We start from the raw sequence: 57,671 nt of genomic DNA on the forward strand, positions 1-57,671 counted from the left end.
AAACTACTAATGGTGAAGGCTGGTTGGTCATTTTAGCAACAAGGCTTGCAACGCGCTGACGCATCTCACGACGGTCAACGATCATGTCGATAGCGCCGTGGTCGAGTAGGAACTCACTGCGTTGGAAACCTTCAGGAAGGTCTTCACGTACAGTTTGTTCGATTACACGACGTCCAGCAAAACCGATAAGCGCTTTGGGCTCACCGATGTTGATATCACCAAGCATTGCCAAACTCGCAGAAACACCACCCATTGTTGGATCAGTCATTACTGAAACAAACGGTAGGCCTTTCGCAGATAAACGCTCTAGAGCAGCACTGGTTTTTGCCATTTGCATTAGAGACATCAATGCCTCTTGCATACGAGCACCACCACTTGCAGAGAAACAAACTAAACCACAGTTGTTCTCAATAGCCGCATCTACCGCTTTCACAAAACGAGCACCAACAACAGAGCCCATTGAACCACCCATAAATGAGAATTCAAAAGCACACGCTACAATTGGTAAACCTAGTAGTTCACCTTTCATTGCGATCAGCGCGTCAGTTTCACCACTGTTCTTTTGAGCAGTAGAGATACGCTCTTTGTAACGCTTAGAGTCTTTAAACTTCAGTTTGTCTTGTGGCTCAAGATCAGCACCTAGTTCAACGCGCTCACCTTTGTCTAGGAATGTATCCAGACGGCGACGTGCCTTCATGCGCATGTGATGGTCACATTTTGGACACACTTCTAGGTTACGCTCTAGTTCAGCATGGTAAAGAACCTGCTCACAAGAAGTACATTTAGTCCAAACGCCCTCAGGGATAGACGCTTTACGAGATGTTACGATGTTGCTTTTTTCTAAAATCTTTTCAAGCCAACTCATGGAAGACCTTTTTGTTTCGATTCTTACGCTTGATTGCGAAAGAAATAAATTTGGGAATTATGCGTGGGAATTAAAGCACATAAAACAGCGACTGTAGATAAAAAACTGGTTGTACCTATTTTCTGGCACTATTTTACGCACGAAACCGTAATATTTTTTGAACCTAAGTCTCACATTTAGTTCAAATTATCCGGTAAAAACAGAGGCCCAATTGGCTCTCGTGGTAACTCAAAATGTTCAGGATAATCAACATCTACCAGATACAAGCCTTCCGCTTTGGCGGTTGCGCCAGCCACTTTTCGATCTTTAGCCTCTAAAAGCCACTGGATCCACTCTGGTTTTTGCTCACCTTTACCTACTGCAATTAGGCTACCCGTAATATTCCTCACCATGTGGTGAACAAACGCATTCGCTTTAATATCGATCACTATGTAGTGCCCATGACGAGTCACGTTTAAGTGAATCATGTTTCTCCATGGACTACGAGATTGACAATGTGTCGCTCTGAATGAAGTAAAGTCGTTCTCGCCTAACAAGTACTGACCCGCTTCATGCATCTTTTTTTCATCAAGGTGACCATGGTAATGGCTCACGCCTGAATTCAGAATGCCAGGACGTAGTGCATGATTAAAGATAATGTAGCGATAACGGCGTGCAGTTGCAGAAAAACGAGCGTGGAAATCCTCATTCACTTCTGTCGCCCAACGAACCGCAATATCTTTTGGCATGTTGGCATTCGCGCCCATTGTCCATGCCACCATTTTACGATCAACATTAGTTTCAAAGTGAACGACTTGTCCCGTACCGTGAACACCGGCATCTGTACGACCTGCGCACATAACCTCTACAGGATGATTCGCGACAACTGAAAGAGCCTTTTCCAATTCTTCTTGGACACTTTTCACGTCTCGTTGGCGCTGCCAACCAAAGTAGTGGGTACCGTTATATTCAATACCTAAAGCAATTTTCATGTTCTTGTTCTCTTTGAAAATGGGCAAGAAGTATATACGGAAATGAGTGCTAGCCCAAATAGGATGGGGCTAAAACTGCAATAAACAATCACTACCGCCCTAGGCGGTGGTTTTAAGAAGCCAAATAAAACAAAGGCGCTTGGGCTCATCTAAAAATAAAGGGTAGCCAATGCTACCCTTTATGATTTTTTTTAAATTTATCGACCGTTTAAGGTATCGATAAGATTCTTTGCCTCTCGACGAATATCATCGCTCCCGTCAACTATCGCCTCTTCTAGAAGCTTAATTGCACCTTGCGAATCACTCATCTCGATATAGATTTTAGCCAAATCGAGCTTGCCAGCAGCTTCTGCATTGTTGTCGACATCATAGTTGCCGATATCACCGATAACATCAGGGAATTCATTGAGACCAACATCCAGCTTCAACTCTTCATCATCTGGATTAATGGCTTCTTCGCCTTCTTGCTCTACTTGAGCCATCAGTTCGTCAATCGTCATGTATTGCTTATCACGACTGTTACCTGACTCTGTAAGATTATCTTGTTGACCCCAATTCTCTTCTTTAATTTTAGGTTCAGCTTGTTTTTCAGCCGATGCCCAAATCTCTTGTTGATCGTCAGGAACACCATTATGCATGCTTGATTGCTGCTCTGGAGCTAAGTTAAAGCCTTTCCAATCTTCACCGCCAACTTCGAGCATCGCATCGATATCGAGCCCCGCACTGTCAATCGAAGTTGCATCTAATGGCTTCTCAAACATATTGTCGACTGAGTCTTGTACATCTTCTGAAAGCAACTCAGCCAATGCTGTTTCATCAAAATCGTCAAAGCCTTCTAGTGGTTCGTCTTGAACCGCTGTAGGTGCTGAGTTTGATTCTAAAGGCGTTGAATTTAATCCTGAAGATGAACTCAGTGAATCATCTGGTTGTGCGAACGCTGCCAGTTCAGGTTCTTCTGCATCTGAGAACCCCGCTTCGCCCGAGAAACCCTCTGTATCGGAGAAGTCGTCAGCGTGACTAAAGCTTTGCGGGTTTGAGAACAAATCATGCAGCGCATCTTGCTCTTCACCTTGCGGACTAAAAGAAGTCAGTGGTGTCGGCTTCTCTGCAAACGCATCTGAGATGGCTTCGTCTTCACCGTATTCAGGCAAATCAAGCTCATCAAACTCGACGCCTTCTTCTTCCGCTACTGGCTCTGCGCTGCTTTGCTCAATATCATCTAAAACAGAGTCTGCTTTTGCGCTTTCTTCGTCATATTCAGGAAGGTCAAGATCATCGAACTCAAACTTGTCTGCCTCAGGAGCGAGATCTTGCTCTAACTGAGCTTCATCAGGCTCACTAACGACTTCCGCCAATGCATCTTCTTCACCAAACTCTGGCAGTTCGAAATCATCAAACGAGAACTCGTCTTCTTGTCCTAGAACTTCAGCTTGTTCCGTAGCTTCAGCTTGCGGTGCCGTTTCTGCTTGAGGCGCAACGTCTGCTTGTGGCTCAGATGTTAATTGTGGTTCTAATACTGATTGAGGTTCAGCGTCTAGTTGAGGTTCAACAGCAGGAGTAATTGGTTCCGGTATTACTTCAACATCAGCTTCAGCATCGGCTTCTGCCAATGCGTCTTCTTCATTAAACTCAGGAAGTTCGAAGTCATCAAACGAGAACTCTTCTTCGCTGTCTTGTCCTAGAACCTCAGCTTGCCCCGTAGCGTCAACTTGCGGTGCCGATTCTACTTTAGGCTCAGCATCCAGTTGAGAATCAACAGCAGGAGTAACTGGTTCTGGTATTACTTCAACATCAGCTTCAACATCGGCTCCTGCCAATGCGTCTTCTTCATTAAACTCTGGAAGTTCGAAGTCATCAAACGAGAACTCTTCTTCGCTGTCTTGTCCTAGAACTTCAGCTTGTTCCGTAGCTTCAATTTTCGGTGCCGTTTCTGCTTGAGGTTCAGCGTCTAGTTGAGGTTCAACAGCAGGAGTAACTGGGTCTGGTATTACTTCAACATCAGCTTCAGCTTCCGCCAACGCATCTTCTTTAGCTGTATCGTCTCCAATCAGCCAATCATTGTCTTCTGGTACACCGAACTCATTTGGAATGATTTCTGGCATATGTGCAGCACGGACTGGCTCTGGCTCTGGCTCTGGCTCTGGCAAGGATTCAACGATATTTTCAAGTTCATCGCTACCTTGAATTTTCGGTTCAAAGTCAAAATCAGAGTCTATATTCGCAGGAGATTCAACATCATCAATGGCTTCGGCTAACCAATCTTCTACCGTTTCTTCATCGTCTTCAGAGATATCATTTAAAGACGCTGGCGAAGCTTGATCTTCAGTACTCGCAGCGATGTCTTCACGCTGATGTTGTACTTCGGCTTCTTTCGGTTCTAATTCTTGTTGCTCAGTGTCTTCTTGAGTCGGCTCTTCAAAAACTGGTTTGTCAAAGTCAGAATTCTCAGAGAGCAACGAGTCAATATCCAGTTCATCATTTTTAACAGACGACACCGCTTCTTCTGGTGATAATTCATGACTATCAGAAAGGGACGTTTGTTCTGGCTCCAAAGCACTTTCGATTGATGCTTCAGCTGACTCTTCAGTAGCTTGCAACGAATCGCTGTCATCAGAAGTCATCAACTCATCAATCAATGCTTCATCTGTTGTTTCTAGTGCGTCATCAAGCAACGCATCCGTTGCAGGCGCAACACCAAACAAGTCATCGATAAAGTCATCACGATTAAAGGCTTCATCATTTTCTGGCTTAACATCAGCACCGTCTTGAATCAGTTCTGATTCTAATGAAGCATCACCAACAAGTTCAGGTTGTGGTGTTTCACTAATGTCCGTTATTTGCTCAGGCTCGGCTTCAGAAGGCTCTGACGTTAATTGAGTATGTTCAACATCTGAATCCTTGATAAGGTCGTCGCTGGCTTTGTCAGAACCAAAGGCAGCATCTAGCTCTTTATCAAACGTCTGTTCTTCTGATTCAAGCTCGTCTTCAATACCACTTGTCAGTAAATCATCAAAAGGGTCTAAAGATTCAGATTTTGGTGAATCGGCTTGGTCCGCTGAAAGCGCATCATCCGATAGTTCACTATCAAGGAAATCATCAAGTAAGTCGGTGCTCTCCGCATCGAGTTCGAAATCATCCTCAGAATCTCCGATTAATTCATCCAGAGTTTCCGTGCTGTCTTCTGCAATGTTTAGCTCATCATCAGTCGATAAACCAGAAAGCTCTTCAAGTTCAGATAAGGCATCAAAACCTAAAGGCTCACTTTCAGGCTCATCATCCGATTCATCGCCCAGCATGTCATCAAGGAGTTCGGTCGAGTTGCTTAGGTCAACGTCATCCCCTTCCAACTGCTCATCAAGTAGATCAACGCTGTCTTGAGTCTCTTCATCAACGATTGGCTTATCAAACTGAGACAGGATGTTTTCGATATCATCATCAGACGCCAAACCATAGTTTAGGTTCGTCGCTATTTCATCGTCGCTATCGAGGTTGAAAGGATCATTCGCTTGCTCGTTCTGAGCGGCAACCTGAGCAAAGATGTCATCAATATCATCCTCTACACTAGGAGCTGCAGATTGAGTGGTCTGTTGTTCAGAGATCAGAGCATCAATATCAAAGTCGTCATTGCTTATGTCCGAAGGCGTAGCATCGCTTTGTTGTTCTGAGATAAGCGCATCGATATCAAAATCATCGGTTATTGATGTGTCGGCACTAGAAGTAGAATCATTTTGCTCTTCCGAAATCAAGGCATCGATGTCGAAGCTATCATCATCTTCGTCATCAAGAGAAAACAGGTCATCTAATAGTGACTGGTCTAATTCGTTAGAGCCTAAATCTTCAGTCTCGGATTCTTTAGATAGCAGTGCTTCAATGTCATCAGCAGACATTGCGTTATCATCTGAGAGGTCAAAATCGACTTCATCTGTATCAAGTGCGCTTTCTGCGCTTTTATCGAGCGCGCGCTCCATCTCTTCAAGACCAAGCGCTTTCTCTTCACCATTAACACTAATGCCGTTGCTGCTGTCCAAGTCCAGATCATCAAAGTTAGTGTCTAAATCACCATTTTCGCCAATGCTCGCAAATGGGTCATCATCTTCACCGTCGAGATTGAAATCGAGATCAGATTCATCCAATCCTGCAAATACATCGTCTTCTTCAGCAAGAGCTTGGTCATCAAACAACTTATTGGCGTCATCTTCAGTGCCAAACAAGTCATCGTCTAAAGACAGCTCGTTAAGGTCGTCCATCTCGTCGCCCAGTGTAATAGGCGCGACGCTGCTTGGTTCAGGCTGCATCGGTTGTTCTTGAGTGGTTTGCTGTTGTTCTTCATTTTTAGAACGACGACCTATCAGCATCACGATGATCAAACCAAGTAGAAGACCCGGAATAATCGCAAGAGCCGCAACTAACCAACCATTAGATAACAGTTCATCCATGGCACTTGGTGCCATTTTTTCAATTTCGGCGTTCTTTCTACGCTCTTCATCAAGCAGCTTTTCCACTTCGCTACGAATGCGGTCTTCATCACTGAGCTCTGTTTTTAGCTCATCCACTTCCAATTGAACATTCGACAGCATCAAACGAAGTTGATGGTTTTTTTCTTCGAGTGACAGTAACTCAGTTTCTGAAAGCTCTAACTGCTTCTCAAGGTGGTTCATTTCCTTGGCACCGGTTAGCGGCTTGTTATTCACTATCTCTTGATTACCAATTATCGATTTATCGACAACTTTAGGTTCGCTAACCTTAGCTTTGGATTGTGCATTTTTAGGGGCTACATCTGGTCGACTTGACGCTTGCGCTACTTTAGGTTTTGAAGCGGTAGGCTTTGTCGCAGGAGCATCAAGCTTAGCAAGGTGCGAGTTCATGATGTTGATAGCTTGCTGCGTCGAACTTGCTCGCGCTTGCTCTAAAGAAGGCACACGTAAATTACTGGCAGGCAGCAGGCTATGGATATTCTGATTTTCAAACGCTTGTGGGTTTAAGCGATAAATCGCCAACAATGTTTGTTGGACTGAAACGGAGTTATCAGGGCGTAACCTTGAAGCAATAGACCATAGCGTTTCTGAGCCACGGGTTGGACCATAGAAACGTGAAGGCTCAGCGCTATTCAATTGCGCTCTTTGAAGAGGTTCTGAAAACGTAGGCGCTGATTGTATCTGGCCATTAGGCCCTACAACTCGAATGGAATCTGCACGAACAACGGAAATCTGAGTCGCAATGATAAAGGCAAAAGGCATTAACCACGGCTTGAAAAATTGAAACATAAAAGGCTCAGCTAGGTGCTTAAATTCGGAAAAGTGATGATCTATTAAATATATCGGATAAATGACGTAAAACTATAGAGATGAAAACAAAAAATGTGTTGCAGCAACAATATTCGCAGCAATTTCACACAATTTGACTAACAATATTTTCAATCGATTAAAAAAGCCCCACTAAAGAGTGAGGCTTGATAATCAAAGCAATGAAGCTTAGAAGTAGTCGCGAATCAGAAGTTCAGCGATTTGAACTGCGTTTGTTGCTGCGCCTTTACGAACGTTATCAGCGACTACCCACATGTTCACACCGCTGTGATGGCTGATGTCGCTACGAATACGACCAACCATTACGTGGTCCTTACCACCCGCATCACGAACTTGAGTTGGGAAGTCTAGAGCTTGGAATACTTCAACGCCTTCCGTGTTCTCTAGAAGCTGAATAACTTGCTCTGCACCGATTGGCGCGCGAGTTTCAATGTGTAGAGATTCAGCGTGACCGTAGAACACAGGAACACGAACACAAGTCGGGTTCACCGTGATTGACGAATCAGCAAAGATTTTCTGAGTTTCCCAAACCATCTTCATTTCTTCACGTGTGTAGCCGTTCTCTGTAAATTCATCAATCTGAGGAATACAGTTGAACGCGATCTGCTGTGAGAATGCTGACTTGTCAGCTGGCATGCCGTTAAGAAGCTTAGCCGTTTGACCCGCTAGCTCATCGATACCCGGCTTACCTGCACCAGACACAGATTGGTAAGTTGAAACGTTAATACGCTCAAGACCCACTTCATCGTGAATTGGTTTAAGTGCTACTACCATCTGAATAGTAGAGCAGTTAGGGTTCGCGATGATGTTGCGGTTACGGAACTCAGCAATCGCTTCAGGGTTAACTTCTGGCACAACCAGAGGAACATCATATTCATAACGGAAACGTGATGTGTTATCGATAACCACCACACCTTCGTCAGCCGCGATTGGAGCCCAACGTTCTGAAAGCTCGCTACCTGCAGAGAAAAACGCAATATGTACTTGAGACCAATCGAAGTCTTCTACGTTTTGTACTTGTATTGTTTTGCCGTTAAAACGGGAAGTTTTGCCTTCACTACGTTCACTTGCTAGTAAGTGCATTTCACCGACAGGGAATTTACGCTCTTTAAGTACTTCAAGAATGGTTTCACCAACCGCACCAGTCGCACCTAAAATAGCAATATTAAATTCTTGGCTCATTGTTTCTCTCTTTTATAAAGTTGGCTTTACCATAAAACCGAGTTTAGATAACGGCGTTAAATTACAAGATTCATCGCCCGTTAACTCGACTGCACTGTACTCTCTACGGTCCCAATATTCTTTACGCATCTTGTCAAAAGAACCCGGCGTAGAGATATTGCGACGGAATAAGGCGTCGTCTTTGCGCACATCATAGATCAACTGAGTCAAATTGTGCAGTGTTGCTTCATCCCAAGCTCTATCTAATTTCATTTGAGGCACTGGGGCTGTCGGCAGAAGATCGCTTGCATAAGCACGCTGTTCAGTACCTAAAAACTCACAATAACTATTGAAGATCATCGTGGTACCACGTGCTTTACCCTCTAAACCGTAGCCCGCTACGTGAGGAGTTGCAAAAGCAAGCAGTGGAAGCAGCTCAAAATCGACTTCAGGTTCAAACTCAAACACATCAAGAACGGCAGTAAAACCATCGGCTTTTTGCAAGCGAGCTTTTAACGCTTGGTTATCAACAACTGGGCCACGAGCTGCATTAATCAAAATTTGATCAGCACGTAAGTTGTTCAGCACTTGCTCATTGATCAAGTGATGCGTTGGGAACTCACCCGTTTTAGTAATTGGTGTATGTAGAGTGATCACATCCGATTGCTCAAGCAGTGTCTCTAATTCAGTAAACTCACGAGTATCACCCTCTTGTTGTTTTAGAGGATCGTTCAGCAGAACTTTGATACCAATACCTTCAAGGCACTTCGATAAGTAGCTACCTACCTGACCACAACCGATAATACCGACCGTTTTGTCGAATACAGAGAAGCCTTGTTGCTGCGCAAGTACCATCATTGCGCTAAAGGCATACTCAGCGACACCCACTTTGTTACAGCCAGGCGCCGCAGTAAAGAAAATGCCACGCTCTTTCATCAATGCTTGGTCGACATGGTCCATACCTGCCGTCGCAGTGCCGACAAACTTCAGCTTATTGGCTTTGCTAATCAATGATTCATTCACCTTGGTGACAGAGCGAATCATCAATGCGTCTACGTCAACTAGGTCGTCAGCAGTTAATGTGCGACCAGACTTCATTGTCACTTCCCCTAGCTGGCTAAATAACGCTTCAGCATAAGGCATATTTTCGTCGATTAAGATTTTCATTTGGCGAGTACTTTAGTTGGGGTCTATCGACCTAAATGTGAATTGAAATGATTGTGCAAAATTCCACACTCGGTGTCGAGTAGCAAATGGAATACATTATATATAAAGGGCTACGTTGGCATTTATCACACCATATCCCAAAACCGAATCAACACTGAAGATTGTGTAGCCCAGAAACGAAAAATGCCCGATTGAATAAACAATCGGGCAAACATCCAGAACAAAAGGATCCTATCTCGCTCTCCAGGAGACAGAGTCTTGCGTCTGTTCAACCAGTACTAACCAAAGTCACTACTGGTCAAGCTCTGGAAACCTTTTAATTTCTAAACCCAGATTTAAAAAGTCATGTTCAAAAAAACACGTATAAAACCTACATTTAAAAAGCTTTGTTCTGTTGGTCATGGTTAGTGGGCAACCTATGCGTGTTGAGTCTGCACTCACGTCACCCATTAACGATTAACCTTTATTAATTTAACCTTAGCTTCAATTAGCCTTGGTATTTTTTGATTACTAGCGTTGCGTTCGTACCGCCGAAACCAAAGCTGTTAGACATAACCGTTGTTAGCTCTTGTTCACGAGCTTCCGTTACGATGTCTAGGCCTGCGCCTGCTTCGTCTAGGTTTGCAACGTTAATGCTTGGTGCGATGAAGCCGTTATCAAGCATTAGCGTTGAGTAAATTGCTTCGTGTACACCAGCCGCACCTAGAGCGTGACCTGTCATCGCTTTAGTTGCTGAGATTGCTGGGCTGTTACCGCCAAAGACTTCTTGGATTGCGCCAAGTTCTTTAACGTCACCAACAGGAGTTGAAGTACCGTGAGTGTTCACGTAGTCAACGCCATCAACGTTTTGCATTGCCATCTTCATGCAACGAACCGCGCCTTCGCCAGAAGGAGCAACCATGTCGTAGCCATCTGAAGTTGCGCCGTAACCCACGATCTCACCGTAGATTTTTGCGCCACGAGCCACAGCGTGCTCAAGTTCTTCGATAACTAGCATGCCGCCGCCACCAGAGATAACGAAACCGTCACGGTCTGCATCGTAGGTACGAGAAGCAAGTTCTGGAGTGTCGTTGTACTTAGTAGAAAGTGCGCCCATTGCGTCGAACATCATAGTCAGAGACCAATCCAGTTCTTCACCGCCACCAGCGAATACAACGTCTTGTTTACCCAGTTGGATAAGCTCCATTGCGTGACCAATACAGTGTGCAGATGTTGCACATGCAGAACTCATAGAGTAGTTCACGCCACGGATTTTGAATGGTGTAGCAAGACAAGCAGAAACCGTAGAAGCCATTGTACGTGGAACCATGTATGGACCAACGCGCTTAACGCCTTTTTCACGGATGATGTCTACAGCGTTAACTTGGTTTAGAGATGAAGCACCACCTGAACCCGCAACGATACCTGTGCGGTCATTAGATACTTGATCTTCAGTTAAACCAGAGTCAGCAATTGCTTGCTCCATTGAAAGATATGCGAATGCCGCTGCATCACCCATAAAGCGCATTTTTTTGCGATCGATATGGTCAGCAGGGTTCATTTTTAGGTTACCCCAAACTTGAGAGCGCAAGCCATTTTCCTTGAACTGCTCTGAAGCGGTAATACCAGATTTACCCTCTTTCAGTGATGCTAAAACTTCTTCGACGTTGTTACCGATACTTGAAACAATACCCATACCGGTGATTACGACTCGTTTCATGTGACATTCCTATAATTCTAAATTCAGCTAGATGATAACTAAGAAGCCTAACAAAAGTGGTCAGCTTTCCTAGAAATTCGTACAATCCCTACCAACATATCGCTTCAAATCACAAAATGATAGATTTTATGACTTCAATTACTAATGCAGAACTGGAATGGAATGAGTCTGGCACGCCAGTTTCAGACCAATTTGACGACGTTTACTTCTCTAATGTTAACGGTTTAGAAGAAACTCGCTACGTCTTTTTAAAACAAAACCACCTTCCAGAGCGTTGGCTTGAACATCAACAACGCCGTTTTGTGATTGCTGAAACCGGTTTTGGTACCGGTTTAAACTTTCTCGCAGTCTGGCAATGGTTCGATGCTTTTATTAAAGATAACCCACAAGCGATGACCAAAGAGTTACATTTCATCAGTTTTGAAAAATATCCTCTCAATAAAGAGGATCTCATCAAAGCGCACCAATCTTGGCCAGAATTAGCCCAGTATGCGACACAACTCCAAGAACACTATCCGATTGCTCTGCCTGAATGTCACCGTATTGTTTTGGGCAATGGCGCGATCACACTCGATTTATGGTTTGGTGATATTAAAGATTGTATGCCAAACGTGCCGACCCCGCAGGAAGGTTTGGTTGACGCTTGGTTCTTAGATGGCTTTGCACCGAGTAAGAACCCAGAAATGTGGAATCAAAACCTATTCAACGGAATGGCCAAATTGGCAAAACAAGATTGCAGTTGTGCAACGTTTACCGCTGCCGGGTTTGTTCGCCGCGGTTTAATCGAAGCTGGCTTTGCGATGAAAAAAGTTAAAGGCTTTGGCACTAAGCGGGAAATGATTGCCGGCCGACTTGATGAGAAGCACGCTCACACCAACATTAAACCTTGGTATGGCCTAGCTCAACACAGTGATTCACAAGATATCGCCATTATCGGTGGTGGTGTTGCCAGCGCTGCGCTTGCAAAAACGTTAAGCCGACGTGGTAAAAACATCACCCTTTATTGTGAACACCAACAAGCCGCTGGAAATGCCTCTGGCAACAATCAAGGTGCGATTTATCCGCTACTCAGTGAAACGACATCCAATGTTTCAAGAATATTTGGCCCAGGCTTGTTGTTTGCCCGCCAATTTATCAATCAAGCAGCACAATCGGTGAACTTTGATCACAGCTGGTGTGGCGTGAATATTTTGATGTGGGATGAGGGCTCAACTAAAAAGCTCAACCGCATGTTGGAAGGCAATTTCCACACAGACTTAATTCAGCGCTTAACGCCCGAACAAGCGAACGAAAAGATTGGCTTACCGGTTGATAAAGAGAGTGTTTACTTCCCACTGGGTGGTTGGTTAAGCCCTCTTCAGCTTACTCAAGGTTTGATTGGTAAGTTAGAAGAGACCAACCAAGTAAGCGCGCACTATCAACACCAAGTGACACAACTTGAGTGGTTAGAAGCAGAGCAACAATGGCTACTAACGATTGATACACCTCAAAGTGAAATTCAAACTAAGCACGACCAAGTGGTTGTCGCGAATGGACACAAGTTCACCCAATTTGAGCAAACTCGCCCCGTACCTCTCACGCCAGTTAAAGGGCAAGTGAGTCATATCCCGACTACAGAGAACCTCAGCAAGCTAAAAACGGTGTTGTGTTTTGATGGTTACTTAACGCCACAGAATCCAAATAATGGTCACCATTGTATTGGCGCGAACTACGACAAAACCAATATCGACCAAGAATTTGATATTGAGGTTCAACAACATAATGGCGAGCGCTTACACGGGTCGCTACCAGAACAAGCGTGGACCAAAGATGTCGACACCAGCAGCAACTTAGCGCGCCAAGGTATCCGCAGCGTGAGTCGAGATCATCTACCATTTGTCGGTAATGTGGGCGATTTTGAATCCATCAAAGAGCAATATCAGAATCTGCACAACTTTAATCCGCAGCGTGATGCTATCGACGGTATCGAACCTGTTACCAGCTATCCGAACTTGTTCTGTTTTATTGGTTTAGGCTCACGTGGTTTGAGCTCGACCCCTCTTTTAGCAGAAGTCTTAGCCTCACAAATTTGTGGCGATCCTCTACCTCTTCCGGTTGATGTGCTCGAAGCCATTCATCCAAGTCGAATGTGGATTAGAAGATTACGCAAAGGCAAAGCGTTAACAGAAGGTTGGGTTTCAACGAAACAAGCCAGTGCGGACTAGTCGATTCTAGACTAGGTCTAAATATTCAAATAAGTGTTAGTACAACCCAAACAAAAAGCCCGAGCATATCTCAATGCTCGGGCTTTGTTTTTTCAATCTTGTTTACGTCGCTGCTTCTTATTCTAGAGCAGTACGTTACTTTGCAGCGGCTCGTAACTTTACATCAGCTGGCTACTTAGCAGCTATTCGCTTTACTTTCCGCTTTTACAGCTTAGCAATCGCGTCTTTAATTTGAGCGGCAATCTCTTCATTGCTGATTGAACCTGACTCAAAATCAAAGTTATCGTAGAAGCTAGGTACTGAAAGCGATGCTTTAACGTTACCGCCAAAGTATGGCGCTGAGCCTGTTGCTGCGCCAAGTACCGTCTGTGCGCCACCTGGACCCGGAGATGTCGCTAAGTAAACCGCAGGTTTCTCACCAAATACTGAACGCTCAATGCGTGTCGCCCAGTCAAATAGGTTTTTGTACGCTGCTGGATAATGACCGTTGTGCTCTGCGAAAGAGATAACAAATGCGTCCGCTTCTGCTAAGTCACGCAAGAATGCTTGAGCACCTTCCGCTTGGCCAATCTCTTTTTCAGTGTCTTCACTGAACATAGGCACGTTGTAGTCGTTGATGTTTAGGACTTTGACTTCAGCACCTTCAATCAAGTTTGCTGCGTAAGTTGCTAGTGCTTTATTGATAGAGGTAGAGCTGGTGCTTGCGCCGAATGCGATAACTTTCATGATGTGACCTTTTCTGTGATTCTGTTAAGTGGGATTAGAATAACGTAGTCAGAAAATGGAACCATCACAAGAAATGAACGGACTCATTCAAAAAATTCGAATGAGTCTCAAATTATTGGTTCGCTCAAAAATGAGGAGGGAGAGTAATGAGCGAATAATTATGGATAGCTAGCAATTAAGCTTGGTTTTGCAGCTCAACCCAAAGGTCATTAACGATCGTGCGATCGGCTGGCGTCAATTCAGAGCGCGCGTCTTCTAGGCTCTTCTCAATACGCAATTTAACTTCTGCTACGTCTTCAATGCCGTCTTCTTCACATGAAGCCACTGAAAGAGAAATATGACCACGTAAGTAACCACCAGCAAACAGTTCATCATCTGATGCGTTTTCAATGCGAGCATCAATTACTTCAAGTAGTTTTTCTTCAAATTCGATAATCATAATATTCTCTTATTTCACAATAAATTGGCTAGTACATAAAGGTGCAACATCATAGAAACTGCGTAATGCTTCAGAGAGCATTTTCACGCGAGGCGGAAGACCAGCTTCAAAGATACCCATGACTTCGCTGTGTACTTTATTCATAAAGGCCAAACGATCTGGCTCAAAATCGCCGTGTAGATTGTCACAGCTGACATTAAAAGGAAAGCCTGCACTGGTCGCAATGATCCATTCATACGCTTGTGGGCGAATTTCTACTTTTTCAAACTCAGCTTGAACCGACTCAGTTCGGCCATCAGGCTCATACCAGTAACCAAAATCTTCCAATAAACGACGCTCAGGACCAGCCACACACCAGTGTGCTATCTCGTGAAGTGCTGACGCGTAAAAGCCGCGAGCAAATACGATACGGTGATGAGAAACCTCCCCATCGGCTGGCAGGTAAATAGGCTCGTCCGCTCCCAGTTCTAGCTTGGTATTAAAGCTCTCGAAAAAGGTTTGATTGAAAATGTCGATGATATCTGGGTATTGGTGTGTCATAAGATCAAATTTAAATAAAAAGAACTGGGGCATTTTGCGTTTTTTTAAGCGCTCGGTAAAGCCCTATCACTGGCAATGACATTAGGTTCGTCATAATACTTTACGATGACAATCGATTGCTGATCCCAGATTACACCATTTTGAGGTGAATGATTAGTTTAGCTAATCTGAAATGCCTATTCACGGTACAAATATTCATTCGTCAATCAGCGTTTTTACTACTACACTCGCGCTTCATTTTTATATCCCTATGGCCTATAAGACTCCAATTTATAGACCTAAATTATAGAGCTACAGCAATGCTACTAAGTGTTTTGTATATCATTGGCATCACGGCAGAAGCCATGACCGGCGCTCTCAGCGCTGGCAAACAAAAAATGGATTGGTTTGGTGTAATGTTGGTTGCAAGTGCAACGGCAATTGGCGGCGGTACAGTACGAGACATCTTACTTGGCCACTACCCTTTAGGTTGGGTTGAAAACCCACAATATCTGGCGATCACCTGTATCGCGGGTGTTATCACAACAGGACTGGCTAAATGGGTAATCAAGCTAAAAGGCTTGTTCATTCGTTTAGATGCTTTAGGTCTCATCGTGTTCAGCATCATTGGCACTAAAGTCGCGATGACCATGGGTCTGCACCCAATGATTTGTATGGTGTCTGCCTTGGTAACTGGCGTGTTCGGTGGCCTGTTGCGCGATCTTATCTGCCGTCAAACACCATTGGTTCTGCATGAAGAGCTATATGCATCTGTCGCCCTTGTCGCTTCAGGTTTATACCTAGGTTTGCTTGAGCTTGGCATTAACGACGTAACCGCAACGATTGTTACGCTTGTGGTTGGCTACTTGCTGCGTATGGCTGCCGTAAGATTCAAATGGCGCTTGCCTTCGTTCCAGCTTGATCCGGAAAGCTCTGTGCATTAGATAATATATTCTCAATGACGCAGAATATAAAAAGGGTTGCTTCATTACGAAGCAACCCTTTTTTGTATCTCTCAAATCAGTTTCAATTCTGTTTTGAATAAAACGAAGAAGAACTAGATTTTTGGCGTTTCTGTTGTCACACCAAAGTTTTGACCACGGTGACGTAGCAAGTGATCAAGCAGCACGATAGCCAGCATCGCTTCTGCGATAGGCACTGCACGGATACCAACACATGGGTCGTGACGACCTTTAGTGATTAGCTGTGTTGCTTCACCGTCTTTAGTAATGGTGTCACCAGGTACAGTAATACTTGATGTTGGCTTAAGTGCAATACTTGCCACAATATCTTGGCCAGTAGAAATACCGCCTAAGATACCGCCAGCGTGGTTGCTGCTGAAGCCTTCTGGAGTTAATGGATCACGGTGTTCACTACCGCGCTGATTAACGACATCGAAGCCATCGCCAATCTCAACACCTTTCACCGCATTGATGCTCATTAGAGCATGCGCGATGTCTGCATCTAGACGATCAAATATTGGCTCACCAAGGCCTACAGGCACTTTAGTCGCAACCACTTGAATCTTCGCACCGATCGAGTTGCCTTCTTTTAGCAAGTCACGAATCAGTTGGTCAAACTCAGGCACTTTGTCGGCGTCTGGGCAGAAAAACGCGTTGTTTTCGATCTCATTCCAATCCACTTTATCAATTGAGATATCACCCATTTGAGAAAGGTAAGCTTGGATTTCAACACCAAATTCTTGTTTCAGGTATTTCTTCGCAATTGCACCTGCCGCTACACGCATTGCAGTTTCACGAGCAGAAGAGCGACCGCCGCCACGGTAATCACGTACACCGTACTTTTGATGGTAGGTATAGTCAGCATGACCAGGGCGGAATTTGTCTTTAATTTCGGAATAGTCTTTAGAGCGTTGGTCTGTATTTTCAATCAATAGACCAATAGAAGTGCCCGTAGTTTGGCCTTCAAATACACCTGATAAAATCTTTACTTCATCCGCTTCACGGCGAGCCGTTGTATAGCGAGAAGTACCAGGGCGACGACGATCCAAATCTCTTTGAAGGTCTGCTTCGGTAATTTCTAATCCTGGTGGGCATCCATCTACGATACATCCTAGTGCGATACCGTGACTTTCTCCGAACGTAGTCACGCGGAAATGTTGTCCGATACTGTTTCCTGCCATTACTTCCTCTAAATCAGCCATCACTCAGAAGGTTTGATTCCTAAACCAACCAGCTAATAGCTTTACTTGTCTATTCTTCGTGAATTCATAGTGGCTTTATTACTAAATGATGTAAACCCCAAAAAACGAACAATTTTAACTTTCTATTACATAAGCCGAATGAAATGAATAACGAGGGAAAATGAGTGGCGCTTTAAAGTGGTGATTTTGAATAGTTTCATGTCCAGTTAACAAAGGTTAATGAACTCGGTTTGAATACTCTCTATGTTGTAGCCCAAAATAATTAGGAGAAAAGTGATGATCGAGTGGAAAGTTAAAAAATTTGCGGACCTGTCTGTTCAAGAGCTCTATGATTTCTTGCAGCAAAGAGTCGATATTTTTATCGTGGATATGAACACACCCTATAGTGACCTAGACGGCAAAGATAACCATCCAGAGACTTATCACGTCATGGGCTATGAGAACGAATGTCTAGTAGCTTACAGCCGAATTATGGCTCAGAAGCTTGGATACCCCGTAGATGTTCTCCCTTTGCTCGATTCTGATGCAGATGATGTTTGTATCGGGCGAGTGATCGTAGCGAAAGAATACCGAGGTAAACAGATAGGTAACCAGCTCATGCAAGTGAGTTTTGATGCCACTCGGAAGATTTACCCTGATTGCTCAATTTTTATTTCGGCACAAGCTCATCTTAAAGACTATTATGGTAAGTTCGGTTTCGACGTAGTGACCGATCGTTACTTGGAAGATGGATGCAGTATGCTAGGCCTTAGATATACCCCACAGCTCGTTGCCGTTTAGCAAAAGCTGCAAGACAAAGACATCTAAAGACACAACATGGTATTGAAAGATTAAGTCGTTCTGAAATGCAAAAAACCCGACAACTCAGGGAGTTATCGGGTTTCTTTAAATAGTGGTACGCCCTGAAGGATTCGAACCTTCGACCACCTCCTTAGAAGGGAGGTGCTCTATCCAGCTGAGCTAAGGGCGCGCTACAGGAAAGGATTATACGAATTCGAATCAGTAAAGCAACGGCTTTATCTAACATTCTGATCCAAGTGAGTAAAAAAAGGGCAATAAGATTATAAGTGTTGGAAAATAGAACAAAGCAAACGTTTGCTTGATGGTAATCAAAAAGATTTTCTGGAATAATGCGCCAAAACATCAGCCACTAACTTGAATATCAATACTAAGGAAATTCATGACTGCTCAAAATATTGATGGAAAGCTAATTTCTCAAACAGTTCGCTCTGAAGTAGCGGCACGTGTAAAAGCTCGTACTCAAGCTGGATTGCGTGCTCCGGGCCTAGCGGTTGTTTTAGTGGGTGAAGACCCGGCATCTCAGGTTTACGTTGGCAGTAAACGCAAAGCGTGTGAAGAAGTTGGTTTCGTCTCGAAATCTTTTGATTTACCAGCAACTGCCACCGAACATGAATTGCTAACGCTAGTCGATCAACTCAACGAAGACCCAGAGATTGATGGCATTCTAGTTCAACTGCCTTTGCCTGCTGGTATCGATACTACTCACGTTCTTGAGCGTATCACACCTGAAAAAGACGTTGATGGCTTCCACCCATACAACGTAGGCCGTTTGGCTCAGCGTATGCCTAAGCTACGCTCTTGTACGCCTAAAGGCATCATCACGCTGCTTGACCGTTACAACATCGATTTACGCGGCAAGCACGCAGTTGTTGTTGGCGCATCAAACATTGTTGGTCGCCCAATGACTCTAGAACTGCTTCTAGCAGGTTGTACGACAACAACATGCCACCGCTTCACCAAAGACCTTGAAGGTCACGTACGTCAAGCAGACGTTGTTGTGGTTGCCGTTGGTAAGCCTAACTTCATTCCTGGTGTTTGGATTAAGAAAGGTGCTGTTGTGGTCGATGTTGGTATCAACCGTTTGGAATCTGGCAAGCTCGTTGGCGACGTTGAATACGATGTGGCTAAAGAAAGCGCAAGCTTCATCACACCAGTACCGGGTGGTGTAGGTCCAATGACAGTGGCGAGCCTAATCGAGAATACAATGATCGCTTGTGAGCAATTTCACTCGAAATAGTCGGCAATGACAGCTTAGGTAGTAATACCAGTGGCATGAATTGCCTCGCCCTAGAGTAAAATAAGCTAGAGCAAAATTAGAAAGCCGCAGCGTGAAAACGTTGCGGCTTTTTTGATACTGAGCTATTCGTTTTTGATACAAAGCGACTCGCTTTAAATACAGAGCACTCGCTACTTATCTGGAGTATCGATACCTTCAATCTCTTCCGAAGGCGGCAATAAACTAATGACCTGACACTCCGTTGATATGAGTTTTTCCAATTCAGAACCTTGTGTCACTAAGCGAAAATCACCATCATTAATCACGCCAAGTGGAATCGCTTTAGGATACAGCGCGTTAAACTCATTAAGGTCAAATGCTTCGGTCAAACCCGTGCTCTTAATTTGGCTACCTTGAGCCATCAAGGAGTTAAGTTTGGAATAGGTAACCCCTTCTGAAAACAGGCTTCTATTGCCATCACGGCTCACCTGATGCCTTTCATGTTTATTTTCTGAGGATTCAAGTTCAAACACCTTATTCTCACCAAACTCATCTTGATAGTGCATACTGACTAGTGGGTTGGTTTGACGATAAGGCGATACAATCATGGCACGCCCTATCCCATCCAATTCCAGATTATTTTCAGCATGGCTCGAAGCTGGATTACCGAAATAGACATTCAAGTTGTCCATGCGCGCTAAGCGAATGCTCTCCCAGTTGGTATCAGCAAGCACACTGTTGATGTTGTGTGTCGCCAGCACTTTGGCAAACTGACGTGAAAAATGAGTCGCACCAAAGAAAATAACCCCTTGTGCCTTCTCTTGAGTCACACCCAGCCTTCTAGCCCACCAACTCGCGGTTAGGCTCTGAATCACTACTGTACCAATAATGACCAAGAACACCATTGGCACCAGTAAATCTGCCCCTTCGATTAATTGCTTCTCTTGAAGCTTGATTGCAAACAGAGAAGAAACCGCGGCAGCAACGATCCCGCGAGGCGCCATCCAGCTCAAAAACCATTTATCTGCTGAAGTAAGATCCGTGCCGATCCCGCTGATCCACACACTCAGAGGACGAGCCACCAGCATGACGACCGCTAATAAGCCAATTCCACCCCAACCTATTGAGAGGAAAGTCCCCGAATCAAGCCTGCTCGCTAACAGAATAAACAACGCAGAAATGAGTAACACAGTCAGGGTTTCTTTGAATTCAATAATGTCTTCGAGATCCAAGCCTTTCACATTGGCGAGCCAGATACCCATGATGGTCACGGTTAATAAACCGGACTCTTCACTCAGATCATTTGAGAAAGAGAACGCCGCCAGCATTAATGTCAGGACCGCCACGTTACGCAAATAATGTGGAACCCAATGCCCTTGCAGCATCTTGGCAATCAAATAGCCACCGATGATCCCTAAGCCCAAACCAATGGCTAAAGTCAGCCCCAACGCCGACAGAACATGGCTTGTAGGATCGGCTGAAGAGACAATGTATTCGTAAACGAGAACGGCAAACAGAGCGCCAATCGGGTCAATCACTATCCCTTCCCAGCGCAGGATACTGCCTAGCGAAGATTTAGGTTGAATGCTGCGCAGCATGGGAACAATCACCGTTGGGCCAGTCACCACGACTAATGCAGCAAACAGCGCCGCCAATGGCCAACTGAAATCGACAAAATAATAAGCCCCCACCACGATGCACGCCCATGTAATCAACATGCCGAAACTCACTAAGTGAGTCACCATGCGGCCATGGCCTCTGATTTCTTTGAAATTAAGAGTCAATGCACCTTCAAACAAAATGATGGCGACCCCTAATGAAATCAACGGGAACAGTACATCACCAAAAATGGCATCAGGATTAAGGATCTTTAGACCGGGACCTAATAGCAGGCCAACGATAAGCAAAGGAAGAATAGCGGGAAGACGCAAACGCCAACCAAGTAGCTGGCAAGCCAAGGACAAGAGTCCAATTAACGCCAAAGAAGAAGTGATCGACAAATCCATTTGTGCCCCTAAACATTTGTACCACACCCTGTGGTACAAACTTATTCACTAAAATAAGAAAGCCTACGTTCTTACACTATAGGCTCTCTTTATCATACTAAGCGAATATTATTGTGGTTAATCAGTCACTTTACTATAGGGAGAGCAAAGCCACGATTAGCTAACTGGGTGGTTATGGCCCAGTTAGAAAGTGCTTATAAGTCACCAATGATTACTTATAGAGAAAGCACCACGCCGGCAATCGCTGCGCTCATTAGGTTGGCAAGCACACCCGCACAAATTGCTTTAAAGCCGTATTGTGAGATGAAAGAACGACGCTCTGGAACTAAGCTGCCCAAACCGCCAATCAAAATGGCCATCGTAGAGATGTTGGCAAAACCACATAGCGCGAAAGTAACGATCGCTTTTGAGTGCTCACTCAGTGCGTCTTTTACGTCCATTAACTGGATGAAAGCCACAAACTCGTTCACAACGATCTTGTTACCGATCAGCGAGCCTGCAACCACAGCCTCAGACCACGGCACACCGATCAGCCATGCAACGGGTGCGAACACATAACCTAGGATAAGTTCGAAGCTTAGGTTTACGCCGAACCAGCCACCAACAATACCTAACAAGCCATTCAGCATTGCTATCACACTGATAAAGGCCAGAAGTGTCGCACCCACTGCAACGGCAATACGAAGTCCAGACATAGCCCCATCTGCCATTGCCTCAACTACGTTTGTTGCTCGTGGAATTTCAACGTCAGACTCAATATTTTCTTGAGCCTCATCTGCATTACCTGGTACCAAAATCTTGGCCATCAATAGACCAGCAGGAGCAGACATGAATGCCGCAGCGATCAGGTAGTTCAAATCAACACCAAGCGATGCATAACCGACTAGCGTGCCACCAGCTACAGAAGCCAAACCACACACCATGACGGCAAACAGTTGTGAATCCGTCATGTGCTTCAAGTAAGGTTTAACCACCAATGGCGCTTCAATCATGCCAACAAAGATGTTCGCCGTTGCAGACAGTGATTCCGCGCGACCTGTACCCAAGAACTTTTGCAAAGCACCACCGATAAGGTTGATCACCTTTGGCATAAAGCCGATGTGGTACAAACCTGAAATCAATGCAGAGAAAAAGATAATGATGCCGAGAACGTTAATAGCGAATACAAATCCGTTATTCGTTAGGCCACCAAATAGGAAGTTAATCCCCTCTTGACCGTAGTTGATCAAGCTAGACACTGCACCAGTAGCTGCATTCAACACTTCTTTACCCATCGGCACATAAAGAACCAATAGCGCGAATGAGATTTGCAGTAAGAAAGCCAAAGAGACGGTTCTTAGCGGGATATTTTTTCTGTCCGTAGATAGTAACCAAGCGGCTACTAAAATAGTGATAATTCCAAGTAGGGAAGCCATATGCGTCAACCTAAAAGTTGTAGGTAGTAAAGGCGACGCATTGTATAGAGGAAATCGTTTGCGGCAAGGTGCGGTTGTTAATGTGATGTTGGGATTATCACTGACTCACCTATGATTATATTAAAGCATTGAAATTTAATGATTTAACTTGCTTAAAAAATAAACTTTTTCCATATGGAAATTATATTTATAGATTGGGAAACAGTTAGCGGTGCAGTTCAACGCAGGTTTTGAGGTTTTTGTCCCAATAAGTCGGCGATCCGATATGATCTTTGATGAACTCAATCACTGCTGAAAGCTTCTTCGGCATGTTCTTTCTACTCGGATACACGGCATAGAATGGCATCAGCTGACTCGCTCGCCATTCCGGTAAAACTTGGATGAGCTTGCCCGTTCTAAACTCTTCTTTGACTAAGTAAGTCGCTAGGTAAGCAACGCCCCAACCTGATACTGCCGCGTCTCGTACCGCTTCAGCCAAATCCACCGAGTAATCGCCCGCCACTTTAACACTGAGATTTTCTTGGCCGTTATCAAATGCCCATGACGTGTAATCACGTTCACGGCTGCGGTAGATAAGGCAGTTATGGTCAATCAGATCAGATGGCACGTGTGGAGTCCCTGCCTTAATCAGATAATCCGGTGATGCGGCTACCACAAACTGGCTGTCGGCTAGGCGCTGCGCAATGTAACCTTCAGGCAGGTCTTCATTGTTGGTGATCCAGAGATCCAAGCGCTCCTCAATCATGTCCACTTTGTAATCGAATAAATGCACTTCAATTCTCAGCTGAGGGTAAAGCTGTCTAAGCTGGTCAATCGCTGGAATGATATGCAGTGTGCCAAATGACTGAGACAAGCCTATACGGAATATTCCAGAAATGTCGTCACGCTGGCTATCCATGTCCATTTGAGCCGCTTTCACCGTATTGAACAGCTGCTCACAATGCTGATAGAACACTTCTCCAGCTTCGGTTAACGTAAGGCTGCGTGTGGTTCTTTGCACTAACTTGATACCTATCGAATCCTCGAGCAAAGCAATTTGTTTACTGATGTGAGATACCGACACATTCAAGCTTTTTGCTGCACTGGTAAAGCCTTCATACTTGATTAACGCATGGAATATCACCATCTGTGCGGCTCTATCTGTTAGCACAAAACCACCTTCTTAAATATCTGAAATATAAAATAAAAAGGACTCCGAAGAGTCCTTTAATCTGTTCTGCCTATAGTAGGCTAAATGCTATTCAAGGCGACCTACTTCTATTAATCAAATTAAGTCTACTAATCAGATTAGGTCAATTAATCAAACTTAATTCTGTCCGCTAGGTGGCTGACCGCCAAAGCAAAGTAGTAAGAACGATTCCACTTCATTAACACATTGTAGTTGTTGTAAATGAGGTACGAACGACCCGTTTCATCGTCCGGCATTATCAACCAAGCTTTGATGTCTTCATCAAGTGTAGGCAGTGGGCGATCGTCATAACGCTTAATACCAAGTTCAGACCACTCTTTTAGGTATTTCGCTTTGTCTTCGTCTCGACCTTGCATCTCAATAGACACGGTTGATGGAACGTGAACCTGACGCCCCCAAGTATATTTGTCATCCCAACCCGATTGGCTGAGATAATTCGCCGCCGAAGCAAACACGTCTTCTTCGGTACCCCAAATATCTTTCTTGCCATCACCACTGCCATCAGCGGCGTAAGCTAAGAATGAGCTAGGCATAAACTGAGGTTGACCCATCGCACCAGCCCAAGAGCCTTTCATCTCTTTTGGTGCAATATGGCCTTGATCAAGTATCTTCAATGCCGCCATCGCTTCGCTACGGAAGAAGGCTTCTCTGCGACCTTCATAAGCCATGGTTGTTAGAGCATCAATAACACTGTAATTCCCCGTGAACTTACCAAAATTACTCTCTACACCCCATAGAGCGACAATGAATCTTGGTTGAACACCATATTCATCACCAATACGCTTTAACGCTGTGTAGTGTTTCTTATAGAGTGATCTCGCCTGCTTCACTTTCCAGTCAGGAACCGCACGTGGAATGTATTCATCCAGAGTCAGTTTCTTTTCAGGTTGGTTTTTGTCAGCTTTTACCGCTCTTGGCTTAAACGTCACACCATCAAAAGCTTCATCAATGATCGCTTCAGAAATACCTTCTTCACGACCTTGTTGCTTTAGTTTTTCTACATATTGCTCAAAGCTAAGCTCTTCAGCTTGAACCGAGCCAATGGTCAGGCTATTACCCAATAGTAATGCCGACACAGCCAATATGGTTTTCGAAAATTTACTCAACGATCACTCCTCCTTGAATTGAGGTGGCTATCACTCTTCGTCTTGACCTTTATTTTGAGCTTTACGCTCTTTATGAAGCTCAAGTTCGTTAACTGGTGGCGGCGGAACCTGCAAAAAGAAACCATCGGTGTTCAGTGATTCTCTCACTTTATCGATGTTCACTTGAGCCAGTTTACGGCCGTCCATTTTAATTACCATTACAAAACTAGGTTTACCAAACATTTGCATCAATGCGTCAGGAACTTGTGAAAAATCATCCTTCTTAGGGATATAAAGGTATGTTCCTTCTTTCTTTGAACTTTTATATATAGAACACAGCATGACAAACCTTTTTTAAATGTTTATGACTACAAAACTCTCACTTGCGAGATCAATAGTTTATGTTAGGGAAATATTGGGAACAAAACGTTCATTTGACAACAAGATTACTTGCTGTGCTTGGTTTGGGAATATAACATGATAAACCTAGTTTCAGGCAATGCCCTTTATTTTATTGATAAAGAAATTGTACCAATCCGCTATTGAGGTCCTGTAGTTTTTCGATGTCTAGTAACCCAGATCTAAAAGGTAGCAGTTTCACGCTATCTGTTTTGCACTTATCCGATGATCAAGTCGAAAATGCAGTGTCTTTTCTTCAAGAGAAGGTAGACCAGGCACCCACTTTTTTCGCAGCTGCGCCTGTTGTTATCAACATTAGCAAAGTCGCGGGCGATATAGATTTCGTGCAACTGAAAAATGGTATATCTCAAGCGGGCATGATCCCGGTTGGTGTGGCTGGCTGTTCAGATAAACGCATGCAAAACCTAGCCAGAGATGCAGGTTTTGCCGTGATGACAGCAAGTAAATCTCCTTCTCAAGCTCCGGCGAAGATGGCCCCGATAAAGGTGGTGAGAACCCCGATACGTTCTGGTCAGCAGGTGTATGCGAAAGATGGTGATTTGCTGATTCTTAGCCACGTAAGTGCAGGTGCGGAAGTGATTGCCGATGGCAGCATCCATATTCATGGCACGCTACGCGGTCGTGCAATTGCAGGTGCAAGTGGTCAAACTGAAGCAAAAATAATTTGTAATGATTTACAAGCCGAGCTGGTTTCCATTGCAGGAAATTACTGGCTCAGCGATCAAATTGAAAGCGAGTACTGGCAGAAGAAAACCATGTTCAGTATGGCAAACGATGTATTACACGTTGATGTCCTCGCAATATAAGAGAAATAAAAGGAAAACAGAATGGCACGCATTATCGTTGTAACGTCGGGTAAAGGCGGGGTAGGCAAAACGACCTCCAGTGCAGCTATTGCCTCAGGTCTGGCTTTAAAAGGGAAGAAAACCGCAGTCATCGACTTTGATATCGGTCTGCGTAACCTAGATTTAATCATGGGTTGTGAGCGTCGTGTTGTGTACGACTTCGTTAATGTTATCAATGGTGAAGCGACGCTGAACCAAGCGATGATCAAAGACAAGCGTACAGAGAACCTGTTCATTCTTCCTGCTTCTCAAACTCGTGACAAAGACGCACTAACAAAAGATGGCGTTCGTCGTGTGTTTGATGAATTGGATGAAATGGGCTTTGATTTCATCATCTGTGATTCTCCTGCGGGTATCGAGCAAGGCGCTCTGATGGCGTTGTATTTCGCTGATGAAGCGATTGTAACGACTAACCCTGAAGTCTCTTCTGTACGCGATTCAGACCGAATTCTAGGTATTCTTGACTCTAAATCTCGTCGTTCAGAAGACGGCTTGGAGCCAGTAAAAACACACCTTCTACTGACTCGCTACAATCCAGCACGCGTAACTCAAGGTGAGATGCTAAGTGTTGAAGACGTTGAAGAAATCCTGCACATCTCTCTACTGGGCGTGATTCCAGAGAGCCAAGCAGTACTGAACGCATCGAACAAGGGTGTGCCAGTTATCTTTGACGAAGCAACAGACGCAGGTATGGCTTACAATGATACTGTAGAGCGACTACTGGGTAGCCAAGTGGACTTCCGTTTCTTAACGGAACAGAAGAAAGGCATCTTCAAAAGACTGTTCGGGGGCTAATACGCAATGTCATTATTAGAGTTTTTTAGACCACAGAAAAAGACAACCGCAAACCTAGCCAAAGAGCGTTTGCAGATCATTGTTGCCGAGCGACGCAGCCATGACGACCCTGCACCGTCATACTTGCCGCAACTGAAAGAAGACATCTTGAAGTGTATTGCGAAGTACGTTGAAGTCGATCCATCAATGGTTGATCTGACATTCGAACATAAAGATGACGACATCTCAGTATTAGAGCTGAACGTTAAGCTTCCAGAAGAAGATCGATAAGTAGAGCCTGAGCTGTGCTTATCAATACTCAATAAAAAAGAGAGCCTAGGCTCTCTTTTTTGTGTCTGAAACTTTTATCTCTAAAGCATTCGTTGCTTACTACAAAACTAAAGTTACTTGATTGCTTTATTTAGCTTCTCGCCAACGACATCTAGGCGCCAACCTTGCATTACATCAGGCAGCTTCTCTGGGTTACGATCGTACTTCCAAATCCAGCTTAACACTTGGTTAAGTTGCTTCTTCGACGCCAAAAACTCAGTCGCTAAACCACTGTGTTGCGATGCTGTTTTCACTTCATCTTTCAACACTTTGAAAAGTTGCTTGTAACCAGGGTAGTCCATTAGACGTTCTACTGGCGCTGGGTACTCTTCTTCTGGCGTATGCTCAGCCAATTTCACGATTGAGCTGATCTTCGCACCATGGCGACGTACAGAGCGGTAATCAAACCCTTCCTGCTCCATATGCTTAGGATCTTTCATCGCGAAACGAGCTACGGCCCATAAGTCTTGTTCTTTAAAAACAAAGTTCAACGCTAAATCACGCTTAATCGCTTCTTTTAAACGCCAAGTTGCTAGAGGTCTTAAAATCGCTAGCTGTTGAGGTTTTAGCTGCCACGCGCCTTTAATATCAAGGTAAGCGTTGTCTGGGTTTGCTTTACGGATGCGCTTAGCCACTTGTAAATCAGACTCTTGTTGCGCCGCTTCCCACCAACCTGCTTCCATCACTTTTTCGAGAAGCTTGTTGTACATTGGCATCAAGTAGTGAACGTCTGCCGCTGCATAGTCGAGTTGCTTTTGAGAAAGCGGACGCGCTAGCCAGTCAGTACGAGATTCACTCTTATCTAGGTCAACACCTACAAACTCAGAAACTAGAGCCGCAAAGCCAGTTGAAAGACCGTGACCTAAGAAGGCTGCCATGATCTGCGTATCAACCATTGGTGTTGGCGTACAGCCAAATGCGTTCTGGAATACTTCTAGATCTTCGCCACACGCATGTAACACTTTCAGTACTGAAGTGTCTTTCAACAGCCCAACAAACGGGGTCATTTCATCAAGAGCAATAGGATCAATCAGTGACAGCGTTTCACCATCAAATAACTGAATTAAGCCTAATTGAGGGTAATAGGTTCTTGTACGAACGAACTCTGTATCAAGCATAACAACATCGGCTTCACGTGCTTGTTGGCAAACTCGCTCAAGGTCTTTAACTTGGGTAATGATTTGATAATCCACAAAAACTCTCACTGATTTTACTTTGATCGCCGGATACAAAAATGCCGACATTAACTGTCGGCATTCTAACACCATTTTTCAGCGCTCGCTTAGATTAAGCGCTGCTATGGCTTGTGGTGCATCATCTTCTCGTAAATGAGCTCGTTACTCGCTTGCGCGTTTGGCAAGCTCTGTGTCGTTTTCTTCACGAAGCACTCGGCGCAAGATTTTGCCTACATTGGTTTTTGGTAGTTCTTCACGGAACTCAATCAATTTAGGGATCTTGTAACCTGTTAGGTGTTCACGGCAGTGCGCGATAATGTCTTCTTTGGTTAGGCTAGGGTCACGTTTTACCACGTAAATCTTAACCAGCTCACCAGACACCTCATGAGGTTGGCCGATAGCCGCAACTTCTAACACTTTGCCATGCAGAGCCACTACGTCTTCAATCTCGTTCGGGTAAACGTTGAAGCCCGACACTAGAATCATGTCTTTCTTACGGTCTACGATGTACAACAAGCCTTCGTCATCAAACTTAACGATATCACCAGTCGATAACCAACCGTCTTGGTCGATCACTTCTTTGGTCGCTTCTGGACGTTGCCAGTAGCCTTGCATCACTTGAGGACCACGAACCTGCAATTCACCCACTTGGTCATTACCAACCACTTTACCTTCATCATCAACAATACGAACTTCTGTTGAAGGTACTGGTAGGCCGATTGCACCTGTGTAGTCTTTCAGATCATATGGGTTACCCGTGACCAAAGGAGCACATTCGGTTAAACCATAGCCTTCAAGTAGGTGGACACCTGTCGCTTTCTTCCATTGCTCAGCAACAGCGCGTTGAACCGCCATACCACCGCCAACAGATAAACGCATATTACTGAAATCCAACTCGTGGAAATCTTCGTTATTGACTAGCGCATTGAACAAGGTGTTTACGCCAGTAATCGCGGTAAATGGAACCTTTTGCAGCTCTTTAATAAAGCCAGGAATGTCACGAGGGTTAGTAATCAGAAGGTTACGACCACCCATCTCAACAAACAGTAAGCAGTTCACAGTCAGTGCGAACACGTGGTAAAGCGGCAATGCCGTTACGACTAATTCACGGCCTTCTTGCAGAACAGGGCTATATGCCCCTTTCGCTTGAAGTACGTTCGCAATCATATTGCGGTGCGTTAGGATTGCGCCTTTCGCTACGCCCGTTGTACCACCTGTGTACTGTAGGAATGCGATGTCATCGCCAGCCATAAATGGCTTCACATACTGTAGGCGACGGCCTTTATGCAGCGCTTTTCTGAATGAAATAGCACCCGGCAGATCGTACTTAGGCACCATGCCTTTTACGTATTTCACTACAAAGTCGACAATCGTACCTTTTGCTCGTGGCAGCATTTGCCCCAAGCTGGTTAGCACAACGTGTTTAACCGGAGTTTTATCAACAACTTTCTCTAGTGTGCTCGCAAAGTTAGAAACGATAACAATCGCCTTTGCACCAGAATCATTCAGTTGGTGTTCAAGTTCACGAGGCGTGTACAGTGGGTTGACGTTCACTGCAATCATACCTGCACGCAGTACACCAAAGAGTGCAATTGGGTATTGCAGCAAGTTTGGCATCATAAGCGCGACACGATCGCCTTTCTTCAGTTTTAGATCATTCTGCAAATAAGCAGCAAAAGCACGACTGCGCTCTTCAAGCTTACGGAATGTCATGATAGAACCCATGTTCTCGAATGCTGGTTGGTCTGCGTACTTCTGTACCGACTGTTCGAACATTTCAATAAGAGATGGGTACTGATCTGGGTTGATCGTCTCTGGTACGTCACTTGGATAACGTGAAAGCCAAGGTTTGTCCACTATGTTACTCCTCGTTTATCAGCTGACGACTGCTTCGCCGCTTTTTATCATTGCGGTATTACAGCACAGCTTTAGTGCATGAGCACTAAAAGGCTCAAACACTTGTTTAAATTTTGTTAACTACACCAAGAATTAGCTCTGAAACTAGCTCTGGGCTCTCTAAATGGCAATGATGTCCGCCAGGAACAGTCTCTATATTCAGAGAACTATGGGCTGATTTGTAGCGATTATGCTGCAAATGTCGGAATCCATCATTTCCTAAAACTATTAATTGAGGGCATTCAATAGCCGCCATGATCGCTTCAGCATGCGCTTGTGACATTCGATATAACGAGTCACATTTTAGGTTAGGGTCGCATCGCCATTGCCAAGAGTTATCAAACTCGGCACTACCTTGAGCTACAGTCGTTTGATCAAAAGCAGCTTGATCTACTGTCGCTTCCTCAAAAGCAACTTTAGCAACAACAGCTCGATCAACAGTACTTAGCTCAACGATTCCTCGTTCAACAATAGGAGCAATAAGTTCTGCTTTGATTTGGTTGGCGTGAGCTCTCAGCTTAATAGCATCCTCAAGACTTGCTAGAGGACGTGAAGGCTTTCTTCGCTGTCGAAGACGACTGAGTACCCCATCCCTCAAACGAGAGACTGTTTCGTGGGGAGCTTCTGAAAGAGGTCCATGACCTTCAATTTGAATTAATCCTGACACCTTTTCAGGAAAGGCGGCACTATAGCAACTTGCGATCAATGCACCAAGTGAATGTCCTACCAGTACCAGTCTGTTTGGCGATAATTTAGTCACCAACTGATGCAAATCATCAATATAGTCGTGAAATGGGTAATAACTCCCCGGTTTATGCGACGAGAAACCGTGTCCGAAGAGATCGATAGCAACGAGGTGAGTATCTGGAGAAAGCTTGGCTATTTGCGGCATAACTTGAGTGAAACTTGCAGAATTATCTAGCCAACCATGAATAAAAACGACCGTCGTTGCGGTCGTTTTCGGGTTGCCAATCTGTTGTGTTGCAAGCGTCCCGCTCGCAAGGGAATATGACTTTTCAATCATTGATTGTATGGTGTCCCTATCGTTTAGTGTGTCGATCTCAGGTTCGACTATTCCACATCTTGAATCACACGACCTGACTTAGGCATGGTTTGAAAGCTGCGACAATGCAAACTGCGGCAAGAGTAATAGGTTGGCGCAAAGTCGTTGATGACCACTCGCTCGGTGATCTGCCATAAGCGTTGGTTGTAGACATTCATTACTGGGAAGGTATAAGGATATTCACCAACGGTGCCATCTTCAGTGCCATTTGATGTTCCAACCAAGGTGATTAAACGGCCTTCAGCAAAGCTCAAAGGTTCTACATAACCATCAATGTAAGCGACAAAGCGCCCTTTTGGCTCGGCATCAATATCTGGCTTACCGCTGCTTGAGATCGGCATGTTAACCACTTCAACACGAGTCTTATCTTGTAAATTTGTCACCTTGGCAATCACACCACCTAAGCGAACATCACCAGCGTCTGGCACTGTGTTTACCCACTCTTGGTAGTCCGTCACGACTTGTTCAGAGTTTGCATTAAGTTCTTCAGGCAAAGAGGAGCAGCCCATCACCATCGAAGAGAAAGCGACAAGGAAAAATAAGCGAGATTTAGAAATGAGAGAAAACATAATGCTGGTCCTTAGAACAGGATAAATAAAAGCACAAAGCTAGATATAAATATCGACCCCAATAAGCTTCGCAAGTTCCTCTTTTTTAGCTTGATTCATCACATCCATATACTCTTCCATCGCACGTCGTCCACGCCCTTCTGGAAGATCATATTGAACCTGAGCTTTGTGAATCTCAGATTCTTTGACTTGGCGAATGGAATGCGAGACAGCATTCGCTACCTTAGTTGGCTGACCAACTGAGGTTTTTGCATCGCCTTTTTTTACCTCGTTCTTTTTATTGGTTCGATTGGTTTTGGATGTGTTGCCTATCGAAGAAGGAGGTAAGCCGTTTATTGAAACCATGCTTAAGGAATTTTGTACCTAATTTTAATGATTTTGTATCTGTTTTAATTTTGGCTCTGCAAAGTGAATGCAGAGCCAAAATAATACGTATTTACTCGCGACCTGGCAGTTTCTTCCACGTCACTTTGTCACGCAGGTAAACTGGCTCAGACTCTTCAGCTGCAACCGCTTTGCCTTCTGCATAAGCAAATTGAGCAAGGAACGCCATATCTTGAGCTTCTGGGAACAGAACCTCACACGCTTTAGTGTTGATCGCTAGTGTGTCCATGTGCTCTGCGTACGCTTCCCAACCGGTGCCTACTTTTGCCCATGTCTCAGAATCCACTTCAAGCTGCGCAGCCAATTCGCTTGGAGGTGTGACACATTCAGCATCAACTGCAGTCCAACGACCATCGTCTTCACGGCTGTAACGAGCCCAGTAGACTTCACTCATGCGAGCATCAATCGCTGTAGCTACGTGAGTTTCCCCAAATTTACGGTAGCTGCCTTGCGCCATCGCTGCCAATGTAGACACACCGATCATCGGTAAATCAGCACCAAAAGCCAAGCCTTGAGCAATACCGATACCAATACGCACACCCGTGAAACTGCCTGGGCCTTGGCCAAACGCGATTGCGTCGATATCGGTTAAAGCGACATTCGCTTCTTTCAGTACTTCATCAACCATAGGTAGAATTTTTTTCGTATGGTCTCGAGGAGCCTCTTCGCTACGTGCGAACACCTGGTCACCCATTACTAGTGCAACTGAACAGTTTTCAGTTGCGGTATCTACTGCAAGAATTTTCGCGCTCATTCGTGTCTCAAATATTCGTTATCTAATCTAAAAATAATGGCTAAGCTCAACAATGCCAATTACTCAGCAGCGGTTGAATGGTCTTTAGCTAAGAATTCTCTAATGATCCCTAAGTCACGGGTACGTGGGATAGGCGGTAAACTCGCCAAAAACACACCACCGTAATCGCGGGTCACCAAGCGGTTATCGCAAATAATCAAAGCACCATTATCACGCTTATCACGTATTAATCGGCCAACACCTTGTTTCAAGGTAATCACTGCGTCTGGTAACTGTACTTGTGCAAAAGGATCACCCCCTTTTAGTTTACAGTCCTCGATTCGAGCCTTAAGTAATGGGTCGTCTGGGGCGGTAAAGGGCAATTTATCGATGATAACACAGCTTAACGCGTCGCCCCTAACATCGATACCTTCCCAAAAGGCACCAGTGGCCACCAGCAATGCGTTACCTAACTCCATGAATTCGGCTAAGGTTTTTTGCTTACTTGTCTCACCTTGTAACAGAACTGGAACCGAGAGCGTTTCACGGAATCGCTCCCCCAACTCTTTCATCATGCTGTGTGAGGTGCACAAGAAGAAACAGCGACCTTGGTTTTGCTCAATCACAGGGGTCAACATTCTTACTAGCTTATCCGCTAAGCCCGGGCTATTTGGTTCGGGAAGATAGCGAGGCACACACAAACGCGCCTGATTTGGATAGTCAAACGGGCTTGGCAGTGAAAACTGTGCTGACGGTTTTAACCCGAGTCGAGAGGTGAAATGGTCGAAATCATCCGACACCGCTAGCGTTGCTGAAGTAAACACCCAAGCACCCGGTTTAAGCTCGATTTGTTCGTGGAATTTATCGGCAACCGAAAGAGGCGTGATGTGCAAAGCAAAGTGTCGTGGCGTAGTGTCATACCAATAAGAATAACCGGTAATCGACACGTCACATACACGTTCAATGCGCGATTTGATCATAGTGGCACGTTCAAAAGCCGTGTCTAATAACTGGCTTCGACCCAATGCTAATTTCAATACATCGACTGCAAGCTGCAACGCATCTTGTAAACGCACTAGCTCTCTCGCGATCGACTCTGACTTCAACGCTTCACGCCAGTTACCGCGAAATCCTGTGTCGCCGAGCACAATACGTAGATCAGCTGACGATTGAATCAGCCTCTCGCCAACCTTTTGCAACTGACGCATGTCTTTGGCTTCAGTCCGGTAAGCAATTTCAATGTCTTTAGCTAGCTCTTGGATTTGTCGGCTTGATACTGATTGTCCGAAGTACTGACTGGCGATATCTGGGAGTTGATGCGCTTCATCGAAGATAAACACATCGGCTTCAGGTATCAGCTCACCAAACCCGGTTTCTTTGATCGCTAAATCCGCGAGGAATAGATGGTGGTTTACTACGACAACATCCGAATCCATCGCTTTTTTACGCGCCTTAAGCACAAAGCAATCAGTGTAGCTTGGGCATTCTTTGCCTAAGCAGTTGTCGTTAGTTGAAGTAATAGTTGGGATAATTGGGCTATCTTCAGCAATGTCATCACAATCGCCTAAGTCACCAGTTTGAGTCGCCGAAGACCAACTGCGCACTTTCACTAACTGCGCTAACAATGTTGGATCGGTATGAGTGCCATGACTTTCGATCATCTGGCGGCTCAAGCGGTCTAAACACAAATAGTTTGAACGACCTTTCAGCAGGGCAACCTGACCATAAAAGCCAAGCGCATCAACCATTAATGGTAAGTCACGATGAAACAACTGCTCTTGAAGGTTTTTAGACCCCGTACTGATGATAGTTTTCTTGCCACTTAGCAGCGCTGGCACGAGGTAAGCAAACGTCTTGCCGGTACCTGTCCCCGCCTCAACAACCAGTTGGCTTTGTTGCTCAATGGCTTGTGAGACCGCTTCAGCCATATCCAGCTGAGCTTGTCGTGGTTGAAACCCAGGGATCGCTTTACCCAGAGCACCATCAGCAGAAAACGTTTTAGATATCATAGAGTACGTGGTTTAGAAAAATAGAAGGCGAATTATGGCAGGTTTAGTGAGCCGGCGCGAATCAGAAATGACTGCGCACCGGAGGTGTCTATCGAATAGAACATGGCAGGCTAAGTCCTTCTTACCAACCTAGCCCAAAACAAATGAAAGGGTTGTTTAACTACTTGCGATTCAAATAACGAGATAACCAAGGCGCACCAGAAAAACCGGAATCACTTGGTTGCATAGCTTTAGCAGCATCAGTCGGCGAGGCCTTGCTTTCCCACATTTCATCAAGAACGTTGCCGTCCACCTGAACATCACCCACTAATGAATTTACACGCTTACAATATAACTTTTTCGCTAGTAACTCTTTATCCATAAATGATCACCTATGCATGGCTGAAAATGTTGGCTCGCTCTAGTGGGACTTGACCGAGAATGTCGGTTAAAACCGTCAGAAATCTAACCTCTACCTAAATTTATTAAGCCTCTCAATTTATTAATCCCCTAAATGAACGGTAGATTTTGTTGAAACCAAATTGATAATAGATTAATTATAACGGTGATATTGCGGCTCAGTTCACCGTTCGACGGCCTGCATTAAATTTGAAGAATCCCGATTGCATATAAAAAAGTGCAACATTCATGGAAGTAAGATGCAAATGGAAAGAAAAACTTTATTAACACATTGTACTGACGCCCCAGGCCTCATCTCAAAGATCACCAACATTTGTTACAAGCACCAACTCAATATTATTCACAACAATGAGTTCGTTGATAACACTAGTGGTCACTTCTTTATGCGTACCGAGCTAGAGGGTTACTTCAATGACGAAACCTTGCTTGCCGATTTAGACCAAGCGCTGCCAGAAAAGACAAAACGTAAGCTTGTTGATTCATCTCGTAAGCGTGTCGTGATACTCGTGACTAAAGAAGCGCATTGCCTTGGCGATATTCTGATGAAGAACTTCGATGGCAGTTTGGATGTAGAAATTGCCGCTGTTGTTGGCAACTACGATACCCTACAAAGCTTAACCGAGCGTTTTGATATTCCTTACCATCATGTTTCTCACGAAGGATTAAACCGTGAAGAACATGAGAAGAAGATGCTTGAAGTGATTGACCAGTATGAGGCGGACTATCTGGTTCTTGCCAAATACATGCGAGTGCTGACTCCAGGCTTTGTTGAGAAGTACAACCACAAAATCATCAACATTCACCACAGCTTCTTGCCAGCATTCATTGGTGCTAAACCATACCAGCAAGCTTATGAGCGCGGCGTAAAAATCATTGGCGCAACAGCGCACTTCGTGACAAACGATCTCGATGAAGGGCCAATCATCAAGCAAGACGTGATTCCAGTGGATCACAACTTCAGTGCGAAAGACATGGCTCAAGCCGGTCGTGACGTAGAGAAGAACGTGTTGAGTAAGGCTTTAAACAAAGTGATCAATGATCACGTGTTTGTTTACGGTAACAAGACTGTGATTCTGTAAGTCGCTTATTTAAGTAATACTTCCAGTTAGAACCCAATAAAAAACGCGCAACAGGGTTAACCCATTGCGCGTTTTTTGTATCTGGTGATTAGACTAGCTTTTAGAGATTCCCAACTATTCTCGGCTCAAATTAAGCCTGTTCTGACTCAACAATCTTCTTCAAAGAGTGTGGATGCAGCTTAATACAAATGCCTTGATGTTTAAAAGCCACCGTTGGGTTATTCAAACGTTCACCCTCGCCTTTCGGGCTAGAGAGTTTTACCTTAATGCATTGCTCTGCCAAAGTTTCAAACTTAGCAGCGAACTGCGGGTAAGTCTCTTTAAGATCCGCCAGATACTCATCAGCCGTTTGCGCGTGAGAAGGAATCACAAACTCGACATGTTCCCAATCTTGGCTTGGATAAATTTTACCTTCTGCTGGATATGGCAACTCTAAGCACTCAATCTTCCAACCAAGGCTTTGCAATGGCTCATCGAAAGCCAACACCACAATTGGACGGCCATTGATCATCGCTTCTGAAATCGTAGAGCCATATTCAGACCAAGCCAGATGAGCTGATTTCGCAAGCTCAGTTTCATTGATTCTTAATGCAATATGATCCGCTTGAGCAAAGCTTAAATCTAAACCCAATGCATTTCCTAGGTTCTCAATTTTCGCCATAAACGTATCAAGGCGCGCAATCATTTGTTGTGGTTCTAGTTCGGCTTGCTTCAGGCTCATCGTCATTGTCTTTGTTCTCCAAATAATGGCTGCATGGTATCAGTTTTACTTTCAGCAACAAGCGTTGCTTTTACAAAAAAACGTTCAAAAAGTACGGTGTCTTACTTTCCTAAATAGACAAACTTGGCTTGGTCAAAGTCGATTGTCAAAAACCCCTCAGGAAATGTTAATTTTCTATCAATTCGACCTATAAGAAACCCCACAAAATTGGTATGATTAACGCCATTTTTGTGAACTTAAACAGAGTCTGTTGTTCATTTCGGCATTAAATCGTTAACTCGAAGCATAATTAACCAAATTTAATACCCACGAAATAACGGCCACTCTTATTCATCCTTGAATTGAAGGAAACGCGTGTGAATATCCAAGCACTGATTAATGACAAAGTATCTCAGGCTCTAGAAGCCGCTGGCGCACCTGCAGGCTCTCCTGCGGCTGTTCGCCAATCTGCAAAACCACAATTTGGTGACTACCAAGCAAACGGCGTTATGGGCGTTGCTAAACGACTAGGCACTAACCCTCGAGAATTTGCTCAAAAAGTATTGGACGTTCTAAACCTAGACGGTATCGCTTCTAAAGTTGAAATCGCAGGCCCGGGTTTCCTTAACATCTTCCTAGATGAAGCATTCCTAGCACAACAAGCAGAAGCCGCTCTTGCCGATTCTCGCCTTGGTGTTACAGCCGCTGAAGCACAAACGATTGTTGCTGACTACTCTGCACCAAACGTTGCTAAAGAAATGCACGTTGGTCACCTTCGTTCAACCATCATCGGTGATGCAGTTGTTCGTACTCTAGAGTTCTTAGGTCACAAAGTTATCCGTGCTAACCACATCGGTGACTGGGGTACTCAATTTGGTATGCTTATCGCAAACCTTGAGCGCGTTCAGGCTGAAACAGGCGAAGTTTCAATGGAACTTGCTGACCTTGAGCAGTTCTACCGTGAATCTAAAAAGCTTTACGACGAAGACGAAGAATTCGCAGTTAAAGCTCGTGGCTACGTAGTGAAACTGCAAAGCGGCGACGAATACTGTGCTGAAATGTGGAAAAAGCTGGTTGACGTAACCATGGTTCAAAACCAACGTAACTACGATCGCCTGAACGTATCACTAACACGCGATGATGTGATGGGTGAAAGTATGTACAACCACATGCTTTCAAACATCGTTTCTGACCTACAAGCACAAGGCCTAGCAAAAGAGTCTGACGGCGCACAAGTTGTATTCCTAGATGAATACAAAAACAAAGACGGTGACCCTATGGGCGTTATCGTGCAAAAGCGTGACGGTGGCTTCCTATACACCACTACCGATATTGCTTGTGCTAAATACCGTTTTGAAGAACTGGGCGCAGACCGCGTACTTTACTTCATTGACTCTCGTCAGCACCAACATCTAATGCAAGCTTGGACTATCGTTCGTAAAGCAGGTTATGTTCCTGAGTCTGTATCTCTTGAGCACCACGCGTTCGGCATGATGCTAGGTAAAGATGGTAAGCCATTTAAAACTCGTGCGGGCGGTACCGTACGTCTAGCAGATCTTCTGGACGAAGCAGAAGTGCGTGCAACTCAGCTGATTGAATCTAAAAACCCTGAGCTAGCAGAAGACGAGAAGAAAACCATCGCGAACACAGTTGCAATGGCGGCGGTTAAATACGCGGACCTTTCTAAGCACCGTACCACTGATTACGTGTTCGACTGGGAAAACATGCTGGCATTTGAAGGCAACACAGCACCGTACATGCAGTACGCGTACACTCGTGTAGCTTCAATCTTTGCTAAAGCAGGCATTTCTATGGACTCTCTTGAAGGTGAAATCAAAATCACTGAAGAGAAAGAGAAAGCACTTATCGCGAAACTTCTACAATTTGAAGAAGCGGTACAGTCTGTTGCTCGTGAAGGTCAACCGCACATCATGTGTAGCTACCTGTTCGAACTTGCTGGTCAATTCTCTAGCTTCTACGAAGCGTGCCCTATCCTTGTGGCTGAAGATGAAACAGTTAAACAGAGCCGCCTGAAGCTTGCTGCACTGACAGCTAAGACTATCAAGCAAGGTCTGTCTCTTCTAGGTATCGAAACTCTAGAACGCATGTAATTCCCTTCGGGTTACAATGAATAAATACAAAGGTTGATGTGAGAGCATCAACCTTTTGTTTTATCTAACGTATACTGATACCAATCGTAGTAAATAACTAATCATCCTAGCTGGTTAAAACGCTCGATAACTGCGTTAGAATTTTTGATTGTAGAATAACTACTTATCAAAAAAATCTGCCTTGTTCTCAAACCTTTTTCCTGCGCTATTTCTGATCATTTACTTACTGTGATCGGTATGACCTCAAGAAATCGAAATGGATAATAATAATGAGCTTTGAACTTCACCCACAGTTAGCAAAAGACACCACGCTTATTGGCGAATTTCCACTAAGCTTGGCGCTGCTAAGCAAAGACAGTGCTGTGCCTTGGGTTATCTTGGTACCAAAACGTGCCAACCTAAAAGAGTTGCACCATCTGCCAATGAAAGAACAACAGCAGTTCTTACTTGAGTCTCAAGCGGTAAGCCAAGCATTAGAAGCTACGTTCCAACCAGACAAGTTAAACCTAGGCGCGCTGGGTAACATGGTGCCACAACTGCACATTCACCATGTTGCACGTTTCAAAGACGACATCGCGTGGCCAGGTCCAGTATGGGGCAACACCAAAGGCGAGCAACGTAGTGAAGAACAACAAGCCGCAATCCATACTCGCATTCAAAACGTTTTATCGCTGAGCTCTATCTTCAAGAAAGCGTAATTCGAGTTCATCTCATTACGCTTTAAAGCAAGGCTGTTCAGAATAGACACATGACAAAAAGCCGCTCATCTAAAATAGGTGAGCGGCTTTTTTATTGTCTAATCTCGCCGTTTTCAACGAGAGTATGAAGCTCTGAACTACATCATCACATTCAGTGACAAACCATCTTGTTTGCTGATGGTGTAACGAATACGTGTTGTATGTCCATGCTTGTTAGTATCGATCAAGCGAGATATCTTACCTTTCTTGACCCACACACTCAGCATCGCATCGACACCGTCTTCGCTCATTCCAAACTTAGACGCGAGTTCACTACGAGCAGCAACACCTTCGTTATCAATGTATTGATGAAGTTCAGTTAAAATCATACTACTTGCACCTCTAATGCTTTCTGCTTACTGCCGACTTTCTTGAAGACTCGATACGTCAATACAAAGCCACCAGCAATCGCCACCATCCATACAGCACTACTCACTGGGTGTACTGCGAAATTTGCTGCTTGGTAGTAGAAGGTTGCACCGAAGTAACCAAGAGCCATTGTCCACACCGCAATGAAGCGGGCAAACGTCTGACCAAACTCACGAACATAAGCGCCCATCGCAGCAACACAAGGTGTGTAAAGCAGGATAAGAATCAAGTAAGCAAACGCAGCGTGGCCTGATACAAACTTGTCTTTCAAGTTACCAAAGATCGAAGTATCAACCTCTTGATCTGCAGCCACAGAGCTTGAGTCAGACAAGTCGCCTACTTCAATGCCTAATGGATCTGAATAGCTCAAACCAGCTAGGTTTTCAGGGATGGTCATGACGGCTTCTTGCAAGCTTGCTGCTAAATCGAATTCAGCCGCTTCTTCGTCTGATGGCGTCGTGTACAAGCTATTTAATGTACCGACAACCGCTTCTTTCGCAAAAATACCCGTAATAATACCAACCGTTGCAGGCCAGTTCTCTTCTGTAATACCAATCGGTTGGAATACAGGCGTCACGACTTGTGCCGCTTTAGATAACACTGAATTCTCGCTGTCTTCGTTACCAAAACTGCCGTCCATACCTAATGAATTCAGGAAGCTAAGAATAGCCACAACCATTACGATGGTTTTACCTGCGCCAAGCACGAAACGTTTCAGCTTCTGCCAAGTTTTCAGCATCACGTTTTGCACGGTCGGCAACTCGTAATCCGGCATCTCCATAACCAAGCTATCACTGCTACCAGGATAGATAGTATTTTTAAGGAATAAGCCCGTAAATACAGAAGCAACAATACCCATGATGTACAGAGCGAATACTACATTTTGTCCCGCACCAGGGAAAAACGCAGCTGCGAATAGTGCGTATACTGGCAAACGAGCACCACATGACATAAACGGAGCCATTGATGCTGCCAGTTTACGTTCACGCTCTTGGTCAAGAGTACGAGTTGCCATGATTGAAGGTACGTTACAACCAAAACCAAGTACTAACGGAACAAACGCTTTGCCCGGTAAACCAATCTTCTGCATCACTTTATCAAGTACAAATGCTGCACGAGCCATGTAACCCGAGCTTTCTAATACCGCTAAGAACAAGTAAAGCGCGGCAATAACCGGAATAAAGGTCGCAACCGTTTGAATACCACCGCCGATGCCATCGGCAAGAATGGTGACTAGCCAAACCGGTAAATGGCCATCTAATAAGTGGTGTCCACCATCAACTAATATTGCGCCAACACCAATATCAAAGAAGTCGATAAACGCACTACCGATATTGATAGAGAACATGAACATTAGGTACATGATGACGAAGAAGAAAGGAATACCGACCCATTTATTCAAAATGAATTGGTCTGCTTTCTCAGTAAAGTTACGGCTTAGTTTACCTTCACTGCGACGAACACGTTTACAAAGGTCATGTAAGAAAGTGTATTTAGCGTCAGCAACAGCAAGGTCAATATCGAAATCGGCACCTAGGCGCACACTGTCGATTTGAGTACGAGTTTGAGGAGCCAATCCGTTCAATACTAAGTAATCATTTTCTAAAGCACGAATAGCCAGAGCTCGGTGAGATACGTCAGCATCATCAAATTGTGACTCAACAGAAGGGATAAGAGCTTCTAACGCGGCATCGTAATCAATAGAGATAGGATCAAGACTCACACCTTGAACAAGCAGTTTATGCAGACGCTCTTTAAAACGTGCAACTTGGCCTTTGTCGTTTGCAGACAAGCTTAAAACTGGACAGCCAAGCTCTTTCTCTAGCGCTTTAAGGTTAATCACCTGACGCTCACGCTTTAATACATCCATCTTGTTCAATACAACGATCATTGGGCGACCCAACTCTCGTAATTGTAATGTCATGTATAAGCTTCGTTCTAAGCAGCTTGCATCTACAACATTGATGATCACATCTGCAGGGTGAGTTAGCACAGCACGAGACGCGATAGATTCATCGATACTGTTCGCATCATTACCACTGTCTAGTGCGTAGATACCCGGTAAATCCGTTAGCTGAAACTGATCACCAGCGTGCGAATACAAACCCGTCTTCTTTTCTACAGTTACACCAACCCAGTTACCAACGTGCTGCTTAGCACCAGTTAAGGCGTTAAATAATGTTGTTTTACCACTATTCGGGTTACCAACGGTAAGAACTTGATAATCCATTTAGATAACCTCGATTTGTTCTGCAATGCTTTCACGAATGGCGATAGAAACACCTCTCACCTCCACTTGAAGTGGATCACCCATCGGCGCACGACGGATTAGCGTCACCTCAGTTTTTGGCAACATGCCCATAACCATAAGTTTTTTTCTAACGTCCGGTGTTAAGCCTGTTAGTGCAACAATAGAAGCCGCTTTTCCTTGATCGAGTTGTGAGAGTTTCATAAATGCCCAATTCGTGACTGATAATGAGAAAGATTGTTATTACCGCCATGATACACATACATGACCACAATTCCATTGTGTGAAATCAATGTTTTCGAAAATACATACTCGTAAATTTCGTTAAAAACGTTTACGTCAAAAACGTTACTTTCAACAAACAACGAGAACTACCTCACTAGTACCAATCAAGGAAAACCAACACAAATCATTAATTATCAACAACTTAAAATAATGTCGGTTTTCTCATGGCCATCTGTCGTTAATTTTATAAGTAAAATAAGTGGGCAGACGTATAGTTACTCCAACGAAGAGAAACTACTTCTCTTTAATTTTATTCCAGAGGTGATGTGGCTTGCCATATCACTCCGGCAGCAAGCGAAGGTGTCCTTGGCACCCGTGGTATAGTCCCCCCGGCTATACCACGATATTTTTTTTCTTCCTTTTGTTTTATCCCAACAGCCTTTTAAACGCCCCACAGCTCTCTATCTCGTATCTCGTATCTCGTATCTCGTATCTCGTATCTCGTATCTCGTATCTCGTATCTCGTATCTCGTATCTCGTATCTCGTATCTCGTAGAAGCATAAAAAAGCCCCAACACGAATGTCGAGGCTTAGAGTATCTTTATCTATGTGGAAGTAGAGTAAATCCGCAGCTCACTACTCTTCGCTGTTTTCAGCAAACTTAGATGGCGACATACCAAAATGGTGCTTAAACCTCTGACTGAAATAGGAAGGGTCATTAAAACCAGAATCAAACGCGACGTCTGAGATCTTCTCTCCCGCAAGTAACCGCTCGCACGCATGCTCTAAACGCACTTCATTCAAGTGCTCTTTAAAGGTCTTGTTATAAGCCGATTTAAAGCGTCTCTGTAAGCTTCTCTCTGACATGAACAAGTACTTAGCAGCAGTTGCAGTACTGAACTCTGCATCGGCGTAGTTTTCGCTCACAAGCTGCGACACTCTGTTTTTCCACTCTTGTTCAGCACTCAACCTTTGTTGCTCTGGCGTTGAAGCGGCAAGTTTAATGGTTTCTATCTGCTCAATTGTGCTGGCTTCCAGATTATCCAGCACTTGATATTCAATCGGCCACGAAAGCTGAACCTTATTTTGATAGTCAGAAACAAACGCGTTCAGTTCACCACCACTCTGATTCATCAATAGAGGTAATTTTTCGATATTTAGATCAGTCGATTTTCCGGTGTTGTCACTCATGCTTGATGCCAATTTAGGAAAAGGCATCCCATGATCTCGAATCGTAACGACAAGATGCTCCTTCACTTCTTCAACCAGAACCACCATGCTTTGTGACTTAAAGTTTCTCTTGATGATGCTCGCAACCAAGTTGTTGAAAATAATATCGAGATTAAAATACAGTAAGGATACGTATCGTTGTTTGGTATCAACTCTGATATCCAGTTCAATACCCGCTTTGGCTAAATCATCTTGCCAAGCTTTGAGTACCGCTTCTAAGATCAAAATTATATCGTAACTGACCTTCCCTTCTCCTTGAGGTGTATTGCTCAATTGAGCCAAGCCATTTTTCAGCGTTAAGATTGGCGACTTGCCTTTCTCATTCCAATTCGGGAGCATCGCTGCAATATGATTAACTTCAGATGAGAGTTCATTTGCTGTGTGCGATACAAGCGCACTCTTAACTGATAGCTGCTTTTTAAGCTGTTGATTGGTCGTCAACAGAATGCGGCTTTGGTGCCTCAGTTGATCGGTTTTTAATGCAACTTGCGCTTTTAGGTGTCTATTGGCAAAAGTGACATAACGCGAACGCCAAAAGACCAAGATAGTCACAATACCAATCAACAGCACCAGAGAGCTTGCGGCAGCCCAATTAGTAAGATACCAAGGCTCAGCGATTGAGAAGCTTTGATTCGTTGACACAAAGCGATAATGCGAGTCCTTAACGGGTTTAACTTCCAGTGTATAGTCCCCCGGAAGAAGATGGTCGAGCGTTAACAAGCCTCCTTCAAATTCACTCCAAGGTTCATCGTCGCTCAGGCGATACTCCATCGCAGGGGCAAACGTCGCAGGTAGAATACCCAACTTAAAACTCATAGATGAACCATAAGGGATCTCATCCAAATCAGCTGTCTTACCACCTAGTGATACGGTTTGCTGATCAACACTGATCTTACTCAGTAATGCTCGACTATGGGGTGTTGTTGATACCAATAACTCATCAGATAACGCACTGACTACGCCATACTTTGATCCAAAAGTAAGCCTCGTAGATTGGCTGCCTTCGCTGTCAAACAAGTCGCATGCCCCTGCTGCCAGTTCATTGGTGATCAAGCCAAATGGTGAACCGATATGTTTATGCAGTTGCCCATCCAGTCCGTAATAGCTGATACCTTTCGAAGAACCTAACCACACACCATTGTCATCGCTTATTAAGCAATTTGGGCTAATATTGTCTTCAACAAGCATGACCTCTTGAATAATAGAGCTGTCATAAGGGATTCGATACACGCCATAACTGCTCGCAAACCATTGAGCCCCATCCTTCGCTTTTTCAATATCGACCACTTTGCCAAATCGTTCGCTTGAGCGACTAAAGCTAATCCGTTTATCAATAAAAGAGTAGAAGCCGTGGTCAGTGCCTATATATATACGACCTTGTAACCCTATATTGAGAGCCGTGATTTTTGCTGGCAAAAACTTATCAACTAACCAGTCAGTACCGTACCCCGTCAGCTTCATGGTTTCGATAGATAACGAATAGAGGTTTTGCCCCGATGTTATCCAAAGTACGTTATCAGCTTGAAGCGCAAAGTTCTCAACGTGTACCCCCTTGATAGACCTTGGTAAACCGAGTTCTTCAGGCTCTAACGTATTGGTATTAAAACTAATAATACCTTCTTCAGTAGCCAACCAAATGGAAGAACCAAAGATCTCAAAGTCCTGTACCGAGTTGGAATAAACACGAATTGGATTCTCTTTGCTTTGAGCATCGACCAAATAGAGGCCAAGTGAGGAAGCAACCCAAGATAATTGTTCACTAACCGGCTGTACTTTGTTTATCACGACACTACTTGAGTGCATCCCCATACCCGTTAATGGCGTTCTTGAGAATGTCTTACTGAACAGTGAGAAATATCGGATGCCGTTATTTGTCGCAACCCACATCCCACCAGCATGGTCGTTGATTAACGAATATATTTTCTCTCCCGGTAACGAGAAATCTTGGTTAGCGGCTTGTTCGAATCGTGTAATTTGACCCGTAATGAAGTTGTAACTAATGAGTCCATGCTCTGTGCCAATCCAATATTGGTCTGAAGTTTCAGCAAGCGAGAGAACGTGCGACCCTTTTATTTTGTTCTCTTTATCTGGATTCGCGAGATCAACAATCACCGCCCCATTTAAAGTGCCGATCACTAACTCTCGTCTAGCATTAGAAAAATAAACCGTCTCAATATGGTGCTTATCTGATGCAGTGATGTGAGTAAACTCTTGCGCCTCGGAAAGGTAAGCACCAGAACTGGTCGCGAGTACCCATTTTGACAACACCCACTCCGCATCGTTAATCGCAATATCACTACTATTGTTGTATCGATACAGTTTGAGTAGTGAGTAGGTGGTAAATTCTAAAGATTGAGTGTTGTATGTATAAAAATTACTGCCATCTGTGACCCAAATATAATCACCTGATGAGCCTATATTCGTGATCTCAGCACCCGGGCTTAAACTAAACGCAAGTTCATTGCCAATCCCCGGATTATGTCGGTACACCTCATTATCAAAAAATGTCCAAAACTCATCGTTAAGAAACGCGACTCTTTCTGAAGAAAATTGCAGAAGGCTACCCTTTCTAGGGAATAGGGTTCGGCCATCATAAAAGAGTACTTTTCCATGGACATCATGAACCCATAGCCCGCCACCGGCACCTAAGTACAAGTTTTTAGCCGCAAGAAAATTCCCTTGCGCTTGAACGGGCAAAGGGTAGAAAACGGAGGGTGATGTATTTACCGCGAGAACGCTAAATGAAATGCTCATTAACATGAACATTCTGAAGATAATTCGATACAACTTTTCATCCTGAACAGCAATAACACATGAAATTATGGTGTCCACAACGTCTTATTCGCTGCTTAACCAAAAATCCAGTTTTTTTGTGCTTATTATTATCTTTCTATTTTAGCGGAAATTAACAAAGGAGAAAGGAGGTTTGCTATTTGTTGAGAGGTTTTATCTTAGCGGTCACGAAAATGCCGCAAAAAGCGGCATGATTCATAAATTAACGAGAGCAAAGTGTCGTTAGGAATATTGGTTATTGATTACTTAGCACTCAAGCAGCTGGTGTAGCTGTCTGTAAGTTGCTGAAGAAAATCGAAATAACTTCCACTCTTCACTTCAACCTGTGAACCAACAGGATCAAGTTGCCCTTGCTTAGCATTGCTTCCACGAGTCACCGATTCGATCACAGCCGGTGTAAATTGAGGCTCTGCAAATACACATTGAACATTTTCACGCACCAAGGTTTTCTTGATAGCTATCAAGCTTTTTGCACCCGGCTTGCGCTCTGGGCTCACGGTAAAGTGACCTAAGTTATTTAACTCAAACTCCTGTTCGAAGTAGCCGTACGCATCATGGAATACGTAGTAACCTTTGTCTTTCACTGGCGCAAGTTGTTCATTAATTGACTGCTTCTTCTCTTTCAAAGCAATCAAGAATGAGTCTAGGTTCTCTTGATACGCCATTGCGTTATCAGGGTCAGCTTCAATCAACTTAGCTGAGATATATTTTGCCGCGACTTCAACTTGGTCGATGCCCAACCAAAAATGCGGGTCATGGCTACCATGATGATGTCCTTCATGAGCATCGTGGTCTTCATGCCCAAACTCTCTCAAGTTGATTCCAGGAATCTCACTGATCTTGATAACATTTTCTTTTGAACCAATCACCTTAGTCAAAAAGGCTTCTAGGTCAGGGCCGAACCAGATAACCATATCGGCACTATGAACTTTTTTGACATCCGATGGCTTAAGCGCATAATCATGCGGCGAAGCATTGCTGTTCATCAACACATCCGGCTCACTAACGCCTTGCGTTAATTCTGTCACAATCATTTGAATCGGTTTAAAGCTTGTTAGAATAGTATTGGCACTTGCGACACTTGGCGCTAAAAGCAAAGTAGCAAGTATAAAAGATGAACGTGACATAATCCCTCGATAATAGAAAAGTAGCTTAGGCTTGAGGTAAATGTTACATTATAACATTAGCGAATTGCAAATGAGTTCTATTCATGGATAACTTAATCCAACTAGATTCTGTGAGCGTCGAGTTTGACGGTCGAAAAGTTCTAGACAACATCTCTCTAAATATAGAGCGCGGCAGAATCACCACCCTCATTGGGCCAAACGGTGCAGGAAAGTCGACATTAGTAAAAGTGGTACTGGGTTTACAAACCAAATTTTCAGGCACAATAACAAAAGCTAAAAAACTGAAAATTGGCTATGTACCACAAAAATTAAAGCTTAATGATTCACTACCGCTTAATGTAGAACGTTTTCTAAAGCTCACTGGCAAGTTCAGTCAGCAAGAGATCCTTGAAGCATTGAAGCTAGTTGGTGCTGAACATCTGCAAAAGAGTAACATGCACCAGCTATCTGGCGGTGAAAACCAACGTGTGCTGATTGCTCGTTCACTGCTAAGAAGACCAGACCTACTGGTTCTTGATGAACCTGCTCAAGGCGTTGATGTACAAGGACAAATTGACTTGTATGACCTAATTGACACCATTCGTCACCGTTTTGGTTGTGCCGTATTTATGGTTTCACATGACCTGCATTTAGTGATGGCCAAAACAGACGATGTTATCTGCTTGCACCACCATATCTGTTGCTCAGGCGCACCTGCAGACATCAAACACCACCCTTCGTATATTGCGCTCTTTGGCACCGCGACCCAAGAAACACTAGCGTTTTATCATCACCAACACGAACATCACCATCATGATCTTGCAGGCCAGCCTGTCGAAGGCGACGTGCATGAATGTTCAAACCATAAACACGGACATCACTAATGCTTGAGTTTCTTCTTCCCTCTATTTTGGCGGGTTTGGGTATTGCGCTAATTGCAGGCCCATTAGGGTCGTTCGTAGTATGGCGCAAGATGGCTTACTTTGGTGACACGCTTGCTCACGCTTCTTTGATGGGCTTAGCACTTGGCTTTCTGTTCAACATTAACTTGTATTTCGCGCTGCTGATTTGTTGTTTGATGCTGGCCGTGTTGCTAGTGACTTTACAAAAACAAAAGCTAGTCGCGACCGATACCCTACTCGGTATATTGGCGCACAGTGCACTCTCTTTAGGCCTTGTTGCTGTCAGCTTCTTAGACAATGTTCGTGTCGATCTAATGAGTTACCTATTTGGTGACTTGCTTGCGGTGTCTCCAACAGATTTGGTGTTCATCTACGCGGGTGCTGCAGTGATTGGTTTAGTGCTTGCGATATTTTGGCGACCACTGCTATCAACGACAGTAAATGAAGATCTTGCAGCAGTAGATGGCATCAACATTGACTTGATGCGCCTAATCCTGATGTTGCTGGTTGGTATCGTGATTGCGGTCGGTATGAAATTTGTTGGTGCATTGATCATGACGTCATTACTGATAATCCCAGCAGCAACGGCAAGGAAATTCGCCAATACACCCGAACAAATGGCATTCCTCGCCTCTGTAATTGGTTCTATCGCTGTGTTCGGAGGGTTGAGCTTGTCTTGGTTCTATGACACGCCAGCCGGCCCTTCTGTTGTTATCAGTGCTGCGGCAATGTTTATGCTATCTCAAATGTACAGAACCCGCGCCTAAAGTGAAAAGTCGGGATTCATTCTGGCTTTTAACAACACAACAGTTGACGCGGCAGTCGTTTATAAAAGAACCGTTTACAAAAAAATCGGTCACAAAAGAAAAAGGCTTGGTCAATGACCAAGCCTTTCTTATATCGTTCAGTTAGCTTCTATCTCGTTAGATAAAAGCCAGCTGATTACCAACCCGTGATTTCACGTAGGCCTTTACCGATGTCAGCAAGAGACTTAACAGTCTTAACGCCTGCTGCTTCTAGCGCTGCGAATTTATCTTCAGCAGTACCTTTACCGCCAGAGATGATTGCGCCAGCGTGGCCCATACGTTTACCCGGAGGAGCAGTAACACCAGCGATGTAAGATACAACTGGCTTAGTTACGTTTGCTTTGATGAACTCAGCAGCTTCTTCTTCCGCAGTACCACCGATCTCACCAATCATTACGATTGCTTCAGTCTCTGGGTCTTCTTGGAAAAGTTTTAGGATATCAATGAAGTTTGAACCTGGGATAGGGTCACCACCGATACCAACACATGTCGACTGACCAAAGCCTTCATCTGTTGTTTGCTTAACTGCTTCGTACGTCAGAGTACCTGAACGAGATACGATACCTACTTTACCCTTCTTATGGATATGACCAGGCATGATACCAATCTTACACTCGTCTGGAGTGATAAGACCTGGACAGTTAGGACCGATCATGCGAACGCCAGTTTCTTCTAGCTTCACTTTAACGTCGATCATATCTGTAGTAGGGATACCTTCAGTGATCGTTACGATCAGTTCGATACCTGCATCAATTGCTTCTAGGATTGCATCTTTACAGAAAGGTGCTGGTACGTAGATAACTGTTGCTGTTGCGCCAGTTACTTCTACTGCTTCACGTACTGTGTTGAATACTGGAAGGCCTAGGTGAGTTTGACCACCTTTACCAGGTGAAACACCACCAACCATTTGCGTACCGTATGCGATAGCTTGGTCTGAGTGGAATGTACCTTGACCGCCAGTGAAACCCTGACAGATTACTTTAGTGTCTTTGTTAATTAATACAGACATTATTTAGCCTCCGCAGCAGCAACAACTTTCTGAGCAGCATCTGTTAGAGATACAGCAGCAATGATATCAACATCAGAATTAGCAAGTACTTCACGACCTAGGTCTGCGTTTGTACCTTCTAGACGAACAACTACAGGAACTGTTACGCCAACTTCTTTAACTGCACCAATAATACCTTCAGCGATCATGTCACAACGAACGATGCCACCGAAGATGTTTACTAGTACTGCTTTAACATTGTCATCAGAAAGGATGATCTTGAATGCTTCAGCTACACGCTCTTTTGTTGCGCCGCCGCCTACATCAAGGAAGTTTGCTGGCTTGCCGCCGTGTAGGTTTACGATATCCATCGTACCCATAGCAAGGCCTGCACCGTTAACCATACAGCCAACGTTGCCATCAAGTGCTACGTAGTTCAGTTCCCACTGAGCTGCGTGCGCTTCGCGCTCGTCTTCTTGTGAAGGATCGTGCATTTCACGAAGCTTTGGCTGACGGTACATTGCGTTTGAGTCAATGTTGATCTTGCCGTCTAGACAAAGAAGGTTACCTTCATTTGTAATAACAAGCGGGTTAATTTCTAGTAGGGCTAGGTCGTACTGAGCGAACATTTCACCAAGACCCATGAAGATCTTAACGAACTGTTTAATTTGATCGCCAGCTAGGCCAAGTTTGAATGCCAATTCACGGCCTTGGTAAGCTTGAGGGCCAACTAGAGGATCGATCGCAGATTGGTGAATCAACTCTGGAGTTTCTTCAGCGATTTTCTCAATGTCCACACCGCCTTCAGTTGACGCCATGAATACAATTTTGCGCGTTGCACGGTCAACAACAGCACCTAGGTAAAGCTCGTTAGCAATGTTCGATGCTTCTTCAACTAGGATCTTTGTTACAGGCTGACCATTAGCGTCTGTTTGGTAAGTCACTAGGTTTTTACCTAGCCACTTTTGTGCAAACTCTTTAACGCCTTCTTTAGTGTCATGTAGCTCTACGCCGCCCGCTTTACCGCGACCACCAGCGTGTACTTGACACTTAACAACTTTCTTGGCTGTACTAATACGGCCTGCAGCTTCGAAAGCTTCTTGTGCTGTGTCACACGCGAAACCTTCAGGTACAGGCAAACCGAATTCTGCAAACAGCTGTTTGGCTTGGTATTCATGCAAATTCATTTTGATATTCCGTTTATTTTCCCTTAAGGGATTATTATTTCCATAACGACACAGTTTCCTGTGGTACGTCTGTAGGGTCTTCTCAAATCAACTGCTGTCCATTTTCTAATGGCTTTACAGTTCAAGTGAAGGCCAGACGTTGAGCAGCCTAGCCTTTGAAACTTTTTACGTCTAGCTAACGGGGTTAACTAGACGTTTTAGAGATACTAAACGTCTAATAGCAGACGTGCAGGATCTTCTAGAAGCTCTTTGATTGTCACTAGGAAGCCAACTGATTCACGGCCATCGATTAGACGGTGATCGTAAGAAAGCGCTAGGTACATCATTGGTAGAATTTCTACCTTGCCATCAACAGCCATTGGACGATCTTGGATTTTATGCATACCCAAAATTGCCGCTTGAGGCGGGTTGATGATTGGCGTAGACATTAGAGAACCAAATACACCACCGTTTGTGATAGTGAAGTTACCGCCCATCAGCTCATCAACTGTTAGCTTGCCGTCACGGCCTTTGATTGCTAGCTCTTTGATGCCTTTTTCGATGTCAGCAAAACCTAGTGTGTCACAGTCTTTCAGTACTGGAGTCACTAGACCACGTGGCGTAGATACCGCCATGCTAATATCGAAGTAGTTGTGGTAAATGATATCTGTACCATCAATCGAAGCGTTAACTTCAGGGAAACGCTTCAGCGCTTCTGTTACTGCTTTCACATAGAAAGACATGAAACCAAGACGCGTATCGTGACGCTTCTCGAATTGGTCTTTGTACTGCTTACGAAGATCCATGATTGGCTTCATGTTCACTTCATTGAAAGTAGTCAGCATCGCTGTGCTGTTCTTCGCTTCTAGAAGACGGTTTGCAACTGTCTTACGTAAGCGAGTCATTGGCACACGTTTTTGGCTACGAGCCGCTGCTGGCGCTTCAACTGCAGGTGCAGATGCTGCTGCCGGAGCCGCTTTCACTGCTGCTAGGTGTGCGTCGATGTCTTCACGAGTAATACGACCACCAACACCAGTGCCTTTGACGTCAGCTGGTTGTAGGCTGTGTTCTGCAAGAAGACGACGAACAGCAGGGCTTAGTGCGTCGTTGCTTTCTTCTGTCAGTGCCGCTTTGTGGCGCTTATCAGGAGAAGCTTCTGTATCTTCAGTGGTATCTTTCGTTGGTTCACCAGCGACAGCACCAGGTTTGATCTTTGCAAGAAGCTGCTTAGAAAGTACCGTAGCACCCTCTTCTTCTAGGATAGCTTCCAGAACACCCGCTTCAGGAGCCGGTACTTCTAGAACTACTTTATCTGTTTCGATGTCTACAATGACTTCATCACGTGCAACGGCTTCGCCTGGTTTTTTGTGCCAAGTCGCCACTGTTGCATCAGCCACAGATTCAGGTAAATCTGGAACCAGAATTTCAATTGTCATGTGCGTATTTTCCTTTTACTTCTAGTTCTTAAGTAGGGTCAAAGCGTCGTCAACTAACGCTTTTTGTTGTTTCAAGTGTACCGACATATAGCCAACAGCTGGTGATGCTGATGCAGGACGACCTGCATATTGAATATCAGCACCCACTGGGATAGCAGCTCGGAAATTATGTTGGCTACTGTACCAAGCACCTTGGTTTTGTGGCTCTTCTTGACACCAAACGTAATCGACTACATTTGTGTACTGTGCGATTGCAGCTCTCACGTCCTCATAAGGGAACGGGTAAAGTTGCTCAATACGTACAATAGCGACATCGTCTTGCTCGTTCTTACGTCTTTGATCAAGTAGGTCAAAGTAAACCTTACCTGAACAGAACACGACGCGTTTTACGTTCTCAGGAACCAGATCATCAATTTCTGCGATAGCTGGTTGGAACGTACCTTCTGCTAAATCTTCCATAGAAGACGTACATAGAGGGTGACGAAGCAATGACTTAGGTGACATTACGATCAGTGGACGACGCATTGGTCGAACAACCTGACGACGAATCATGTGATAAACCTGTGCCGGTGTTGAAGGAACAACAACCTGCATGTTTTGTTCAGCACATAATTGAAGGTAACGTTCAAGACGTGCAGATGAGTGCTCTGGGCCTTGGCCTTCATATCCGTGAGGAAGCAGCATAGTTAGACCACATAAACGTGCCCACTTTTGCTCACCTGACGAAATGAATTGATCGATTACAACTTGTGCACCGTTTGCGAAGTCACCAAATTGCGCTTCCCAAAGGGTTAGACCGCTTGGTTCTGCCGTTGCATAACCATACTCAAATGCGAGTACCGCTTCTTCAGATAACACAGAGTCAAATACTTGGAATGGCCCTTGTTTATCATGAATGTTCGCAAGAGGAACATACGTGCTTGCATCTGATTGATTGTGCAGTACTGAGTGACGGTGGAAGAACGTACCACGACCTGAATCTTGGCCTGAGATACGAATACGCTTACCGTCATCAACAAGTGTTGCGTAAGCCAGAGTCTCGGCCATACCCCAATCGACTTGTTTCTCACCATTCACCATGGCAGTACGATCGTTGTAAAGTTTGTTTACTCGGCTTTGCAGCTTATGGCTGTCTGGGTATTGGCAAAGTTTGCTACCAAGCTCTTTCAGGCGCTCGATGTCAATCTTGTTGTCCCATTCGATGTTCCAGTCGTGACCTAAGTAAGGTGACCAGTCCACTGAGTGAAGTGCCATTGGGCGCCACTCTTTAACCACAACTTCACCGTGATCAAGTGCATCACGATATTCGTTAACGAGTTGAGTTGCCGTATCAATACCAAACTCACCGCGTTCCATTAGCACGTCAGCATAAAGCTTACGTGGCGTTGGATGCTTCTTGATTTTTTGGTACATCAAAGGCTGCGTTGCATTCGGCTCATCGGCTTCATTGTGACCGTGGCGACGGTAACAAACCAAATCAATAACAACATCACGCTTAAACGTATTACGGTAATCTAATGCAAGACGCGCTACGAAAGCGACAGCTTCTGGATCATCAGAGTTAACGTGGAAAATCGGAGCCTGAACCATCTTCGCGATATCGGTACAGTACATCGTAGAACGAGTATCGCGAGGGTTAGACGTTGTAAAACCAACTTGGTTATTTACAACGATACGAACCGTACCACCAACACAGAAACCACGAGCTTGAGACATGTTGAACGTCTCTTGTACTACACCCTGGCCAGCGATAGCTGAATCACCATGGATAGTAATTGGAAGTACGCGGCTACCATCTTTATCGTCTAGACGATCTTGGCGAGCACGTACTGAACCGATAACTACCGGGTTTACGATTTCTAAGTGAGATGGGTTAAATGCTAGTGCTAAGTGAACGTTGCCACCTGGTGTCGCGAAATCTGCAGAGAAACCTTGATGATATTTAACATCACCAGTACCCCACGAGTCATCGCTGTGCTTGCCCGCAAACTCGTCAAACAGGTCTTGTGGCTTTTTACCAAGCACATTGACCAGCATGTTTAGACGACCACGGTGAGCCATACCAACAACAACTTCACGCATGCCTTGTCCACCTGCATGACGAATAATTTCCTTCGTCATTGGGATCAACGCATCACCACCTTCCAACGAGAAGCGTTTTGCGCCTGGGAATTTAGCACCAAGATAGCGCTCAAGACCTTCAGCAGCAGTTAGCTCTTCTAGGAAAGCTTGCTTTTCTTCTTTATCGAAAGAGGGTTGACCAGAAACAGACTCTAAACGTTGTTGGATCCAACGCTTTTGCTCTGTGTTAGTCATGTGCATGTATTCAGCACCAATCGAACCACAATAAGTTTGCTTTAAAGATTTGTACAAATCTCGAAGCACCATCGTCTCTTGGCCAATGGCGTAAGAGCCGACGTTAAACGTCTCATTGAGGTCATCTTCGGTAAGAGTGTGGAAAGAAGGATCCAGTTCAGCGACTGTATCTCTTTCCCATAAACCTAGGGGGTCTAGATTTGCTGATTGATGCCCTCGGAATCGATAGGCATTAATAAGTTGCAGAACCTTTACTTGTTTCGCATCGACATCTGGATCACTAACTTGGACACTGTAATGCTTTGTTTCTTGAGCGAGTCGACGGAAGTATTCACGAACACGAGAGTGTGGTTGTTCCACTGCTTCTGAAGCTTGCACAGGCAATTCTTCAAAAACACTTCTCCATTCGTCACTTACCGAATCGGGGTCACTTAGATACAGTTCATAGAGTTCTTCTACGTACGTTGCATTGGCGCCAGCCAAGTGTGAAGACTCGAGCCATGCCTTCATCACGCCGTTGTGCATATTTTCCCTTAACCAGTAGTTTTCACGTTTGCTGCGGTCTATGCCGAGCTATTAAAAGGCCGCCCCAAAACTTCTAGGGCGGCAATTTTTATATAACTTAAACCGAACGATTCACAAGCATGGTCTTGATGTGACCAATCGCTTTCGTCGGATTTAATCCCTTAGGACAAACACTTACACAATTCATGATGCCATGGCAACGAAAAACGCTAAATGCATCATCAAGATCGGACAGACGTTCGTCTGTCGCCGTATCTCGGCTATCTATTAGCCAACGGTATGCTGCAAGCAGGCCAGCTGGTCCGATGAACTTATCTGGATTCCACCAGAATGATGGGCACGAAGTTGTACAACATGCACACATGATACATTCATACAAACCATCTAAATGAGCACGCTCATCAGGGCTTTGTAGGTTTTCACGAGCCGGTGGCACATTGCCATCAGACACTAAGAACGGCTTAACTTTTTCGTAGTTATCGTAGAACTGAGTCATGTCTACGATTAAATCACGTACCACAGGCAAACCTGGAAGTGGGCGAATTACGATTTTATCTTGGCCAGTAAGAGCAGACAGAGGTGTAATACACGCCAATCCATTTTTACCATTCATGTTCAAGCCATCAGAACCACATACACCTTCACGGCATGAACGACGGAATGAAATCGTTGGATCTTGCTCTTTCAAAAGAATAAGCGCATCCAAAAGCATCATGTCAGAGCCTTCCTCCACCTCTAGGGTGTACTCTTTCATGTAAGGCTTCTGGTCCACATCTGGGTTGTAACGGTATAAAGAGAAATTCAGTTTCATGGTCATATCTCCTTAGTACGTACGTGCTTTCGGCGGGAATGCTTCACGATGGATAGGTTCCATGTTCACGCCACGCTTAGTCATACTTTCTGATTCTGGGTTGTAAAGTGAGTGGCATAGCCATTGCTCATCATCACGGTCTGGGAAGTCAAAACGAGCATGCGCTCCACGACTCTCTGTACGGAAGTTTGCTGCAACCGCAGTTGCGAATGCCGTTTCCATCAAGTTTTCAAGCTCTAAACACTCAATACGTTGCGTGTTGAACTCTGTCGACTTATCTGAAAGGTGTGCATTCTTAAGACGCTCACGAATCACTTTAAGCTCTTCTAAGCCATCAGCCATCGCTTTACCTTCACGGAATACAGAGAAGTTGTTCTGCATACATTGCTGAAGATCTTTACGAATTACCGCAGGGTCTTCACCGTCAGTACTGTTTTCCCAACGATTGTAGCGCTCTAGTGAACGTTCAATGTCGGCTTCAGTTGCAGGTTTTCCTTCAGCTTGCTTATTCAAAGTCTCACCAAGGTGAAGACCTGTTGCACGACCGAACACAACCAAATCAAGTAGCGAGTTGCCACCTAGACGGTTTGCACCAT

At 44.5% G+C, this 57,671-nt stretch carries 47 protein-coding genes and 1 tRNA gene (2 of these 48 running past the window's edge); 12 read left to right on the plus strand and 36 right to left on the minus strand.

Annotated features, from left to right (window positions below):
* From accD to fabB, 6 genes are all read right to left on the minus strand, one after another.
* Nucleotides 1-865, minus strand: partial view of an acetyl-CoA carboxylase, carboxyltransferase subunit beta gene (gene accD / locus AC3CID_RS11135; RefSeq protein WP_004734162.1) — the 5' portion only. Its footprint begins 62 nt before the window's first position; the window shows 865 of its 927 coding nt (coding positions 1-865); the start codon lies at nucleotides 863-865; the stop codon falls past the left edge of the window.
* A gap of 176 nt (nucleotides 866-1,041) precedes the next feature.
* A complete protein-coding gene (gene truA / locus AC3CID_RS11140) occupies nucleotides 1,042-1,836 on the minus strand; it encodes a tRNA pseudouridine(38-40) synthase TruA (RefSeq protein ID WP_004734161.1) in 795 nt (264 codons plus the stop codon).
* 197 nt (nucleotides 1,837-2,033) lie between these two features.
* A complete protein-coding gene (locus tag AC3CID_RS11145; RefSeq protein WP_488526553.1) occupies nucleotides 2,034-7,100 on the minus strand; it encodes a FimV/HubP family polar landmark protein in 5,067 nt (1,688 codons plus the stop codon).
* A gap of 207 nt (nucleotides 7,101-7,307) precedes the next feature.
* Nucleotides 7,308-8,321 carry an aspartate-semialdehyde dehydrogenase gene (locus AC3CID_RS11150; protein ID WP_171308825.1) on the minus strand — a complete coding sequence of 338 codons (1,014 nt, stop codon included), beginning with the start codon at nucleotides 8,319-8,321 and terminating at the stop codon, nucleotides 7,308-7,310.
* Nucleotides 8,322-8,333: 12 nt separating this feature from the next.
* Nucleotides 8,334-9,467, minus strand: a complete 1,134-nt coding sequence (locus AC3CID_RS11155; protein WP_237300024.1) for a 4-phosphoerythronate dehydrogenase — start codon at nucleotides 9,465-9,467, stop codon at nucleotides 8,334-8,336.
* Nucleotides 9,468-9,954: 487 nt separating this feature from the next.
* Nucleotides 9,955-11,166: a beta-ketoacyl-ACP synthase I gene (gene fabB, locus AC3CID_RS11160; RefSeq protein WP_010436883.1), complete on the minus strand. Its 1,212-nt coding sequence runs from the start codon at nucleotides 11,164-11,166 to the stop codon at nucleotides 9,955-9,957.
* A 128-nt stretch (nucleotides 11,167-11,294) separates the two neighbouring features.
* On the opposite strand from fabB, the gene mnmC reads away from it, so the two are divergent.
* Nucleotides 11,295-13,370 (plus strand): bifunctional tRNA (5-methylaminomethyl-2-thiouridine)(34)-methyltransferase MnmC2/FAD-dependent 5-carboxymethylaminomethyl-2-thiouridine(34) oxidoreductase MnmC1, encoded by a 2,076-nt coding sequence (mnmC, locus tag AC3CID_RS11165; RefSeq protein WP_488526554.1) that lies wholly within the window; start codon nucleotides 11,295-11,297, stop codon nucleotides 13,368-13,370.
* Between the two features lie 204 nt (nucleotides 13,371-13,574).
* Here the strand turns inward: mnmC and AC3CID_RS11170 are convergent, their stop codons facing one another.
* The 3 genes from AC3CID_RS11170 to AC3CID_RS11180 form a co-directional block, all read right to left on the minus strand.
* Nucleotides 13,575-14,096: an NADPH-dependent FMN reductase gene (locus AC3CID_RS11170; RefSeq protein ID WP_065204979.1), complete on the minus strand. Its 522-nt coding sequence runs from the start codon at nucleotides 14,094-14,096 to the stop codon at nucleotides 13,575-13,577.
* A 175-nt stretch (nucleotides 14,097-14,271) separates the two neighbouring features.
* Nucleotides 14,272-14,535, minus strand: coding sequence for a YfcL family protein (locus AC3CID_RS11175; RefSeq protein WP_004734185.1), 264 nt, complete (start codon nucleotides 14,533-14,535; stop codon nucleotides 14,272-14,274).
* Nucleotides 14,536-14,544: 9 nt separating this feature from the next.
* Nucleotides 14,545-15,075 carry an elongation factor P hydroxylase gene (locus tag AC3CID_RS11180; RefSeq protein WP_017079495.1) on the minus strand — a complete coding sequence of 177 codons (531 nt, stop codon included), beginning with the start codon at nucleotides 15,073-15,075 and terminating at the stop codon, nucleotides 14,545-14,547.
* A 299-nt stretch (nucleotides 15,076-15,374) separates the two neighbouring features.
* Here AC3CID_RS11180 and AC3CID_RS11185 point away from each other — a divergent pair, with 299 nt between their 5' ends.
* Complete coding sequence (locus AC3CID_RS11185) at nucleotides 15,375-15,998, plus strand: trimeric intracellular cation channel family protein (RefSeq protein WP_004734183.1); 624 nt, start codon at nucleotides 15,375-15,377, stop codon at nucleotides 15,996-15,998.
* Between the two features lie 113 nt (nucleotides 15,999-16,111).
* Here the strand turns inward: AC3CID_RS11185 and aroC are convergent, their stop codons facing one another.
* A complete protein-coding gene (aroC, locus tag AC3CID_RS11190; protein WP_004734182.1) occupies nucleotides 16,112-17,197 on the minus strand; it encodes a chorismate synthase in 1,086 nt (361 codons plus the stop codon).
* Nucleotides 17,198-17,494: 297 nt separating this feature from the next.
* On the opposite strand from aroC, the gene AC3CID_RS11195 reads away from it, so the two are divergent.
* On the plus strand, nucleotides 17,495-17,998 hold the full coding sequence (locus AC3CID_RS11195; RefSeq protein WP_488526555.1) for a GNAT family N-acetyltransferase: 504 nt from the start codon (nucleotides 17,495-17,497) through the stop codon (nucleotides 17,996-17,998).
* A 113-nt stretch (nucleotides 17,999-18,111) separates the two neighbouring features.
* Here the strand turns inward: AC3CID_RS11195 and AC3CID_RS11200 are convergent.
* Nucleotides 18,112-18,188: transfer RNA gene (locus tag AC3CID_RS11200), tRNA-Arg, on the minus strand.
* A gap of 210 nt (nucleotides 18,189-18,398) precedes the next feature.
* On the opposite strand from AC3CID_RS11200, the gene folD reads away from it, so the two are divergent.
* A complete protein-coding gene (folD, locus tag AC3CID_RS11205; protein WP_488526556.1) occupies nucleotides 18,399-19,256 on the plus strand; it encodes a bifunctional methylenetetrahydrofolate dehydrogenase/methenyltetrahydrofolate cyclohydrolase FolD in 858 nt (285 codons plus the stop codon).
* 170 nt (nucleotides 19,257-19,426) lie between these two features.
* On the opposite strand, the gene AC3CID_RS11210 is transcribed toward folD, so the two are convergent.
* The 5 genes from AC3CID_RS11210 to AC3CID_RS11230 all read right to left on the minus strand — a co-directional run bounded on the left by AC3CID_RS11210 (nucleotide 19,427) and on the right by AC3CID_RS11230 (nucleotide 25,272).
* Nucleotides 19,427-21,241 carry a cation:proton antiporter gene (locus AC3CID_RS11210; protein ID WP_237290317.1) on the minus strand — a complete coding sequence of 605 codons (1,815 nt, stop codon included), beginning with the start codon at nucleotides 21,239-21,241 and terminating at the stop codon, nucleotides 19,427-19,429.
* Nucleotides 21,242-21,456: 215 nt separating this feature from the next.
* Nucleotides 21,457-22,656, minus strand: coding sequence for a NupC/NupG family nucleoside CNT transporter (locus AC3CID_RS11215; RefSeq protein WP_122054516.1), 1,200 nt, complete (start codon nucleotides 22,654-22,656; stop codon nucleotides 21,457-21,459).
* A gap of 205 nt (nucleotides 22,657-22,861) precedes the next feature.
* The gene (locus tag AC3CID_RS11220) at nucleotides 22,862-23,782 is read right to left on the minus strand and encodes a LysR family transcriptional regulator (RefSeq protein WP_488527292.1); all 921 of its coding nucleotides are present in this window, start codon (nucleotides 23,780-23,782) and stop codon (nucleotides 22,862-22,864) included.
* A 170-nt stretch (nucleotides 23,783-23,952) separates the two neighbouring features.
* Complete coding sequence (locus AC3CID_RS11225; RefSeq protein WP_017079489.1) at nucleotides 23,953-24,951, minus strand: lytic murein transglycosylase; 999 nt, start codon at nucleotides 24,949-24,951, stop codon at nucleotides 23,953-23,955.
* Between the two features lie 30 nt (nucleotides 24,952-24,981).
* Nucleotides 24,982-25,272 (minus strand): YcgL domain-containing protein, encoded by a 291-nt coding sequence (locus tag AC3CID_RS11230; protein ID WP_017079488.1) that lies wholly within the window; start codon nucleotides 25,270-25,272, stop codon nucleotides 24,982-24,984.
* A gap of 221 nt (nucleotides 25,273-25,493) precedes the next feature.
* Here AC3CID_RS11230 and minC point away from each other — a divergent pair, with 221 nt between their 5' ends.
* From minC to minE, 3 genes are read left to right on the plus strand one after another with little or no spacing between them, the layout of a single operon-like run.
* Entirely contained in the window at nucleotides 25,494-26,156 is a 663-nt protein-coding gene (gene minC, locus AC3CID_RS11235; protein WP_017084080.1) for a septum site-determining protein MinC, read from the plus strand.
* Nucleotides 26,157-26,177: 21 nt separating this feature from the next.
* Nucleotides 26,178-26,990 (plus strand): septum site-determining protein MinD, encoded by an 813-nt coding sequence (minD, locus tag AC3CID_RS11240; protein ID WP_009848498.1) that lies wholly within the window; start codon nucleotides 26,178-26,180, stop codon nucleotides 26,988-26,990.
* A gap of 6 nt (nucleotides 26,991-26,996) precedes the next feature.
* Nucleotides 26,997-27,260, plus strand: a complete 264-nt coding sequence (gene minE, locus AC3CID_RS11245; RefSeq protein ID WP_010436847.1) for a cell division topological specificity factor MinE — start codon at nucleotides 26,997-26,999, stop codon at nucleotides 27,258-27,260.
* 113 nt (nucleotides 27,261-27,373) lie between these two features.
* Here minE and rnd read toward each other — a convergent pair whose 3' ends face one another.
* The 8 genes from rnd to AC3CID_RS11285 form a co-directional block, all read right to left on the minus strand.
* A complete protein-coding gene (gene rnd / locus AC3CID_RS11250; RefSeq protein ID WP_032500282.1) occupies nucleotides 27,374-28,492 on the minus strand; it encodes a ribonuclease D in 1,119 nt (372 codons plus the stop codon).
* A gap of 144 nt (nucleotides 28,493-28,636) precedes the next feature.
* The gene (fadD, locus tag AC3CID_RS11255) at nucleotides 28,637-30,331 is read right to left on the minus strand and encodes a long-chain-fatty-acid--CoA ligase FadD (protein WP_488526557.1); all 1,695 of its coding nucleotides are present in this window, start codon (nucleotides 30,329-30,331) and stop codon (nucleotides 28,637-28,639) included.
* A gap of 106 nt (nucleotides 30,332-30,437) precedes the next feature.
* Entirely contained in the window at nucleotides 30,438-31,394 is a 957-nt protein-coding gene (locus AC3CID_RS11260) for an alpha/beta hydrolase (RefSeq protein WP_171314092.1), read from the minus strand.
* Between the two features lie 47 nt (nucleotides 31,395-31,441).
* Nucleotides 31,442-32,002 carry a Slp family lipoprotein gene (locus AC3CID_RS11265; protein ID WP_474356249.1) on the minus strand — a complete coding sequence of 187 codons (561 nt, stop codon included), beginning with the start codon at nucleotides 32,000-32,002 and terminating at the stop codon, nucleotides 31,442-31,444.
* A 39-nt stretch (nucleotides 32,003-32,041) separates the two neighbouring features.
* Complete coding sequence (locus tag AC3CID_RS11270) at nucleotides 32,042-32,347, minus strand: hypothetical protein (RefSeq protein WP_017074520.1); 306 nt, start codon at nucleotides 32,345-32,347, stop codon at nucleotides 32,042-32,044.
* Between the two features lie 91 nt (nucleotides 32,348-32,438).
* A complete protein-coding gene (tsaB, locus tag AC3CID_RS11275) occupies nucleotides 32,439-33,140 on the minus strand; it encodes a tRNA (adenosine(37)-N6)-threonylcarbamoyltransferase complex dimerization subunit type 1 TsaB (protein ID WP_017079483.1) in 702 nt (233 codons plus the stop codon).
* A gap of 59 nt (nucleotides 33,141-33,199) precedes the next feature.
* Nucleotides 33,200-35,128 carry a DNA repair helicase YoaA gene (gene yoaA / locus AC3CID_RS11280; RefSeq protein WP_488526558.1) on the minus strand — a complete coding sequence of 643 codons (1,929 nt, stop codon included), beginning with the start codon at nucleotides 35,126-35,128 and terminating at the stop codon, nucleotides 33,200-33,202.
* 160 nt (nucleotides 35,129-35,288) lie between these two features.
* A complete protein-coding gene (locus tag AC3CID_RS11285) occupies nucleotides 35,289-35,489 on the minus strand; it encodes a hypothetical protein (RefSeq protein ID WP_017088027.1) in 201 nt (66 codons plus the stop codon).
* 283 nt (nucleotides 35,490-35,772) lie between these two features.
* Here AC3CID_RS11285 and purU point away from each other — a divergent pair, with 283 nt between their 5' ends.
* On the plus strand, nucleotides 35,773-36,606 hold the full coding sequence (gene purU, locus AC3CID_RS11290; protein WP_026012229.1) for a formyltetrahydrofolate deformylase: 834 nt from the start codon (nucleotides 35,773-35,775) through the stop codon (nucleotides 36,604-36,606).
* A gap of 130 nt (nucleotides 36,607-36,736) precedes the next feature.
* On the opposite strand, the gene AC3CID_RS11295 is transcribed toward purU, so the two are convergent.
* Nucleotides 36,737-37,333, minus strand: a complete 597-nt coding sequence (locus AC3CID_RS11295) for a VOC family protein (protein WP_488526559.1) — start codon at nucleotides 37,331-37,333, stop codon at nucleotides 36,737-36,739.
* A 350-nt stretch (nucleotides 37,334-37,683) separates the two neighbouring features.
* Between AC3CID_RS11295 and argS the strand changes: the two genes are divergently transcribed.
* Together argS and AC3CID_RS11305 are read left to right on the plus strand one after the other, a co-directional pair.
* A complete protein-coding gene (gene argS, locus AC3CID_RS11300) occupies nucleotides 37,684-39,417 on the plus strand; it encodes an arginine--tRNA ligase (protein ID WP_488526560.1) in 1,734 nt (577 codons plus the stop codon).
* Between the two features lie 269 nt (nucleotides 39,418-39,686).
* Nucleotides 39,687-40,115, plus strand: coding sequence for an HIT family protein (locus tag AC3CID_RS11305; protein ID WP_146453981.1), 429 nt, complete (start codon nucleotides 39,687-39,689; stop codon nucleotides 40,113-40,115).
* Nucleotides 40,116-40,252: 137 nt separating this feature from the next.
* On the opposite strand, the gene AC3CID_RS11310 is transcribed toward AC3CID_RS11305, so the two are convergent.
* The 5 genes from AC3CID_RS11310 to znuA all read right to left on the minus strand — a co-directional run bounded on the left by AC3CID_RS11310 (nucleotide 40,253) and on the right by znuA (nucleotide 48,146).
* The gene (locus AC3CID_RS11310) at nucleotides 40,253-40,483 is read right to left on the minus strand and encodes a FeoC-like transcriptional regulator (RefSeq protein ID WP_017074512.1); all 231 of its coding nucleotides are present in this window, start codon (nucleotides 40,481-40,483) and stop codon (nucleotides 40,253-40,255) included.
* Nucleotides 40,480-42,753 carry a Fe(2+) transporter permease subunit FeoB gene (gene feoB / locus AC3CID_RS11315; protein ID WP_428785448.1) on the minus strand — a complete coding sequence of 758 codons (2,274 nt, stop codon included), beginning with the start codon at nucleotides 42,751-42,753 and terminating at the stop codon, nucleotides 40,480-40,482. The genes AC3CID_RS11310 and feoB overlap by 4 nt, the downstream gene beginning before the upstream one ends.
* Nucleotides 42,754-42,975 carry a FeoA family protein gene (locus AC3CID_RS11320; protein WP_488526561.1) on the minus strand — a complete coding sequence of 74 codons (222 nt, stop codon included), beginning with the start codon at nucleotides 42,973-42,975 and terminating at the stop codon, nucleotides 42,754-42,756.
* 657 nt (nucleotides 42,976-43,632) lie between these two features.
* Nucleotides 43,633-46,992: a helix-turn-helix domain-containing protein gene (locus tag AC3CID_RS11325; RefSeq protein ID WP_244212197.1), complete on the minus strand. Its 3,360-nt coding sequence runs from the start codon at nucleotides 46,990-46,992 to the stop codon at nucleotides 43,633-43,635.
* 269 nt (nucleotides 46,993-47,261) lie between these two features.
* Entirely contained in the window at nucleotides 47,262-48,146 is an 885-nt protein-coding gene (gene znuA / locus AC3CID_RS11330) for a zinc ABC transporter substrate-binding protein ZnuA (protein WP_065204987.1), read from the minus strand.
* An 83-nt stretch (nucleotides 48,147-48,229) separates the two neighbouring features.
* Between znuA and znuC the strand changes: the two genes are divergently transcribed.
* Both znuC and znuB read left to right on the plus strand, forming a co-directional pair.
* Entirely contained in the window at nucleotides 48,230-49,009 is a 780-nt protein-coding gene (znuC, locus tag AC3CID_RS11335; protein WP_004734207.1) for a zinc ABC transporter ATP-binding protein ZnuC, read from the plus strand.
* Nucleotides 49,009-49,794: a zinc ABC transporter permease subunit ZnuB gene (gene znuB / locus AC3CID_RS11340; protein ID WP_004734208.1), complete on the plus strand. Its 786-nt coding sequence runs from the start codon at nucleotides 49,009-49,011 to the stop codon at nucleotides 49,792-49,794. The genes znuC and znuB overlap by 1 nt, the downstream gene beginning before the upstream one ends.
* A gap of 175 nt (nucleotides 49,795-49,969) precedes the next feature.
* Here znuB and sucD read toward each other — a convergent pair whose 3' ends face one another.
* The 6 genes from sucD to sdhA all read right to left on the minus strand — a co-directional run.
* A complete protein-coding gene (sucD, locus tag AC3CID_RS11345; protein WP_004734209.1) occupies nucleotides 49,970-50,842 on the minus strand; it encodes a succinate--CoA ligase subunit alpha in 873 nt (290 codons plus the stop codon).
* The gene (gene sucC, locus AC3CID_RS11350; RefSeq protein WP_004734210.1) at nucleotides 50,842-52,008 is read right to left on the minus strand and encodes an ADP-forming succinate--CoA ligase subunit beta; all 1,167 of its coding nucleotides are present in this window, start codon (nucleotides 52,006-52,008) and stop codon (nucleotides 50,842-50,844) included. The genes sucD and sucC overlap by 1 nt, the downstream gene beginning before the upstream one ends.
* A 206-nt stretch (nucleotides 52,009-52,214) precedes the next feature.
* The gene (odhB, locus tag AC3CID_RS11355; protein ID WP_065204988.1) at nucleotides 52,215-53,423 is read right to left on the minus strand and encodes a 2-oxoglutarate dehydrogenase complex dihydrolipoyllysine-residue succinyltransferase; all 1,209 of its coding nucleotides are present in this window, start codon (nucleotides 53,421-53,423) and stop codon (nucleotides 52,215-52,217) included.
* A 21-nt stretch (nucleotides 53,424-53,444) separates the two neighbouring features.
* The gene (gene sucA / locus AC3CID_RS11360; protein ID WP_488526562.1) at nucleotides 53,445-56,264 is read right to left on the minus strand and encodes a 2-oxoglutarate dehydrogenase E1 component; all 2,820 of its coding nucleotides are present in this window, start codon (nucleotides 56,262-56,264) and stop codon (nucleotides 53,445-53,447) included.
* A gap of 97 nt (nucleotides 56,265-56,361) precedes the next feature.
* The gene (locus AC3CID_RS11365; RefSeq protein ID WP_004734213.1) at nucleotides 56,362-57,075 is read right to left on the minus strand and encodes a succinate dehydrogenase iron-sulfur subunit; all 714 of its coding nucleotides are present in this window, start codon (nucleotides 57,073-57,075) and stop codon (nucleotides 56,362-56,364) included.
* 12 nt (nucleotides 57,076-57,087) lie between these two features.
* Nucleotides 57,088-57,671, minus strand: the end of a protein-coding gene (gene sdhA, locus AC3CID_RS11370; protein ID WP_488526563.1) for a succinate dehydrogenase flavoprotein subunit. The gene runs 1,183 nt beyond the window's last position; only the last 584 of its 1,767 coding nucleotides appear in the window; its start codon lies beyond the right edge, outside the window; the stop codon is at nucleotides 57,088-57,090.

The sequence above is a fragment of the Vibrio sp. QJM3NY_21 genome, from assembly GCF_057785975.1.

Coding starts and splice junctions, on each gene's coding strand:
- truA (WP_004734161.1), bottom strand. CDS start 1,836: ATGAAAATTGCTTTAGGTATTGAATATAACGGTACCCACTACTTTGGT.
- AC3CID_RS11145 (WP_488526553.1), bottom strand. CDS start 7,100: ATGTTTCAATTTTTCAAGCCGTGGTTAATGCCTTTTGCCTTTATCATT.
- AC3CID_RS11150 (WP_171308825.1), bottom strand. CDS start 8,321: ATGAGCCAAGAATTTAATATTGCTATTTTAGGTGCGACTGGTGCGGTT.
- AC3CID_RS11155 (WP_237300024.1), bottom strand. CDS start 9,467: ATGAAAATCTTAATCGACGAAAATATGCCTTATGCTGAAGCGTTATTT.
- fabB (WP_010436883.1), bottom strand. CDS start 11,166: ATGAAACGAGTCGTAATCACCGGTATGGGTATTGTTTCAAGTATCGGT.
- mnmC (WP_488526554.1), top strand. CDS start 11,295: ATGACTTCAATTACTAATGCAGAACTGGAATGGAATGAGTCTGGCACG.
- AC3CID_RS11170 (WP_065204979.1), bottom strand. CDS start 14,096: ATGAAAGTTATCGCATTCGGCGCAAGCACCAGCTCTACCTCTATCAAT.
- AC3CID_RS11175 (WP_004734185.1), bottom strand. CDS start 14,535: ATGATTATCGAATTTGAAGAAAAACTACTTGAAGTAATTGATGCTCGC.
- AC3CID_RS11180 (WP_017079495.1), bottom strand. CDS start 15,075: ATGACACACCAATACCCAGATATCATCGACATTTTCAATCAAACCTTT.
- AC3CID_RS11185 (WP_004734183.1), top strand. CDS start 15,375: ATGCTACTAAGTGTTTTGTATATCATTGGCATCACGGCAGAAGCCATG.
- aroC (WP_004734182.1), bottom strand. CDS start 17,197: ATGGCAGGAAACAGTATCGGACAACATTTCCGCGTGACTACGTTCGGA.
- AC3CID_RS11195 (WP_488526555.1), top strand. CDS start 17,495: ATGATCGAGTGGAAAGTTAAAAAATTTGCGGACCTGTCTGTTCAAGAG.
- folD (WP_488526556.1), top strand. CDS start 18,399: ATGACTGCTCAAAATATTGATGGAAAGCTAATTTCTCAAACAGTTCGC.
- AC3CID_RS11210 (WP_237290317.1), bottom strand. CDS start 21,241: ATGGATTTGTCGATCACTTCTTCTTTGGCGTTAATTGGACTCTTGTCC.
- AC3CID_RS11215 (WP_122054516.1), bottom strand. CDS start 22,656: ATGGCTTCCCTACTTGGAATTATCACTATTTTAGTAGCCGCTTGGTTA.
- AC3CID_RS11220 (WP_488527292.1), bottom strand. CDS start 23,782: ATGGTGATATTCCATGCGTTAATCAAGTATGAAGGCTTTACCAGTGCA.
- AC3CID_RS11230 (WP_017079488.1), bottom strand. CDS start 25,272: ATGCTGTGTTCTATATATAAAAGTTCAAAGAAAGAAGGAACATACCTT.
- minC (WP_017084080.1), top strand. CDS start 25,494: ATGTCTAGTAACCCAGATCTAAAAGGTAGCAGTTTCACGCTATCTGTT.
- minD (WP_009848498.1), top strand. CDS start 26,178: ATGGCACGCATTATCGTTGTAACGTCGGGTAAAGGCGGGGTAGGCAAA.
- minE (WP_010436847.1), top strand. CDS start 26,997: ATGTCATTATTAGAGTTTTTTAGACCACAGAAAAAGACAACCGCAAAC.
- AC3CID_RS11260 (WP_171314092.1), bottom strand. CDS start 31,394: ATGATTGAAAAGTCATATTCCCTTGCGAGCGGGACGCTTGCAACACAA.
- AC3CID_RS11265 (WP_474356249.1), bottom strand. CDS start 32,002: ATGTTTTCTCTCATTTCTAAATCTCGCTTATTTTTCCTTGTCGCTTTC.
- AC3CID_RS11270 (WP_017074520.1), bottom strand. CDS start 32,347: ATGGTTTCAATAAACGGCTTACCTCCTTCTTCGATAGGCAACACATCC.
- tsaB (WP_017079483.1), bottom strand. CDS start 33,140: ATGAGCGCGAAAATTCTTGCAGTAGATACCGCAACTGAAAACTGTTCA.
- yoaA (WP_488526558.1), bottom strand. CDS start 35,128: ATGATATCTAAAACGTTTTCTGCTGATGGTGCTCTGGGTAAAGCGATC.
- AC3CID_RS11285 (WP_017088027.1), bottom strand. CDS start 35,489: ATGGATAAAGAGTTACTAGCGAAAAAGTTATATTGTAAGCGTGTAAAT.
- purU (WP_026012229.1), top strand. CDS start 35,773: ATGGAAAGAAAAACTTTATTAACACATTGTACTGACGCCCCAGGCCTC.
- AC3CID_RS11295 (WP_488526559.1), bottom strand. CDS start 37,333: ATGACGATGAGCCTGAAGCAAGCCGAACTAGAACCACAACAAATGATT.
- AC3CID_RS11305 (WP_146453981.1), top strand. CDS start 39,687: ATGAGCTTTGAACTTCACCCACAGTTAGCAAAAGACACCACGCTTATT.
- AC3CID_RS11310 (WP_017074512.1), bottom strand. CDS start 40,483: ATGATTTTAACTGAACTTCATCAATACATTGATAACGAAGGTGTTGCT.
- feoB (WP_428785448.1), bottom strand. CDS start 42,753: ATGGATTATCAAGTTCTTACCGTTGGTAACCCGAATAGTGGTAAAACA.
- AC3CID_RS11320 (WP_488526561.1), bottom strand. CDS start 42,975: ATGAAACTCTCACAACTCGATCAAGGAAAAGCGGCTTCTATTGTTGCA.
- AC3CID_RS11325 (WP_244212197.1), bottom strand. CDS start 46,992: ATGTTCATGTTAATGAGCATTTCATTTAGCGTTCTCGCGGTAAATACA.
- znuA (WP_065204987.1), bottom strand. CDS start 48,146: ATGTCACGTTCATCTTTTATACTTGCTACTTTGCTTTTAGCGCCAAGT.
- znuC (WP_004734207.1), top strand. CDS start 48,230: ATGGATAACTTAATCCAACTAGATTCTGTGAGCGTCGAGTTTGACGGT.
- znuB (WP_004734208.1), top strand. CDS start 49,009: ATGCTTGAGTTTCTTCTTCCCTCTATTTTGGCGGGTTTGGGTATTGCG.
- sucD (WP_004734209.1), bottom strand. CDS start 50,842: ATGTCTGTATTAATTAACAAAGACACTAAAGTAATCTGTCAGGGTTTC.
- sucC (WP_004734210.1), bottom strand. CDS start 52,008: ATGAATTTGCATGAATACCAAGCCAAACAGCTGTTTGCAGAATTCGGT.
- odhB (WP_065204988.1), bottom strand. CDS start 53,423: ATGACAATTGAAATTCTGGTTCCAGATTTACCTGAATCTGTGGCTGAT.
- sucA (WP_488526562.1), bottom strand. CDS start 56,264: ATGCACAACGGCGTGATGAAGGCATGGCTCGAGTCTTCACACTTGGCT.
- AC3CID_RS11365 (WP_004734213.1), bottom strand. CDS start 57,075: ATGAAACTGAATTTCTCTTTATACCGTTACAACCCAGATGTGGACCAG.